We start from the raw sequence: 57,671 nt of genomic DNA, 5'->3' as shown, positions 1-57,671 counted from the left end.
TGAAGGAATACAAAAGCTTTTTTATTGTCAATGCATTGGCTGTAACAAGCACCAAGGAGGTGCTGGATCATATTTCGCAGTTGCCTGAGGTCGATAAAGTCTTGCCGAATGAAACGCGTTATCTGCAAAAGGTGACGGTTGACAAGCAAGCAGAGGGGGCAAATGCCAAAACGGCTGAAACAGCTGAAACAGCGACAGCAGCAACAGCGAAGTCTGCAACGGTAGAGAAAGCTGTAGAACTGGAGAAGGACGATGGCAAAACATCGGCTAAGCCTGGCAATGCAGGTAAGAACGCTGTAGACCCATCTACGGTGGAATGGAACATATCCCATATTAACGCACCACAAGTGTGGGAAAAAGGAATTGACGGAACCGGAATCGTAGTTGCCAATCTGGATACAGGTGTAGATTATACACATCCAGCCCTTCATCGCAAATGGCGGGGTCTGGACGCGGCAGGCAATGTCGTGAATCCCGAGCTGAGCTGGTACGATCCGCATAGTCATGCGACGCTTCCGGTCGATCAGGAAGACGATTCCCATGGTACGCATACGATGGGCACGATGGTCGGCTCCGAGGAGAACGGAACGAACCGAGTGGGCGTTGCTCCTGGTGCGAAGTGGATTGCGGTTCGGATTTTTAATCCGGAAACGACGGATGCGATTATACTGGATGGCGGCCAATGGCTGCTTGCGCCAAAAGATGCTCAAGGGAATCTTCATCCCGAGCTTGCTCCAGACGTAGTGAACAACTCGTGGGGAGGCGGACCGGGTCTTGATGAATGGTTCCGGCCTGTGGTTCAGGCATGGCGGGATGCTCAAATCTTCCCTGAATTCTCCGCAGGTAACACCTCTCTTTCCAATCCGGGCGGACCTGCCTCAGTAGCCAATCCGGCGAACTATCCGGAATCCTTCGCTACTGGAGCCACGGATAGCAATGATAATCTGGCCAGCTTCTCATTGTTAGGACCCTCACCCTATGGTGAAGTGAAGCCCGAAGTTTCCGCGCCGGGTGTTAATATCCGGTCATCTGTTGCTGGTGGCGCCTATAAAGGCGGATATAACGGTACTTCTATGGCGGGACCTCATGTTGCGGGCCTTGCAGCACTGTTGCTGCAAGCGAATCATTCTCTTACCGTAGATCAACTTGAGGAAATTTTGATGAATACGGCTACACCACGAACGGACAGCACATATCCTACTTCACCAAACAATGGCTACGGACATGGTGTCATTAATGCGCTGGATGCGGTCGGTTCGGTTATGCAGGGTCTGGGCTCCGTGTCTGGTAAAGTTGTAACGGGTGGCGACGATCTGGAAGCACCTGTTCTCGAGCATACACCGCCCGCAGCGGCATTCGAGGGTATTGATATACCTCTGACTGCTCATGTAACGGATGATGTCGGCGTGACAGCCGTTGAGGCATTTGCCAAAACAGCAGGTACTTCAAACTATGTATATATTCCGTTAGAACGGACCTCCGGCGACAGCAAAGATGGTACATATCAAGCGTCTATCCCGACTTTTTTGGTGGACAGCGCTGGTCTGGAATACTATATTCGTGTAAATGATTATGGTAATAATGGATTTGAAACTGAAGTATACAAGGTTAAAATCTCCAAAGGCGTAAAACCAGGCTACACACAAGACTTCGAAAAAGACATTGCCGGTATTAATATCGGTGGACAGGGCAGTGTTTGGAAATGGGGAACTCCGACAAGCGGCCCTAAAAACGCACATTCGGGTACAAAGGTCATCGCGACTAATCTCGAAGGCCAATATCAGGCCAACTCCAACAGTTATTTTATGGCCCCTCCGATTGATCTGACCGAGAGCTCAAAAGGGGCACTGGTCAGCTTCAAGCATTGGTACGATCTTGAAAACAATTCTGATTTCGGCAAAGTGTACGTAGCAACCACAAACAATCAGAATGCGTTTGAGCAGGTATTATCGTTTACCGGCACCAGCAACGGCTGGAAAACACAATATCTTGATTTGCGGGCATTCGCGGGTCAAAAGGTATACCTCCTGTTCAACTTTACGAGTGACAATACGGTTGTGAAAGATGGCTGGTATATTGACGATCTGTCGATTCAGGAGCCAGACACCGTTGCACCTGCTGCGCCGAGCAATTTGACTGCTGAAGCAGATACTGTGGGCAACGTTACACTAGCATGGAATGCTTCCTCCGATGAAGATGTGAAGCAGTATAAGGTGTATCGTTCTACCCAATCAGGCAAAAATTATACTTCCATCGGTACAACCTCAGCACTGACACTCACAGATACCATCACGGTCGGTGGAGCAACCTATCATTATGCAGTGGCGGCTGAGGATTATAGTGGCAATGAAGGAATCAAGTCGAATGAGGCTTCTCTGAGAGTAGACGTGCCGGATACGCTGTATAGCGATCATTTTGACGGCAGCTCGGATAATGGCTGGACTCATTCTGGTACTAAGGATGAGTGGGAACGCGGCATTCCCAAGGAAGTAGGACCAGAGAGCGCAGCGTCCAGACCCAATGTGTGGGCAACCGATCTGGATAGCAATTATGAGAACGGAGCTGAATTTTCGCTGGTTTCTCCAAAAATTAATTTGCAGGCTGTACGCAACGCAACACTGACCTTCAATCACTGGTTTGAAATTGAGGCCGGCTATGATTACGGTTATGTGGAAGTGTCTAAAAACAATGGCGACACGTGGAGCGAGCTGGGCAAGTTCTCTCACAACACGAATGGGAAAAAATGGACTCCAGTTTATTACAATCTGGATAGCTACACCGGCAATGAGATCCAAATTCGCTTCCGTTTGAAATCGGATAACAGTGTCAACAAGAACGGCTGGTACATTGACGATTTCCGTGTGCTGGGTATTCCAGCTGCGACAGTGACCAAGGACATCATACCTGAGTCGAATATCAAGCTGGAAAAAGCGGAAGAACAATTCCCGCTGTACAAAATTACAAGCACTGAAAAGAGTGAATTCCAGGAGAAAGTGAAGCCGGCAGAAACAACGGTGGAACGTGGACGTGTCGGTCTCGACAGTCTTCCAGCCAGCGCTACGGTTACGGTATTGGAAACAGGACGTTCGGTGAAAACGGACCCGACCACGGGCAAATACAGCTTCACCCATGTAGCGGGCGACTATACGCTGAAGGCTGAAGCCTATGGTTATGTGTCTCAAACGAAAGCAGTCACGATTGAGAATAACAAAGTTATCAGAGCAAACTTTAGTCTTCAGGCTGTACCTCACGGTACGATTCACGGGGTCATTACTGACAAGCAATCCGGTGAACCGATCCAAAAAGCGAAAGTGTTGGTGCTGGAGGATGCACGTATTGCTCCGGTAGAGACGAATGAGGCTGGAGAATTTACGCTGGACGTGCTGGAAGGAACATACACATTGTCCATTTCAGCTGAGAATTATTATAGCGACAGTGTATCCGTTACTGCTCCTCCGAACGGTAGTGTGGAAGCGAATATCACGTTGAAACCTTTCATCGGGTTCCAAGGAGGCATTGCCTACGATGACGGGACAGGAGAAAATGCTAGAGCCTTTAACGCGGCAGGCAATTCATGGGCAGTCAGAATGACGCCTGAGTCGGAAGTGGCTCAAGTGACAGGAGCATCGCTTTTGTTCTGGAACTCTGCTTTCCCAAATCCGGGAGGAACGGCATTCCAATATTCTGTCTATGACGCCTCCGGTGCGGCAGGAGCACCTGGACGATTGTTGGCTGGTCCATTCGACGGGACTGCCGTTCGGGATGAGACACAATGGACGACGGTGCAGCTCCCAGAGCCGGTGACGGTTCAAGGTGACTTCTACATCGTATATACACAGTCTGCTGTAGGCACACAGTCGCCGGGTCTTGCTACAGATGAAAGCAGTCCCAATGCGCTTCGAAGCTGGCAAGGTGTAAGCGGCGCATGGAGCCAATCACCTGAGGAGGAAGGGAACTACATGATCCGGGCTATCGTCAGATATCCGGTGAATGCTCCAACGATTACGACTCCTACGAAGGCTACCTATACGCAGGAAGAGACGATTACCGTAACAGGAACTTCTCCGGCAGAAGGAGCCGATATTCAGCTTTTTAACGGTAAGGAGCTGGCTGGCACAACGAAGGTGAAGGATCGCCAGTTCAGTTTGTCGGTTGATCTTCAACCAGGTGCTAATCCGCTAAGTGTCCAAGCAGCGGTATACGGCAAAATAACGGATCGTTCCGAACCGGTGGTCGTGACACTTGACCAGACTAAACCGGGTCTGATCCTGACTTCGCCAGATGAAGGAGCCCGTACGAATGCGGGTGTCGTGAGCGTCACCGGTACGGTGTATGACGAATTCCTCACCGATTTGACGATTAACGGCGAGCCAGCTGAATTTGGAAGTGACGGCACCTTTAACAAGCGATTGCTTATCAACGAAGGTGAAAATCAAATTACGGTGACGGCCAAGGATCTTGCCGAAAACGAAACAACCGTTACGCGCTCGGTGTATGTCGATACAGCTCTACCGAAGCTTGAAAACATTAGCCCTGCTGAGGATGTGCGTATTACCCCGGGGCAGCCGGTACGAGTATCCTTTGACAGTGCATCCGGTTTGGAGGCGTCCTTCCATGTGGAGCTGCCTTTCAACCTGTCCACTTTGGGCCGCAACGATATTCCATTAAATGAGACTTCGTCAGGCCACTATGAAGGTACTTATTTTACTTCATCTTCCCTGAACCTGGAAGGCGGAGTCATCGTGATCCGGGTAAGAGATGCAGCGGGAAATGAAGTGGAGACGGAGGCGCCGGGAAGATTGTATGTAACCAATGGTGGAGGACAGAACCCTGATCCGAATCCACCTACATCCAATGAAAAGCCAGTAGCCATTATTCAGGCTAACGAATCAGCTAAGAAGAACAAAAATGTACAATTTAACGCCAAAGCTTCCCGTGATGTAGACGGTGAGATCGTCAGTTACAGCTGGAATTTTGGGGATGGTGATACGGCGGTCGGTTCCAAGGTGAAGCATAAATTCACCACAGCTGGAACGTATACCGTGGAGCTAACGGTGACGGATAATGACGGCGCAAGCGGTAAGACTGTGCATACGATCACGATCCGTTAACACCCAGTAGGAAATGGAATGCTTGTTTTAGAATAACAATGAAGGCCCACAGCAAGCTACGGTTTATAGGCTGCTGTGGGCCATTTTTAAATTGTCGAACTGTTCAAGAAGCGATACAATGAGTAGAACTCTATAAAGTGAATCGTTTCACAATAATATTTTTTAGCAGGAGAGGATCCTATGATTCATTTGCAAAAAGAAAGCGGACGTATCCGTCTTGTACTGGATGCCTATTTTATGGGGGAAGATATCGTTGTACTCATTTCTGGCGGTGATCAGCCCCATTTGGGAACGATTACAGCAGGGGCCAGACTCGAGCCGATTCAAACTGTGCAATTGCAAAATCACAAGGAGTTTTATATTACCGAAGAAATTGCAGTTCGCTTACGAAAAGAGTTTGCGGGCAATTTTGCCATTTGCTGCGGGACACATTTGGACCATGCATCCAAGGACGAAATCCGAGTGCTGACAGATATGGCCATACAACTGGGAAAAGAGCTCATTGGAGAACTCAAGCAAGCACGCTAGTAGCAACCTTTTTAAGTGAACTCTCGAAAGAGCAGATTGCGATAGGGGTATTTACTAAAGGAATACTTAAAAAGCAATGCAAAGCCATCGTCCTCAATTTGTACGGATTTCAGCGCAGAGGATGGAATCAAACTACGGATCATGACATGAACTGCACGCTGGTCTTGTCTGTTGATCGCTTTGGCTAAGGCAGAAGCAAAACATGGATTACGTGCCAATTCGCGATACAGCGGAAAAACGGCTTTTGCGATGGCGCGATGAACTCTCGGCTCAAATGTAAACTGCACAGTCCCCGGTGGAATCGTTGTTCCATTCGTATAATAGAGCATCGGTGGCTGAGCTAAAAAGGAAATAAAGTAGCCGATGCCATTCGTGCCTAAGCCTTGTTTGGCGGCAAATGGAGCTACTGAGCAGAGAAGGGATTTCATCCGATCCAAATTCGCCTGAACGACAGCTCGTGACCATTGAACTGCAAACGCACGGCGAGTTGCTATAGCTTTGTAAAATGGCAGCATGGCAGTGGATATTATCCTAAGTGTGTTTGCATTTAAACGTTTGTGAGGCGAGCGCTTTCTGTGGGATGTTGCACGATATAGCATAGCTCCGACCTCCTTGGCAGGATGCTCTCATGGAGCACAATTGATCTGTAACAGGTAAAATACTGTATGCCCAGTTACCTCAAAAAGTGCTAATATCGCTATGTTTCTTCTTTTTAACGTTCTAATTTAAAAATTCGAAATAAGTACTGTCCTGATTTGTAAGATTGTGGTACCCTAGAACTTATATAATTGCTATTTTTCGTATTGGAGTTGAATTTAACAGATGAGTGATTTGTACAAGGAGCCTCGATCTTCCGATCCTTTTCAGGAGACGAACGATTATAACGCCCCATTTAACCCGCCCCCAGTAGTTCCACCTACCAATAGTAAAGCTGTTGCCTCGATGGTGCTCGGGATTTTATCTGTTGTCATTCCCTATATTGGGTTGATTATCGGAATTGTGGGTATTATTTTGTCCAGTCTTTCCCTGAAGGAAATTAACCGTCATGGCGAGCAAGGCAGAGGTATGGCCATTGCTGGACTGGTATGTAGTATTATCGGTACACTGATTTATACACTGATCATCATTTTTATAGTTATTGTTTTTATTGTAGCGGCCTCCAGTGGCGATCCGGATATTTTTTCAGACATTTAATGAATTGAGAATGCTTGAGTCAGACAAACCATTCACGATTTGACTATTGGATGCTATGATAAAAGGAGTCCAATGAAGGAGAGTGAAGCCGTATGGCACGTACTCAAACACAAAAAGCGCTAAGCAAGGCAAAACGCGCTGGAATCTATTGCGCGGCACAGAGCCGCAAAACAAATGACCATTATGGCGAGATTTCACAGCACATACGAATGAAGCCGACCAAGCAGGAACAATTACAAAAGGTCAAGCACAAGAAGCGAATCGTTCAGAGCGACGCTTCTTTTTTTGTCTTTAGAGAGAACAGCAGTGTCCTTTTCAGCGTGGATTTATAAAGTAGCAGAGAAATGATTGTATACAAGCGAAAAGCGCTTTTCTGTACCGAAAAAGGACTTGATAATAATTATCATTCTTGTTAGAATATCATAAGAAAGAAGGAACCCGGGCATGGGCTCCTTCATTATAAAGCTAGGCTTGAAATCAAAGATTTACTTGGCTTCGAAGGTTTTGCAGTCTGTTTCTTCAGACTTGTGAGTGTCTTCTGGTCTGTTGCTTACGATGTAAATGGAGCTAGCGCTGCATTTATTCTCTTGGGCCCAGTACGTACAAGAGTTGACTTCACACAGAACGTCTTTTGCCATGTTGTGCACCTCCTTATATGGGTGTGATGGGCTGAGCAAATAGTATCACGGTCAGTCAAGGTAGGACTTGTCCAACTGTGTTTACCCTCTTGTTAGGAAGAGGGATTTTGCTATGCCTACCTGTACAATATCAAATGAAATTTAAAATTGCAATGATAGCATCATTTGCAGTTCAAAGCGGACATAAGTGTCCCTTTTAATTAAAAACAAAAGCTGTCCTCCATGCAGAACGAAATGTTTCTCTGCTGGAGAACAGCTTTTTTTGTTTTTCTAACATAGGGACAGCACTAAAAGACTTAGCGCACGTTAGGAATATTTATGATGGGATCAATATCAGCATCATAGTCCACACCTTCGAACTCAAAGCCGAACAGTTGGAAAAATTCGCGACGATATCCTTCAAGATCTGACAATTCGTAGATATTGTTGGTCGTCAGCGCCTCCCATATCTTCTCAACCTCTGCCTGCACGTCTTCGCGCAGTTCCCAATCATCAATGCGAATACGTCCTTCTTCATCTACAGGAGTTTCTGGTGCGTACAGACGCTCAGCAAACAGGCGGTAGCTCTGTTCTACGCACCCTTCATGCAGCCCTTTTTCCTTCATTACCTTATATAAAGCAGAAATATACAGAGGAACGACAGGGATAGCGGAGCTTGATTGGGTAACGAGTCCTTTGGTGACTGCGACGAAGGCGCGTCCGCCTGTAACTTTCAGCTGATCGTTCAGCTGACGTGCTGTCTCCTCCAGATGATCCTTTGCACTTCCGATACTGCCCTCTCTGTAGATGGCTTGTGTAATATCTGAACCGATGTACGAAAAAGAGAAGGTCGTTGCAGTATCGGCGAGCACGCCGCCAGCACGCAAGGCGTCAATCCACAATTTCCAGTCCTCACCGCCCATAACTTCTACAGTTCCTTGTACCTCTTCTTCTGTTGCGGGTTCGAGCGTCACGCTGCTGACTTCCCCGGTGTGGAAGTTAACGGTCTTGTTTGTGTAAGGCTTACCAATAGGTTTAAGCACGGAATTAAACGTTTCGCCTGTGCGGGGATTTGTACGGCGACCTGAAGCGACACTATAAACCACTAGATCGACTTGTCCCAGTTCTTCGCGAATGGCTTCCACCGTTTTGGCTTTGACCTCATCCGAGAAGGCATCTCCTGTCACGCTTAAGGATTTAAGCCCAGCTTCCTGAGCGGCTTTTTCAAATGCAGCAGAATTGTACCAGCCTGCCGATGCTGTGCGTGTAGCCGTAGCATTGCTAGGACGATACACGCCAATTGTATTGGCACGCGCACCGAAGGCGGCAGTAATGCGAGAAGCCAATCCATATCCGGCAGATGCCCCGATTACAAGTACATTACGGGGGCCTTGGATAGCAGGACGGGCCTGTACATAGTCAATTTGCTCCTGAACATGTTGGGCACAGCCCACCGGATGAGCAGTGGTGCAGATAAAGCCACGTGTTCTTGGTTTGATAATCATGTTATTGTAATTCCTCTCTTCTTGTAGCGATCTTCACCCTTACTATTTTAACTTTTAACTATTTTTTTTCAAACGTGGATTTTAGTAAGTATCCTTTTTACCCAAAAGTGAATCTCTGTACAGGGTGGCAAGTGCCTAAGGGTCTGCATATGATGCTGTAACGATAAACATGAGAAGGGAGAGAGCTGCTTGAAGAACAAGAGCCGAAAAACCAACAGAAACAAAAAGCCGCTCTATCGTGTAATTGACCCGGATATGAATGAGTTAAGTATGATACAACGCTCAAAACCACTGCCTGCGGAGAGGGAGACAGAAGCAAGACTTCATCAAGTTGCTTCTCCGCCTCCCCCAACTACAGAGGAGTCGGAGCTAAAGACAGTTGTCGAGCCTGAAGTCGAGGCTCTGCACGAGAAAGAAATTGAGGTTGCAGATGTTGAGGAGACTCCAGCTTTGATGGAAGAACCCCCACTGCCAGAGCTAGAGCCAGAGCCAGAGATAGAGCTAGAGCCGGAACCAGAACCAGAACCTGATCCAATTGATGTGGAAGAAATTTTGAACAATAAGAAGGCTCCGCATGTAAACAATGCTTTCATCTATACAGACGATTTGAGTGATTTCGCTGTGACAGGTGAAAAGATCGCTCCCGCTTCCATAGATTCCAGCAAGCTGAAACAAGAGAGTATCCAAACGGAATTTCTAGCAGATTATGCTGTTCATACAATTAAAATAGCTGACGGTGCTGTGACTGCTTCGAAGATTGCTCCCGACTCCATTACGGTCGAGCATCTGTCAGACGCATCAGTGGCAGGCAGTAAATTGCAGGATCGCTCTATTAGTGGTGAAAAACTTCGTGATGGCAGCATCACTCCAGAAAAGCTGGCGGATAAAATTATCAGCGGCGATCATATTGCCAATGGCTCGATTGAAAGCCGTCATTTCAAGCAATGGATCGTGTCTTCAGATATGCTTCAAGATCAGTCGGTCACCTCCGATAAAATTCGCAGCGGTACGATTCAATCGAACAATTTGGCGAATGAAGCTGTTGATAGCTCCAAGCTGGGCGATCAGTCTGTGACCACCTCCAAATTGCGGGATGGGGCTGTGGATGGAACTAAAATCCAGGCAGGCAGCATTGAGAGCGCGCACCTGACCGAGCATGCCATTCATGCAAGGCATTTGGCCCCCGGTTCGATTAATCGCAAGCAGCTATCCGACGGAATTGTGGGCAGGGAACAATTGGAGGAAGGTGTTGTCAGCGGGCGTCATCTGGAGTCTGAGGCAGTCACCAGTACGCACATTCAGGCAGGAGCGATTGAAAGAAAGCATCTGGGTCCTGGCTCCATCGGGGAAGAGCAGCTTGGAACGGGCCAAGTAACAGCCCGGCATATCGCGGATCGGAGTATTCAATCCAATAAACTGGCAGATCAGTCTGTAGGCTCATTGCAGATTGTTGATCAATCCGTCACTTCATCCAAAATATCGGATCAGAGCATTCTCCCACACAAAATTGCCGATGAGGCAGTACTTACCAGACATATTGCAACAGCAGCCATACAAGGACCTCAGATTTCTCCAGAGGCAGTTTCTTCCGTGCATCTTCAATCCGAAATTATTCGGAAAGATCATATTGCACCAGAGGCGGTTACGGAGCAACATTTGCATTCCGGGGCTGTGACAAGCGAGAAAATAGGGAAGGGTGCAGTTCTGGATTACCATGTGGCGAATCAGGCTATCAAGGAAAATCACATCGCTTCGAGCGCTATTAAGTCTGACAAAATCGCTGACGAGGCGGTTATAGAAACTAAAATTGGCACAGGGGCGGTAACCGGAAATAAAGTTGCGTCTCAAGCCATTACCCACGTACACATTGCAACGGGAGTAATCCGTGAAAACCACCTTGCCGACAACAGTGTGGGCGGAAAGGCGTTACAGGCTCAATCGGTGGATTCAACCCATTTGGCCCAGAGCTCTGTACAGAGCAAGCATCTTGGGGAAGACAGTGTCGGAACCGCGGCGTTGCAAGAACAGTCCGTTACCGCAGACATACTAGGCGAAGGCGCTGTTCATACCGCGCATTTGGCCAGTGGTGCGGTATACTCCCACCATTTACAGGATCATGCCGTTACTTCGTTGAAACTATCGCCGGAAAGTGTGGCTACGGATAAAATTAATGATTTGGCGATTACTGCGCCTAAGCTAGCTGAGGGCAGTGTCACTTCCTCCAAGCTGTCTGCTCGTTCGGTGCAGCCATGGCATATTACGGATAAAGCAGTACTGAGCAACCATCTGGCTGTTGAAGCAGTGGAGGCGAATCATCTCGCGCCGGAATCCGTCACCTCCAACCATTTGCAGTCTGCTTCGGTCCAAACCAAACATCTCGCCCCAGATAGTGTGTCCGGCCATGCACTTCAGTCGGAAAGCGTCACTTCCGAGAAGTTAGCGGCTCGGGCTGTGCAGGCTTCCAACCTGGCGGAAAACTGCGTGGGACCCGGGCATTTGGCTGCACAGGCCGTACAAACCAGACATTTGGCCGCAGGATCAGTAGAGGACACGATATTAGCCCAGAATGCAGTGAAGTCTGAGCATCTTGCAGCAGAATCCATCCAATCCGAGCATTTGCAAAGCGGGATCATTCAGGGAGAGCATATTGCATTGCAGGCTATAGCGACTCAAGCCATACAGGATGAAGCGGTTACCTCTGCCAAACTATCAGAGGAAAGTGTAACCTCTACCAAGTTGTCAGCCCATGCAGTGCAGTCCGGGCATATTATGGATGAAGCTGTACAAAGCAACCATTTGGCCGTGGCGGTTGTGGACTCGACCCATCTGGCATCTGGAGCGGTCACCTCGGTGCACCTACAGGCCTCCTCGGTGCTAACGAGACATTTGGCTCCGGATAGTGTGTCCGGTCGTGCACTTCAAGCGGAAAGTGTAACCTCGGAAAAGCTGGCAGCCCGCTCGGTACAAGGAATGAACCTTGCAGAAGGCAGTATCGGCCCTTCACATCTATCTGTGCAGTCCGTACACACGCGGCATTTGGCAGCTGGAGCGGTACAGGATAGAGTGCTGGCAGAGGGAGCGGTGAAGTCCGTGCACATTGCCCCGGAATCGATCCAACCACACCATCTGCATACTGAAATCATTCAGGGCGAGCATATTGCATCCCAGGCCATATCGACCGATGCTTTACAAGATGAGTCTGTGACATCTGACAAACTGGCAGATGAGGGCGTGACTGCCGCCAAGCTGTCGGCCCACTCCGTACAGTCGTGGCACATTACAGACGAAGCAGTGCAAGGAAATCATTTGGCAGCAGAATCCATCCAGTCGAACCATCTGGCACCGGAAAGTGTCACTTCAGCCCACTTGCAGTCTTCGTCAGTGCTCACGAGCCATCTGGCCCCGGATAGTGTGTCCGGCCGTGCACTACAAGCGGAAAGCGTCACCTCGGAAAAGCTGGCAGCCCACTCGGTGCAAGGAATGAATCTTGCGGAAGACAGCGTCGGCCCGTCACATTTGTCTGCACAGTCGGTACACGCCCGGCATTTGGCAACTGGCGCAGTACAGGATACAACGCTGGCAAAGGGAGCAGTGAAGTCGGTACACATTACCGCGGGGTCAATCCAGCCACATCACCTGCACACAGGAAGCATTCAGGGCGAGCATATCGCATCCCAGGCCATATCGACCGATGCTTTGCAGGATGCGTCTGTTACCTCCGATAAATTGGTGGATGAGGGTGTGACTTCCGCCAAGCTGGCGGTCAACTCGGTACAGCCGTGGCACATTACAGACGAAGCAGTGCAAGGAAATCATTTGGCAGCAGAATCCATCCAGTCAAGCCATCTGGCTTCCGAATCCGTTACCTCTCGCCATTTGCAGGCTTCCTCAGTGCTTACGAGTCATCTGGCGCCAGATAGTGTATCCGGTCGTGCACTACAGGCGGAAAGCGTCACCTCGGAAAAGCTGGCAGCGCGCTCGGTACAAGGGACGAATCTTGCGGAAGGCAGCATCGGACCGTCACATCTGTCTGCACATTCCGTACACAGCCGGCATCTGGTAGCCGGAGCGGTACAGGATAGAGCGTTGGCAGAGGGAGCAGTGAAATCCGTGCATATCGCTCCAGAATCAATCCAATCACACCATTTGCACCCTGGAACCATTCAGGGCGAGCATCTGGTATCTCAGTCGATATCGACTGATGTTTTACAGGATGAGTCTGTGACATCTGATAAATTGGCCGATGAGGGTGTGACTGCCACTAAGTTGTCGGCTCACTCGGTACAGCCGTGGCACATTACAGATGAAGCAGTGCAAGCTAATCATTTGGCAGAAGAGGCCGTTCAATCAAGTCATCTGGCGCCGGAATCTGTCACCTCAGCCCACTTACAGTCTTCGGTGATACTTGCGAGTCATTTGGCGCCGGATAGTGTATCCGGTCTTGCGCTACAAGCGGAAAGCGTCACTTCGGAAAAGCTGGCAGCACGCTCGGTACAAGGGACGAATCTTGCGGAAGACAGCGTCGGTCCTTCGCATTTATCTGCACAGTCGGTACACACTCAGCATTTGGCAGTCGGCGCTGTGCAGGATACAGCGCTAGCTGAGGGGGCAGTGAAGTCAGTACACATTGCCCCGGAATCCATCCAGCCGCATCACCTGCACCCTGGAACTATTCAGAGCGAGCATCTGGCATCCCTGTCGATATCGACCGATGTATTACAGGATGAGTCCGTTACGTCTGATAAATTAGCGAATGAGGGTGTGACTGCTGCCAAACTGTCGGCTCACTCGGTACAACCGTGGCACATTGCGGACGAAGCAGTGCAAGCCAATCATTTGGCAGAAGAGACCATCCAGTCGAGCCATCTGTCACCGGAATCTGTCACTTCAGCCCACTTGCAGTCTTCGGCGGTACTTGCGAGCCATCTGGCCCCGGATAGTGTGTCTAGCCGTGCGTTACAAGCAGAAAGCGTCACCTCGGAAAAGCTGGCGGCACGCTCGGTGCAAGCGACGAATCTCGCGGAAGGAAGCGTCGGCCCTTCACAATTGTCTGAGCATGCCGTACACCCCCGGCATTTGGCACCTGGTGCAGTACAGGACAGAGCGCTGGCAGAAGGGGCAGTGAAATCCGTGCATATCGCACCGGAGTCCGTCCAGTCGCATCATCTGCAAATGGGAACCATTCAGGGTGTGCATATCGCCTCACAAGCAATACCGACCGATGCTTTGCAGAATGAGTCCGTTACGTCCGACAAACTAGCGGATGATGGCGTAACTGCCGCTAAAATATCTCCTCATTCGGTCCAGCCGTGGCACATTACAGACGAAGCGGTGCAAGCCAATCATTTGGCAGAAGAGGCCGTCCAGTCGAGCCACCTGGCTCCTGAATCGGTCACCTCTGATCATTTGCAGGCTTCGGCAGTGATGACTCGGCATATTGCGCCGGGGAGTATATCGGTTCACGCGCTCCAGGCAGGCAGCGTGAACGCTGAGAAGCTTGCACTTCGGGCGGTGCGTGCTTCGAATTTGGCAGAAGCCAGCATAAACTCCGTGCATTTAACGGAGCATGCCGTACACGCTCAGCATTTGGCCGAGGGGGCGATCCAAGGGTCCGCACTGGCAGAAGGCGTGGTGCAGTCCAGGCATATCGCGCTGGATTCAGTCCAGTCGGAGCATCTGCAAGCAGGGGCTATTCAACCACAGCATGTAGGCTGGCAGGCGGTGGTTGAGGATGCTATACAAGAAGGAGCGGTAACATCCAGCAAGCTGGCAGATGGAACGGTACAGTCCCGTCATGTGGCTGAGGAGGCTATTGAGAGCCACCACATTGGAGAGGAAGTTATTGATTCGCATCACCTAAAAGCGGGCTCAGTGACACGGGCTCAGCTGTCCACAGATATTCATCTCTCGGGACTTTTGCCAGAGGAAGGTATCAGTGGCGACAGACTTCAGGCAAACAGTATATCTCGAAACCATCTGCAAGCTCAGGCCGTCGACAGCGAGGTGCTGAGCCCGGGAGCTGTGGGAGCAGAGCATCTGCAGGCCGCTGCGGTACAAAGCCATCATGTGGCAGAGCAGAGCATTGAAGGCCATCATCTGGTGGAAGGCACTGTAGGCTCACGTGAGTTGGAGCTGAACGCAGTGAAGCCGGAGCATTTGAGCATCACTCCGGTTCGTACGTGTGCGAATCAGCCCGCATTGCAGCAGTTCGGCAGAGCGCCGTTTCTTTTGAAAGGCAGTGAAGGAGAGACGGAAGTGACCATTGTATTCGGGGAGCCTTTTCTAAACCCGGACTACACATTAGTAGCGATGACGAACCACCCTCTCTTTCATGCGACGCTGAAATCTCAGACGCCGAATGGAGCAGTGATCGTCGTAACCAAGTGGAACGAAACCGCGCATAACTACGGTATTATTTCCTGGATCGCCATTGGCTAGTGAAGACGGTTATTGTAAAACTCATAGCGTGCAGACTCATGTATTTTCTAAATACAGAGCTGCACGCTTTTTCATATACTTTTCACACATTTGCTCCACAATTATGCCGAATTCTCCTGATAAGCTAAAGATACTTTAAAGGAGAGGTGATTCAATCATGAAAAAATGGACTAAAAATGCAGCAGCCGTATTGACCGTAGTAAGTGTACTGGGAGGAGCAAGCAGCGCATTCGCCGCTACAGCAACAACGACTCCAGCGAGCACTGCACCAGTAACCAAAGCTCCTGCGGTTATGACACCAGCTACCAAAACACCGGCAAAAGCACCTGTGACGAAAACACCTGTGGTAAAAACACCGGTTAAAAAAGCTGTAACAGCTCATAAAACAACAACCAAAGCAAAGAAAGCCCCTGCCAAAAAATCCGTTGCGAAAAAAGCGGCAAGCCACAAAACAAAAGCAGTGAAAGGGCAGCACCGTACAGTTAAACATCATGCCAAAAAACATAATGTTGTTAAACACAAAGCAACAGCTCATAAAACTCGTACACATCATGTCGTAGCTAAAAAAGTGACCCACAAAACTCCAGTTAAAAAAGCAGTCCCAGCAAAAACAGCTCCAAAAGCAGCAGCCAAAGTAGTAACAACCAAGAAATAAGTTTGATGCGTAGTTAGCACTCAGCTCGCCTGGCATATACAGCAGCGATTCATGATAAGAAAGACGGGACCGGGAACGGTATACCCGTCTTTTGTCTATTCTGCTAGGCTTCTGTTAAGCTTAAAGAGAGGATGGAAGCATCCAGAACAACGGCAAGGGGTTAAGGCCATGACAAAAATAGTAGTAGTGGATGACGATGTGTTCATTCTGCAATTAATATCTGAATATTTGAAAAAAGAATCCTACGAGGTGACTTCCTTTTCCAGCGGTAAAACACTGGTAGAGCATATCCGTACGAACCGTCCGGATTGTCTCGTTCTTGATATTATGATGCCTGGCATTGATGGGCTTTCTCTACTGACTCAGCTTCGTGAGTTTACGGAAATGCCGATCATTATGATCTCTGCCCGTGGAGAAGAGAACGACCGTATTCACGGGCTGGAGCTGGGCTGCAGCGATTTTTTGACCAAGCCCTTTAATCCAAGGGAGTTGGTAGGAAGGGTCAAAGCAATGCTGAGACTGAGCAAGGCCGGAATGTCTGCATCGGACGATAGGCAAGCGGCAGAAAACGCAGATCTATGCCATGCGGGCAATCTGTATATTTTTGCTGACTTTCGTAAAGTCACAGTGGACGGACAAGAGCTGAATTTAACCTCACGTGAATTCGATCTGTTGCTGTTTCTTGCGAATCATCTGGAAAGACCTTTTGGCAGGGAACATCTGATTCAGCAGGTGTGGAGCTATGATTTTATAGGTGATGTGAGAGTCGTGGATGATCTGGTCAAACGGATTCGTAAAAAGTTAGCTGAATATCACTCTACGCTCGTCATTAACACCGTATGGGGTTTCGGATATAAAGCAACGGTTCAGGAGTTGTAATCATGCGTACGATGAGAGCTAAAATACTGCTTTCCCTGTCCATCGCCATGCTTATTACCGTCTGTATTACGGTGGTTTTATTCGTTAGGCTTATCGACGACATTCTGGTGAATCAAGTCAAATCCAAACTTCATGAGCAGGCACGCAAAGCCGTCCATATTATGAGCGATGGAGGCTTTGATCGACTGGATAATGCTGAATTTAACTATGTTATCAAGGGCGTGCTTTTATCTACCGATTACTTTATTTTAAGCACGGATAACCACATCATCGACTCAAGCGTCTCTGGAATGGAAGGCAAAAAGATCGAACATTTGCTTTTGATCCGCCAGGGATTTTTTGCATCGGTTCATCCGTCTGCCCAGGATCTGACCGCTACACATGAAGGGGTGGCTGTGCTTCAAGGTAAAAAGGTACTGTTTACGAATGAGGAATTGCCCGGACAACCTTTTCGTATTTTTGTATACTCACCCTTATCTTCTTTGAGAGCCCTGTATGTACCGTTAATGAGAACCACATTACTGTCTATCATCGCGGGTTTTTTAGTGATTCTCGTCATTGGTCTGATGGTGGTCTCACGTCTGGTGCGTCCGCTCAAACGATTGAAGGAGGCGGTTGGCAACTATGAGCCGAATCAGCCGCAGGATAGTGATTTTCCGCAGGCGGATAAAAGTGAGATTGGCGAGCTGATCGGCACCTTTCACTCCATGTCCGCCCGTATTCAGCAGCACCATCACGGTCAAATTGAATTTCTACAAAATGTATCTCACGAGCTAAGGACACCGTTAATGTCGATTCAAGGCTATGTATATGCCATACAGGATCAAGTGGTATCCCAGGACGAGGGACTGAGTATCATCAAAGTGCAGTCCCAGCGGTTAATTGACATGGTGGAAAAGCTGCTGCAGCTATCGAGGCTGGAGGCGCTGAATGAAGAATGGCCTGTCTCTCTGGTTGATCTTAGAAGCATGGCGGAGGATGCTGTTCATCTATTGATGCCGGTGGCTGCTGAACGTTCTATCTCGCTCCGAGTGGAGGGAGAGGGTCTGCATGTGGCCGTTCCGGCCGAGCAATTGTTCCGCATGATATTGAATTTGCTGCAAAATGCAGTTCGGCATACCTCTACGGAGGTTGTCATTCATTTGGAGACAGGGACAACACCGGAGGTTGTATGGGTTATACATGTGGATGATGATGGGGAAGGGCTGACCGAACAAGAGGCAACCGAGGTGTTCGGAAGATTCTATGCGGGCTCGAATGGTGTCACAGGTCTTGGATTGGCTATTTGTCGTCAAATTGCTACCCGGTTGAATGGAGAACTACTCTGCACACGTTCGCCATTGGGTGGAGCACGCTTCAGCTATATCCAGCGCATGTTATAAATGAGTACAAAAATGGTTAAAAATGATCGTTTTTTCGGAGAAACATTTCATTTATCTAACATCGAATGGAAGTTTTTCGGTGATATTTGAGATATAGCTTGACTGGTAGGTACTAAACTGAGTAAAATTAATCGTATATACCTTGACTCATGGACGTCGTTTTTTTAGATAGTGGTCAATAATAGTGATGAATAATAAATGAAAGAGTGATGAGATGAACCGCCTTTTGGAAGTGAAGGACTTAACGATATCTTTCAAGACCCGCCAGGGACTAGTGCAGGCCATTCGTGGCGTAAACTTTCATGTCAATAAAGGAGAGACGCTGGCGATTGTGGGCGAATCCGGCTCAGGTAAAAGCGTAACCTCACAAGCTGTTATGAAGTTGATTCCGACCCCTCCGGGCATTTATCAAAAGGGTCAAATTATGTTTGACGGACAAGAGCTGATTAATAAAACGGAAAAGCAGATGCAAAAAATTCGTGGTAAGGAAATTGGCCTGATTTCTCAGGACCCAATGACTTCGCTTAACCCGACGATGAAAGTGGGCAAGCAGATCACGGAAGTGCTTTTCAAGCATGAAAAAATATCCAAGGATGCTGCTCGCAAGCGGGGTATTGAGTTGCTGAATCTAGTAGGTATTCCACATCCTGAACAGCGTTTTAACCAATATCCGCATGAATTTAGTGGTGGTATGCGTCAACGTGTCGTCATTGCGATGGCATTGGCTGCTAATCCGAAACTTCTGATTGCCGATGAGCCGACGACTGCGTTGGACGTAACGATTCAAGCTCAAATTTTGGAGCTGATGAAGGATCTTCAGAAAAAGATCGATACTTCCATCATCTTTATTACTCATGACCTCGGTGTTGTGGCGAAGATGGCTGATCGCGTTGCTGTTATGTACGCAGGACAAATCGTGGAAACAGGTACGGTTAATGAAATTTTCTACAACCCGAAACATCCATATACATGGGGCCTTCTCGCCTCTATGCCAAGTTTGGACAGCCATGGTCAGAAGCTGGCAGCTATCCCGGGAACACCTCCGGATCTGCTTCACCCACCTGTAGGGGATGCTTTTGCAGCCCGCAGTTCTTATGCTATGAAAATTGACTTTGAGAAAGAGCCTCCACTCTTTCAATTATCCGATACGCACTTTGTGAAATCATGGTTGCTGCATCCAGATGCGCCAGCGGTTGAGCCACCAGATGCGGTAAAGGCTAAGCTTCGCAAGCTGGATAACGCATTTGAAAAGCCGGTTTTGGTAGAACAATACGGTAGTTAATGTGCGCTATAATTTGTAATTAAACAAATGAAAAATAAAAAAAGGGCTGTTCTCTCCGTGTGGAATCATTCTACGGAGGAAACAGCCTTTTTGGTGTAAAATCGCAGGTTGTATGCGTCTGCGGTTATTTGTGTTAACGGGCAGTGTTTACAGCTTACCAGAGCCAGCTTGGGAAGTGACTTCTGCCTTCACACTGGCGGATGGGGAAATTTTATCGTTCAGCGATGGTTTCCAGCCTACAGAGGAGCTAAGACCCGCACTGGAGCCTGCATTAACAGCTTGTCCATTCAGGATTGTGCCCGTATCTGACAGGGCAGTTCCACCAAAGACAGTCACGATTTTAGCTGCAGATAAACCGGCAACGTCAATAACATTGTTTTCGGCGAAGATTTTGGAGGATTTACCTGCGCCCCATATATACAGTGAAGGATATTCGGAGCGTTTTACATCACCTGTATAGTAATTGTTGTACAGATGGACTTGTCCATACCGCACGCGTGGTGTGCGTTGTACCGTGTTTTCATAATAATTGTGATGCAGGGTTACACGTAAAGTCCCTTCATCTGCTGTTTTACTGTCGCTGTTGCCAATAATCGATGATTTATCATGATCGTAAAAATGATTGTAAGAAACCGTAACCAGATCGCCCTGGTTAATCACATCGAGAAGCCCATCATGATGCTGGTATTCTTGACCGTAAAAGGAGCCGTTTTGGCTATCTGGGTGAGATCCATCATTGAAGGTATTGTGGTCTACCCATACATGTGTGGCGCCGTTAATTGTAATGCTGTCATATTCCGAATTCCAATTGCCTGTGCTGCCGTCCGTTGGGTCCCATTGAGGAAAATAATCGTAGGCATCCTGGAACTCAATATTACGGATAATGACATTATCTGTCCCTTTTTTTAGTTGAAGGTTCGCGCCGTTAATGACGGCATTGCTACCCTGACCGACAATCGTTGTATTAGAAGGAATCTCAATGACGACACGACTGGCCTGATTTTTTTGTGAAGCCTCACGTGCCTTTTCCAATGTGCCGGACGGAGCCTTTTTACCCCAAGTGGATGGGTCATAAGCTTTGAGGTAGGCGTCAAAATCATATTTAGAGTCCTTGTAATCGTTCAATCCCAACGGCTTGTTATTGTCATCGACGTTGGCGTTGATCGTGCCTTTGACATAAATGATTTTAGGCGTACTATTGCTGTTTTTGCCCAAAGCATCGACTAATTGCTTGCGATTCGTTACGGTGAAAATATTAGAAGAAGAGGCTGCAGCTCCGCCTGTTGTGCCTGTAGAAAAGGCTGCCCAACCGTTTTTGTTACCAAGCGTTTCTTTACCAATATCGCTGGCTGCATGAGCAGGTGAACCAAGAGGGGACAGGGTAGTGAATAGCAGAGCTGCTGCAATTCCGAGTGAAAATCTCTTTTTCATAAAATACCTCCGTATATTGGATGAATAGAGTAGACAAACGAAGGGAGTCCCGGGTGCTCCTGTGGTTTCTACATTTTCTATCATACTTCGTGTTCCAGTATTTGTTAATATAATAAAAGTTACATACTAAAATTTTTGTCGAATTTTTTATATAATTCAATAGACCCCTACTTTTTCCAATCAAGACGTATATGTAATAATGAAAACGTTAACAATCACACGGAATAGGAAATGTATATATGAATATATGGAATTGTTTTTGTGTTTTTTCTCAAAATGTTAACGATTTCAATCTATACATTCTGGAAGGTCGATTTATAGATTTTTGCAGAATCCTCAGGTAAAATGGCTTGTAATAAAGCTGAGGAGGAATGGGCATCATGGCAGAGCATTTAGCAGATATCTTGAAGTTGTTGAAGCAAAAAGAGTGGGTAGATTTGTCCCACGCTTTTTATCCTGAAATCCCTCATTTTCCAGTATTCGATAATGTTCAGGTGGATACCCTGTTTACCCACGACGATGGCTTTTTTGTAAAACAATACTGCTTTCCAGGTCAGTATGGGACTCACATTGATGCACCCGTTCATTTTGTGAAGGGCAAACGTTACTTGCATGAGCTTTCATTGAAGGAGCTGGTTTTGCCGCTCGTTGTCATTGACCGTTCAGCAGCCGTTGCAGCCAATTCTGACTATGAACTTACGGTTGCGGATATTTTGGACTTTGAGAAAGAGCATGGACGCATTGCTGATCAGTCCTTTGTCGCTTTTCGCAGTGATTGGAGCAAACGTTGGCCTGATTCAGATGCCTTCTCGAACAAGGATGACGCCGGAGATGCACACTGTCCGGGCTGGTCGCTAGAGGCGCTACGCTTTTTGGTAGAAGAACGAAATGTGGCTGCCATTGGACATGAAACGCTAGATACGGATTCTTCTGTAGCTTATCGCAAAGCTGGCAAGCTGGTAGGGGAATATTACATATTGGAGCAGGATCGGTATCAAGTTGAGGTGCTGACAAATTTGGACAAGTTGCCCCCGACGGGCGCGGTCATATATAATATCGTTCCGAGCATTCAAGATTCCCCCGGATTTCCAGTGCGCTCCTTTGCTATTTTGCCTTAATCATACAGTACCCAGTCATTTGAAAACGATTGTATATTCATCTTGAGCTTAAAAGACCGATTCAGATATCGACATCTGAATCGGTCTTTTCTAGCTTATAGGGGGAATGTACAGCCTGAATGACCGTTCAGTCCATCTTTGAATCAACATGATGAAACATCTTAAGTGATAATCGTTACGGTAGGGGCAGAGATGGTGGGCTGAGTTGATATGGTGGAGGTTGTGCCGCTAAAATCAGATATTTCTATGACAGCGGGGACACCTGGTGTAATATCTACAGAGGCAATGACCAGACTTGCCGTGGTCAGGGTGAATAAGGAGCTCTGCTGAATAACTCCATTAATATAATAATTAGCAGAATCAGTAGCCGTTAATGTTGGTAAAGCAACAACGGGAGCGTCGGCGTCATCTACGAAGCTTGCAGCAGGAATAGTTGTTGTTGTTGCTCCGATCATCCCGGCTGTAATTGTTGCAAAAAAACGAGTCACGGCTGGGGTTACAGTCGTGCTTATGGCACCACCAGTTGCTACGGGAGCAGTAGCTACTGCTGTGTACACAGGTTTTATGATGGGCATAGTTTTCATCTCCTTTCTTTACTGGTATGAGCCATTCGGTGGCTCTTAATCAATAAATGATTTCTCAACCTATTCGGAAACGGCATATTAACCTTTCTATTAATAATAGGGTGAATGGAGAAGGCCTATTTTGCTACAAATACAGATGGAAGCGAATACTTGGAATCGGCATCCTACAAATGCCTAAAACCCTAAAGAGGGATATGCATACAATACATAAATAAGCATGTGAGAAGGAGGTGTACACGACTGGTATGAGGAGACGCGATTCATCACTAAGAAGGCAAGGAAAAAGAACCGTACATTGCAAGATCAACAAACGTAAAAAGTGTAAAACAAGTTATTCACTCAAAGGTAGAACAAAAACGGGGTTCCATGCCAAAAAGCATCCAAAGCTAATCATGCAACGGAGATGTAGAAATGCTCCTACCAAGCGGAGGCGGAGAATGGGCAAGACGGGAAAGCCGGGTGTTCCAGGTTCGGCAGGAGCACAGGGTATTCCTGGTTTGACAGGGAAGCAAGGCGAAGCCGGGTTAACAGGGGTACAAGGTATTCCAGGTTTAGCAGGAGCACAAGGCATACCGGGAACTGCGGGAACACCGGGAGTCCAAGGAATACCAGGAATACAGGGTCCAGCAGGAACACGGGGAGCGCCAGGTCCGGCTGGCGTCCAAGGTAGTTCAGGTGCAACAGGTGCACCCGGCCCTACTGGAGCACAGGGCATAGCGGGCCCAACCGGAGCCCAAGGAATAACAGGCCCAACCGGTCCGGCAGCTGACATTTCAAATATTGAAATTATACCCATAGCCGAGCGATATTTTTATTTTGCACCTGCTACAATTGAGTCTTCAATCACGATTATGGCGGATCAATTTTCTGTAGATGGTGTACAGGAGCCCTTTCAGCGGTTTAATGTCGGAAGCAACAGTTATGCCAATCTATACATTAATGGAATGATACAAGAAAGCACATTGTATAGACTGACACCTGAATCGCTGACGATTCGCCTTAACGAAGGGGAGGCAATTTCCTCCGGCACACCTATTATTGTGGAAATTGTTCAATTTAGTGTGCGAGCCAGTGGATGATACTGTTCGCGGTGAGGCAACCCAGAGGCAGATACAGCTGTTTTTGGGGCAACGAGCCTTTGCGTCCGACATGCCAAAGCTGAAGACCGGCCTTGGAGCTTTGGTTATGGATGGCGTGCACGACTTTTTGCAGCGGGGAAATGTGCTCGTCGCTCATATGCCAAGACTGCCTGAGTCTTTTCCCTGCTGGGTGACTGCATGCACCTTAAGCATAATGAGTCCCGCCTGCCCGAGCGCCCGTTTTATTCGATTACATATCTATTTTATATGAATAAAATGTGGCGATACACGTATCATTAATTGTATTTATGATCATTCACTTATAAAAACATGGTATTTAGGTTTAATACAATATATATCAAATGAAAGTATGAAGACAGAATGAGCCTGCATAAAAATATAATTTGCATTTTAGTTAGTTATCACTTACTATAATTTTATGAACAAGAAAACACATATAGACAGCAAAAAGAAAGATATTCTGCAGGCAGCGATGTGCTTATTTGCAACCAAAGGAATTGACGGGATTTCAGTCAAAGAAATTGGAGAGGCTGCCGGTGTGACGGATGCCGCGATTTATAAGCATTTTAAGAGTAAAGATGCGATGGCCTTGGAAGTATTTGGGCAGTATTGCAATAGCTACACCACCTTAATTGACTTCTATCGCAAGCAGAGTGGGAACTTCGTTAGTCGTTTCCATCAACTGGTGGATGAAGTGCTGAATATGCATGATGAGGACCAGTATGGTTTGCTTCTACTATCACAGCATCATGAGCTGTATGTTGAAGCAAGCCAGAGCCAGAATGTGCGTCAGCCGCTGGAGGCGTTGACTGAATTCATCGAACAGGGGATTCAACAAGGTGAACTGCCGAAGCAGGATGCTAAGCTATCCGGTGTGCTCATCATTGGAGCTATTACACGCTTGTCCGTATCCAGCCTGGAAGGTGAACTTCCACAGCAGTTGGTTCCATTTGCAACAGAGGTCAAACAACGTTTAACAGCTTTATTAAGTAAAGGTCAGTAGTGACCTTTTCTTTTTAAATATAAAGTTAGTGTTTTCTAACTAAAATCATAATGTGAAGATAGGAAGTGGCTTATATGTCTAAAAAAATATTGGTGATTCAAGGGAATCCAGTCGCTGGCAGTTATGGAGAAGCGTTGGCTCAATCCTATGTAAAAGGAGCGAAGGCTGCAGGAGCAGAGGTTCGTTTGTTGCAGTTATCCGCGTTGGATTTTAACCCAAATCTATTAGGTGGATATCGTAATAAATTGCCGCTGGAACCTGATTTGATCCAAGCACAGGAGTCGATTAAATGGGCAGAACATCTTGTTTTTGTCTTTCCAATCTGGTGGGGCAGCTTGCCTGCATTAATGAAAGGCTTCATTGACCGTACCATTATGCCGGGGTTTGCGTTTAAGTATCAAAAAGGAAAATCCTTGCCTGACAAGCTTCTAAAAGGAAGAACAGCTCGCCTCATTACAACGATGGACGGTCCGCACTGGTACTACCGATTTTTCCAGGGACAGCCTGGGCATCGGATGATGAAGGATTCCACGCTGCATCTATGTGGTGTCAAACCAGTGCGTTCTACGACCATTGATCTTATGAATAAGTTATCGGATCAGCAGCGCAACGATTGGCTGAGCAAGGTGGAGCAGCTAGGTCGAAGCATGAGCTAGGTGTTCCCCTGACCCAAACCCATTGGCCTACAGGTAAACCATAGCGGTATCTGAGCATAATCGACCTGCGAGAAGGAAAAAGACCGCAATGGGAGCAACTAGCTCGCATTGCGGTGTTCGGAATAGCTTATGTTTGCAATCAACGTTAAATAAATATCGATGCAACGATTAAAATAAATCCGATCGCTAGACCGGCAGGGCCCCAATAATGCATAGGGATAAAAAACAGACTGTGCTGGGTTCCCATTCGATAGCGTTGTCCCGTTTCCATATCAACTAGCACTTTGTCCGAGTCGGAGTTGAGTGCTTTCCCCAAATACCAGATAATAACTCCCGACACAATGAACACAAAAGCCATTGGCAGCCGGGAATCTATGGAGTCAAGCCCTAGAGCGGATACTAAACTACCGACAATAACAAATAAAATCCCTGGAATAATAATATTTAAAATACCAAAACCCTTCCAAATAATCACATGAATACTTCCTTTCTAAATTAAAATCCAACATATGTATTTATCGGTTGAAAGAGAGATTTAGTTTACAAAATGACCCATTCAATGGGGAATTTACAATGTGTAAAACTGGAAGAACAAAAAAAGCCGTTTCTCCACATCTTCATAGCCCAGCATAATCTGGCCTGAAGGAGGAAAATCGGCTTTTTTAATTAAGTGAAGTTGAAGGCCTGTGCCTATTCGGCTGCGGCTTCCGCTTGCTGGGCTACGGAAACAACAGGCTTCATAATTCGACCCAGCATATCTTGCTTCGGACGATTCCAGGTAGTCCAGTCATCCAGCAGCAGACCGCCTGTGTCGCCGCTATTCGGATTCAGGGACCAGTACGTAAAGTACAGGTTGTTGGCACCAATATAGTCTACGAGTGCATTTTGCCATTTCCCCTCAGGAGTAGACAAATCAACATTACGACCGCCGAATTCACCGACCAGTACCGGAGCTATGTTTTGCTTGCTGATGTAGCCCCAGGTTTGATCCCAGATCGCAGGCAGGTTGGACGGGAAGGCCGGGTCGTTGAACCATGGCTGCGAAGACACACCGGGGCCGTAATCGTGTGGAGAATATACGACACGGTTCGGTACGTCCAGAACGACAGGATAGTTGGCTACACCTGTCAGGTTGCCACCCCACCAGTATTGGCTATTGTTGCCTTGTACATTGTGGTCTACACCTTCTACGAGAATCAGCCAATTCGGATTCACGGACAGAATCGCATTCCCTGCACGTTGTGCCGCCAGACGCCAGTCTGTGGAGGCATTGCCTGTACCCCAGCTTGCTTGACCGTGTGGCTCGTTGTGCAAATCCGCACCAATGACGGTGGGGTTGTTTTTATAACGGTCAGCCAACATTTTCCAGTCACTAATCCAGCGAGACTCAGGGTACTGGGATGTGTACCACAGCTCGGATTGCCCACCTGAGCCTGGACGGTGACGGTCAAGGATAATCTGAATACCGCGTTGTCCAGCTTTTTCGATCAGCTTGTCCATAATTTGAATCGGGTTTAATCCGACCAGATCAGGGTTTTTGTGATAATCAATACTGTCTGGACGGGAACTGGAATCGAACAACTGATTGCTGTAAGGCAGACGAATCAGATTGTAGCCTTCTTTCTTCACCTGATCCAGCATGTCGTCCATTGAGCGGCTCCACAGTCCATGCAAGGTGTAATTAGGAGTTTCCAGACCGAACCAGTTCAGGCCGTTAAATGCCGCTTCTTTCCCAGATTCGTCTACAATCTTGTTTCCTTGGGTGTGATAATATCCTTTCACACTGGCTGCATCTGCAGAAGCGGGTGTATAGCCATACAGTGTGAAGCCCATTACGAGGGAGGCAATGACGAAAAATGTTTTTCTTAATCCTTTTTTCTTCATAATTCTGCTTCCTCCTTTATTTAAAAGAATTTGTAACCGATTACATTTTCATTTTATGTTCAAATCTTCCATCAAACAAGTTCATAAAATTCGTATATTTCTAAGATTTCGTTCGAAATCAATAGATTTATAACAACGGATTATCAAGCTAAGTAGGAAAGTTCCTCTTGTAAAAGATTCGTGAAGGAGTTTCCACCCCGTATTTTTGGCCGCGCTTGTATATGAGGTAGAGGCACGCTCTAACTCTTCATTTATTATATTTTCCTGCTGTAAAAGAAGGTATATAATAAAGTGAAATTCACTTTACATACAGGTTGCAGAATATATATATTTGAAAATTAACATGCCTGACATGCAGAAAAAGAAAGGAGGGTAATTATGGTAACAACGATGAAGGAAGTGGCAGAACGTGCCGGGGTGTCGAAGAGTACAGTTTCGCAGTTTCTGCAAAAGAGATACAACTATATGAGTGAAAACACCAAGAAGAAGATCGAGCAAGCGATTGAGGATCTCAGTTATATACCCAATGAGGTGGCACGTAGTCTCAAGCAGAAGAAGACCTTCATTGTGGGGGTTATTTCTTCAACCATTTTATCGAGATTTACAACAGAAGTCGTGCGTGCCATTGAAGATGAATGCCAACTGGAAAATGTCCAGGTCATTGTCTGCAATACCGATGATGATTCGCTAAAAGAGAAAAAGTATGTCCAGTCGATGATTGCTCGGCAAGTGGATGGACTTATCATTTTCCCGACGGAAGAGAACAAGAAATTATATGTTTCCCTTGTCAAAAATGGCTATCCCTTCGTGTTTGTGGACCGCAAAATCGATGAACTCAGCGTAGATACGGTGCTACTGAATAATGAAAAGGCCAGCGAGCTTGCGGTTGAAGCACTCATTGAGCATGGTCATAACAACATTGGGATTATCACGTTCCCCTTAGGCAAAAAAGCGATCACCACACGAAGTGAGCGACTGTCAGGTTACCGAAATACGCTGGGTAAACATGACATACCCGTGAATGAAAACTATATCAAAAGCGGCAGGTTGGATGAAATGCCTAATCTGATTGGACAACTATTCCACATGGAGAACCCGCCCACCGCAATCATTGCTACGAATGACATGATTTTGGAGCAGGTGCTGATCTTTGCCAAAAATAATCATCTGACCATACCTAATGACTTTTCCTTGATTGGCATAGATGATGTATCCTTTGCGTCTTTTTATAATCCGCCGATCACAACCGTTTCCCAGCCGAGTTTTGAAATGGGGAAAAGGAGTGCCAGGCTACTGCTGGAGAAAATTGATCAAAAAGAACAGGATCATGAGGAGCTGTCAGAAATCATCCGTATGAATCCGGTCATCAACCACAGAGAATCGGTCCTAAAGCTGAACTGAATGTTTGAATAAGTCCTTTTCTTTTTTTTGAAAACGTTTTTATGAATTCTATTGTAAAAAGAAAATAAAGAGCTATAATGATCTTATGATTCGAGTCATGAATACCCTTTCATTTATGGTTGTCCTGAATTTAGTGATGATGGTGATTGAAGAGAGGGGAGGAATGGAGCTTAAGCGAATAATGTATGGAGTAATTTGTGATTTAATTCACAAAAAATGATTCTGCTTCTTTTTACATTCCCGGAAGGGAAATTTTTTTCGAGTATTACTAAATCGATTTAGTAAGAATGGAAAATAATAAAAGAAAGTCGGAGATCACTATGGAAATGTTTATGAGCATTATCAGGGAGCCATCCATCATTATCGCGATTGTGACATTACTCGGCCTTATATTCCAGAGGAAGAAAGTATCAGAAATCATTACGGGAACTACCCTTTCTTTCATGGGCTTCACCATGATCAAGGTCGGCGGCGGCATTTTAGGAGGCGTTCTCACTAACTTCAGCCAAATTTTTTCTTATGCGTTCAACCTTAAAGGTGTCGTACCCAGCAATGAAGCCATTATGGCACTGACCATTGATCAGATCGGGGCGGATGCTGCGCTCATTCTGCTCTTTTCCATGATCCTTAACATCGTGCTTGCACGTCTGACCAAGTTCAAGTACATTTATTTGTCTCTTCACTTGATTTTGTTTATGAGCTTTGCCGCTACAGCCGTTATGAAAGGTCTAGGTCTCAGTTCGCTGACTACGATCATCGTCGGTTCATTGGTCATTGGGAGCTATATGGCGGTGTTTCCTTACCTACTCCGGAATGCTAGCAAAAACATTATTAAATCGGATGATTATACGATTGCTCATGCTTCCATGACCTCTTACATTCTGGGCACCTATTTAGGGAAAGTGTTCGGCAACCGTGAAAATGACACCGAAAATGTAAAAATTAATGACCGCATCAGTTTTTTGCGCGACCCCAATGTTGCAACGACCTTGACGATGCTTGTGCTTTTGCTGGTATCCGGACTGGTTGCTGGTTCTGATTATGTCAGCAAATTATCGGATGGCAAAGAATATATCGTCTTTATCCTCGAACAGTCAGCTATTTTTGCTGCCGGCTTGTATATCGCAAAAGCAGGTGTTAAGCTGTTCACAACTGAAATTGTACCCGCTTTCAAAGGATTCTCCCAAGTGTTCGCACCTGGAGCAATCCCTGGTGTGGATGTTCTGGTACTGTTCGATAAATCACCCAATTCCGCGTTGGTAGGCTTCTTGGTCAGCTTCTTCACAGGCGTTGCCTGCGTCTTTCTTTTCCCGTTTGTCGGATTGCCTGTCATTGTGCCAGGGATCATGGCCTGCTTCCTCGCTGGTGGTGCAGCCGCGATATTCGGCAATTCCAGCGGTGGTTTTAGAGGAGCTGTTATTTCCAGTTGTCTTAATGGATTCTTGCTCTGTCTGCTACCAGCTCTCACTTTGCCGCTCTTTTCTTTTTTGGGTGCCGAAGGGGTGACGTTCGCCGATCCCGACTTTACCACCCTTTCTGGAGTACTTTGGCTTATTTTCCGCTGGTTTTAAACTAAATCGATTTATGAATTTTTCAAAAAATAACTTATCTAAATCATTTGTGCTTAAAAAGAGGAGGAATGATCCATGTTTTTTAACGACCAAGATATTCAAATTGATATCGTTGACAGTAATACCACCCGGAAAGTGCTAGCCCACAGCGACCAGCTTATGTATGTCAAAGTGATGTTTGCTAAAGCACAAATAGGGGAAATCCTGTTGCATAAGCATGTCCATGAACAAGTCACCTATGTAGTGAAGGGAAGTTTTAAGTTCATGATTGATGATGGCGAAACCAAGGAAGTGCAGACCGTCAAAGAAGGAGACAGCATCCATTTTCCATCCGATACTCTTCATGGCTGTATCCCACTGGAGGATGGCGGAATTCTGCTAGATGCATTTACACCAGCACGTGCAGATTTCCTGTAACGTCCGATCATTTCATTTTTATCTTTTTTTAGAAGAAGACCGGCAAGTATGTTATATTTAACAAACGGCAATCGTGATGAACAGTAATATAGTGATTTTTAGAAAAGGATGAGACAATTTTGGAAAACAACGAAACTCAGCAGGAATTTGCAGAAGTATATGAGCAGCTTAAAGTAGCTGCAAACCGAACCTCCGATTGGAAAACACGCCTAGCTGCGGTAAATGATCTGGGTGCATGGAAGAACCAGCAGACAATTGACTTGCTGACACATCGTTTAAATCATGATACGGTATATGCCGTTCAGGAAGCAGCTTACCGCAGACTTCAGGAATGGGGCGAGAATGTACAGCCGCCTGTGCGCAAAGAGGGTGAGCTTGTTAAGGGTCTGACGAAGATACTGGTGCGGATTAAAAAAAGCCTGCCAGCCGACCATACCTATAACGATTTTCGCGAGAAGCTGCACAAGATGAGAGTCGATATTTATGACATCTATGAAGGCGACAAGGGCGCTGAATTTGACCAGTGGCTGGAGCAAAAATGGGCTTCATTATCCACAAGGTAATTTCTGAACCCTGTAATTGTATGTATTTTAAGGATGGTTGCAGGTGATACAGACAGAGCCTTAACAAGGATAAGGGATTATCTTTGTTAAGGTTTTTTTATATATACTTCGGCAATAGGGTACGATGGGATCGGATTATTTTAGTGTGTACATGGGAGGGACTAACATGAGCAAGGCGAAGCTGTGTTTTATCGGGGCTGGCTTTCACGCTTCAACGAATATATATCCTGCTGTTATTGGGGCAGGTGCTGAAATTCAGGCGATTGCGACTAGAGATTTAAGCAGATCGAAGACAGCACTTCAGCGGTTTGGAAGTAGTGGCACACCTTATGACAATTACAAGGCTATGCTGGAGCAGGAAGACTGTGATGGAGTTGTCGTGATAGCACAAGCGGCAGATCATCCTTCGCTCGTACTAGACTGCATTAAGGCTGGAAAACATGTCTTTGTAGACAAGCCACTGGGTTGGAATGCCGAGGAAGCGGCCCAAATTGCAGATGCGGCAGAAGCAGCAGGCGTTGTGCTGATGGTTGGTTTCATGAAGCGCTACGCACCTGTATACATAAAGTTAAAAGAATGGATTGAGGGTGGCTCGCTTGGAGCCGCACGCTCATTTCAGGCAAAATTTCTCGTGGACAGTACCCAGTTTTGTAAAACTGGCGAAGACTTCATGAAGCTGGCGGCGGTTCATATGATCGACCTGGTACGTTATTTGTTCGGGGAAGTGGTACAGGTTACCGGATTTGCGAACGATAACGGTGAGTGTATTTCCCATACGATTGCCTTGAAATTTGAAAATGGTGTAGTGGGCAGCCTATACTTCGCAGGTATGACAGCATGGACACGCGAGAGTGAAGGGATTACGGTAACCTTTGACCACGGTTTTGCGAACGCGGATGAGGTGAATACACTGATCATTCACAAGTCGGAGAGTCATACAGAGCTTCCTTGGAAATCCCTTGCGGAAAATGATACGGTTCTGACACCATCAGCTTCCGCGATGTCGGGCGGATACCGTGATTTGTACTTGCGCGGTTTTGTCGGTGAAATTGCTCATTTCATGAACTGCTGCCAAGAAGGACGGACGCCTGATTCAAGTGGACGAGACAACGTGAAAACGATGGAGCTGTGCGACCGCATTTTGGCTGCCCTCCAATAGGATACCTATTTTATATCCAAGCTTCGGAGCCTGGACGGTACCTTAGTTTGGGTGATTTTAAAGAAGCTTCGGTTTAACTGGTCAGTAGATGGCTCCTGCATGTGTCGGGAGTCATTTTTTTTAATAAGTATCGTTATTACGTGTTATTGTCGAACATAATGATTCCAGAGATTGCTGTCCATTTTGATATAATCTCTGCTGAAAATATGCCAACAAAGGAGAATGATGCGCTAGAATAGAAAATAGAAAGCGTTCTCATTATCTACTTTTCTGCGATGGCTCAGGGGGAGATGGCATATGCGTTTAAGGTACCAACCATTAAACACATTACGTAATCAGATTTTTATCGGATTTATACTGGTGATGCTTATTATGATGAGTGTAGCGGGGGCGTTCATTTATCTCAATGTGTCTCACCTGTTAAAAGACAGTGCCGAGCGACATATTGGTCAAACTGCGGTACAAGCAAGCGGTAGGCTGGATGCATTAATCGGCCAGATGGACAGTTTGACGGAGCAGGTCGCTAATCACCCGTCTGTTCAGCATATTTTGCTGGAGGAGCGCAACGGGGGCAAGGTGAATTTTGGACAGCGTCAATCCCTACTGCAAGTGATGCATAGCTATCAGGCATATATGCCGAGTGTCGGCTCACTGGAACTGTATACTGCTGAAGGGAAGATGTTGTTTCCGATTAGAGAGGGCAGTCTGGAGGAACGTATCGGACAGGCAGACATCCGGGAAGCGAATCAGATGAAAGGAAGACTGGTCTGGATCGGCATTGATCCCGAGGACCCCAGGTCACTGCTAGCAATTCGGCAGGTCAGCTTGGTGGATCGCTGGTTCTCACGCGGAGGGTACCTCATTACCCGTATGGAGCGAAGTTATTTTGGACTGAATGGTGCGTCAGCAGTCAATGAAGAAGCGGATGAAACCATGCTGCTTGTAGATCGTCAAGGCCAGCTGCTGTCGGGTGAACCAATGAACCAGACGGATTTGTCAGGTGTACTGCACAGCAAGACACAGACGGTTCATATTGGGGAGCGGGAATATGTGAAGGCTGTTCAGCAGTCGGAGCGGACGGGCTGGTCGCTGCTGATCCTGATTCCGGTTAGCGTCGTCACAGACGGAATTACGGTTTTACGGACTACGCTTATCATTTCCGCGTCTCTTGGTGCCGTGCTATTCCTATTTATGTCCTTTATGTTGTCTACGTTGATTACAAGACCGATAGGTCACTTGATTCAGGCGATGCGTCGTTCACGGGAAGGGGCGTTGGCTCTGAATCCAGAACCGGCAGCAGCGGTCGAGCTGCGAGAATTGAACGCAGAGTACAATACGATGATTGTCGATATCAATGAATTGATCCATGTCATTTACGAGAAGGAGGTTTTACAAAGCCAGACCGAGCTTAAAGCTCTGCAGGCACAGATCAATCCGCATTTTCTTTTTAATACGCTGGATGCTTTCAACTGGTCGCTACAGGAGAAGGGAGAGGAGGAGCTTGCCGGGCTGATGGTGTCCATGTCGCGGCTGTTTCGTTATGTTATTGAACCGGCTCACCATGACTCTTGGGTGACCCTCGGGGAAGAAATGGCGCAAATCCGTCGTTATCTGGAACTGATGGAGATGCGTCTGGGGGAACGTCTGAGCTGGCAAATTCATATGCCTTCAGAGGCAGCCAGAATTCCGCTTCCTAAACTGCTGATCCAGCCTATTCTAGAGAATGCTATTTTGCATGGTGTGGAAAATCGCATCGGCAACGGCCGTGTTGAAATCAGTGTCACTCCTTCGACCAGACCGGGGTGGACCAGGATCGCGGTCATAGATAACGGACCTGGAATGACAATGGAAGAACTTGCAGCTGTGCGTACAGCGTTGATGGGGGGAGCAGCCTGCGAGAGCAAGGGAACCGGTATGGGACTGGTTAATGTGCAGCGCAGGCTCGCTCTCTATTATGACAGCGCATCTTATCCAACGGACGGTGTGCTGATACATAGTGCTGAGCAGGAAGGAACGGTGGTCGCTTTTGAAATTCCTGATGAATATGGAGGGCGGTAGGAATGAGTGTTTCATCCAAAACCATTGTCATTGTAGACGATGAACAGCGAACACGTCAGGGGATACACCAGACACTGGAGCAATGGGCAGCCGGGAAATACCGGATTGTGACATTCGGTAATGGTTTGGAAGCACTAAATATACTGCGTGCAGAGACGGTTCATCTGTTGATTACGGATGTCCGGTTGCCGGAATTCAGTGGGCTGGATTTAATCCGCTCTCTGGAACGGGATTCACGACGACCAGCGACCATTGTCATCTCAGGCTATGCGGAGTTTGATTATGTCCAGCAGGCTCTTCGTCTGGGAGCCGTCAATTATTTGCTCAAACCGATTGATAAACAAGAGCTGCTGAATGCGGTCAATGAAGCGCTTCGGCTGGAAGAGGAGCGGCAGCGATACGAGAAGCTGGACAAGCTGGCTGACCCTGTTCTCCTAGAGCTTGATCTCCAGGCGGCTACCCTTAGTGATCCGGTACGACGTGCCTTCACCTTTATGGCGGAGCATCTTCACGAATCCATTACGATGGCGCAGACTGCCGCGCATTCACACCTGAATGCGAGCTATTTTAGTGTTTTATTCAAGGAGCAAAGTGGTTTGTCCTTCAGCGAATATCTGCATCGGCTGCGGATGCAACGGGCCAAGGAGCTACTGCTGCATACCCAATTGACGATTGCCCAAATCGGCGAACGATCAGGCTACCGAACAGATAAATATTTTATTAAAGTATTCAAAGCGACCGAGGGGATAAGTCCCAGCCGCTACAGGCAGCAGATGCGTACAGGGCCGGAGAATATCGACTGACAGTAGGCAGATCAAACCCAATAAAAGTGGAATTATACCCAATGAGCGTACCCTGTTGAAAGCAGGAATAGAATGCTAAACTTACAAATGATAACGGTTACAAAAAAATATAAATACAACAAACGGAGGTCTAACGATGTCCAACGAGTATGGTTTACGTAAGCGCTCACATCAAAAATGGTTTGCTGGGTTGACCCTGCTGCTGTCATTCATGCTGGTGTTATCCGGTTGCGGTGTTGGTAAAGATGGTCAAGGCGGTTCCAGTGGAGACGGGGGAAAGGTTACACTCAAAATGATGCACCTGTGGCCCGAGGGAAGTTCGGCACAGCAGAGCAAGCTAGTGACTCAGATTATAGATCAATACCAAAAGGATCATCCGAATGTCGTCATTCAGCAGGAAGTGCTGGAAAATGAACAATATAAAAACAAACTCAAAGTGCTGTCAGCTTCCAATGAATTGCCGGATATCGGCATCACCTGGGCAGCAGGCTTTATGGAGCCTTACGTTAAAGGTGGATTATTTACGCCGATGGATGACCTGCTGCAAGGTTCCAAGCTGAAGGACAAATTCGTACCGGGAACGACCGAAGCTTATGCGCTGAATGGCAAAACGTATGCGCTTCCGATTGAATTAAATATTACACCCATTTATTACAACAAAGCCATATTCCAAAAATACAATTTGAAGGTACCTGCGACATTTGACGAATTTAAGCAGGTTGTGAAAACACTTACGGATCATGGAGTAGCACCGATTGCATTGGGCAATAAAGACCGCTGGACCGGCTCGCTCTGGTATATGTATTTGGCGGACCGTATAGCAGGTAACGAAACGCTGAAAAAAGCGATTGACGGCTCAGGATCGTTCGATGACCCTGGTTTAATTCAGGCGGCCTCCGAAGTTCAGACGCTTGTGGATATGAATGCCTTTAACAAAGGATTTAACGGCTTGTCCAATGATGAGGGAAAATCCGAATTTATGAACAACAAAGCGGCTATGTATTTAATGGCTACTTGGGAATTGCCGAATTTTACGACCAATCCCGCAATCCCGCAAGCATTTAAAGATCAAATTGGCTTCTTTAAATTTCCGATGGTTGCAGGCGGTAAGGGCAACGAGAACAGTTGGGTAGGAGGTCCGGGAGTAGGTTTGTTTGTTTCTGAGAATTCCAAGGTGAAAGAAGAGGCCAAAGCGTTCGTTGAATACTTTGTAGTCAAATGGGGAGAACAATCGGTCACACAGGCGGGCGTTATTCCGGCGACGAAAGTGGACACCTCCAAAGAAAAATTGCCCAAGCTGTATGTCGATTTGCTGAACGGACTGAATCAAGCCAGCAGTATTACGTTGTTCGCCGATGTACAGATGAAGCCGAATGCAGCACAGGTACATTTGAATATGATTCAGGCGTTGTTTGGTAAAGCGGTGACACCGCAACAATTTGCCGACCAGCATAAGGCTGCCATCGAGAAAGGAAATTGAAATTGACCACCTAAGGAGGTCCAACCGTGGAAAAGGTCATGTCCAATAAGCTTGTCATTGCTCTCTATGTATTGCCTTCTCTACTGCTGTTATTCGCCGTGATCTATGTGCCCATCGTACTGACCGGCTATTACGGCCTGAATCAGTGGAATGGAATCGGCTCTATGACTTTTGTGGGGCTGGACAATTATCAACATTTGCTCACAGACAGTGCATTCTGGCAAAGTGCCTGGCATTCGCTGCTGCTGGCCTTGTTTTCAGGCATCAGTCTGATCGGTTATCTGGTCATTGCGATGATTTTGTCAGGAAAAATCAAGGGAGCGAATCTGCTGCGGAAAATTTATCTGATTCCCATGCTGTTGTCATCTGTAGCGATCGCACAGCTGTGGCTCAAAATGTATCATCCAACGAACGGAGTGTTCAATTCCATACTGGCTTCAGTCGGAGTCCACAATCCGCCTGAATGGTTAGCTAATCCGTCCTTGGTGCTGTTTGCTTTGTTCATCCCGATTATTTGGCAATATGCAGGCTTTTATATCCTGATCTATTATGCCGGGCTGAAAAACATTCCCGAAACGCTAATGGAGGCTGCCCGGATCGACGGGGCCAGTGCCTGGCAGATTGCGACTCGTATCAAATTGCCCCTGCTGCGCGAGGTGATTAACGTTACGATTATATTGTCCATTGTCGGCTCGCTCAAATATTTTGATCTCATCTACGTCATGACGGATGGTGGACCGAATGGAGCCAGTGAAGTGATGGCCTCTTACATGTACCACCAGGCATTCCGCAGCTTTGATTTTGGATACGGCAGTGCTACAGCCTTCGCCTTGCTGCTCATCTGTCTGATCGCTACGTGGCTGATCCGCAAGGTTACGGCTACTAGTGACACCATCCAGTATTCATAATACGGTCATGCAAATAGATGAGGGTAACAAAGGACAGGAAGAGGGAGGAACGGATATGAAAACCCAGGCAGCCGCCAACTATCCGCTTGGAGTCGCTACCCGCGGCAAAATGTTAACTCGGGTCGGTTATGCCGCTTTGTATATCATTTTAATCATCTTGGCGGTGACGCAGCTTTTACCGCTGGTGTGGCTGATGCTGTTCTCACTTAAAAATAATCAGGAAGTGTTTAACCTTCCGCCGTTTGCACTCCCGTCCCAGCCACATTGGGAGAACTATATGAATGTGTGGACCAGCGGCAATATCGGGAGGTATTTCTTCAATAGTGTGTGGATTACGGTCATATCTGTGGCAGTGACTGTGCTGCTAGCCAGCTTTGTAACGTTTGCCATTACGCGTATGCGGTGGAAAGGAAGTCAGCTGGTTCTCGGGCTCTTTATGGTCGGACTGATGATTCCAGTCCATTCCACCTTGATTCCGTTGTTCAGTATGTTTCTCAAACTGCATTTAACAGACACTTCACTCTCTATCATCCTGTCGTATGTTGCTTTTAATCTGCCGACAACGATGATGATCTTGCTGGGATTCTATTACGCCCTGCCCCGTGAAGTGGAAGAAGCGGCTGTTATGGACGGTTGCTCCGTCAACCGAATGTTCTTCCGGATTGTGCTGCCCATGACCACCCCCGTCATGGCAACGACGTCTATTATTAACATGATCTATAACTGGAATGAGTTTATTTTCGTGAATACGTTTATTAGTTCGGACGAAAACAAAACACTGACCGTCGGCGTTCAAAACTTTATTGGACAATATACGACCGACTGGGGAGCTATCGGAGCAACGCTGATGATCAGCATTTTGCCCATTTTGCTCGTGTTCCTCATCATGAGTGACCGGATTGTGGAAGGGATCGCAGCCGGGTCGGTTAAGGGGTAAAACAAATTCCCCAGGCTAGAATAGCACCCACTAGTGTAGACATTGGATCAAACCTCTTGGTTTGTCCGATGAATGCTAGGGGGTGCATTTTTTGTGCGGGTCTGGGTTGAGTTGAAGGAATATATAAATGAAGTATAAACTCCATAAATTTAAGCTTTTTCAGAAATTAAATGGAAAGCAAACGAACGTGTTGATATTTATTTACGGACCAATTGTGTGAATGGATCAGAGGTTATGATGTGGTTGGTAACCCTGATAGGGAGGAAGGGCAAGTTGTGTTATTCATATAGGAATTGGGATTCATTTTGCTAATTGACTGCTTATTTTTGGCATGAAAAAAGCACATTCCTACTCGTGTCTCAAGTTGGACTGTGCCTTTAAAGGGCTATCATGTTTGTGTTAAGATGTTGGTTTGCAAATCTGTTAATATTATAAATTAAATTTGTCCGAAGTTATTAGCAAGCTATTGACATGGCTTATTTGAATCTTTCCAAAGCATGATATGGATTCGAAATATTTTCACCAACTTCATCAATTGTTTCTATAATTTCGTTTAATATTAATTCGTCTATATCCTTATCTTGATTTATTGAATCTTTAATTTTTTGAAAGCAATTTTTCAGTCCGAGGTTTACAACAATTGAAAGAATGATATCTACATCATCATAAGAATCGGTATTCCATAACCTATAAAGAACCATATCTATACTATTTCTTACTTCACTTTCCAATAACTCGTAGGTCATAACTTGTCTATCTGTTAATTGGCTAAGAATTAATAAAAAATCCTTTTTCTCAATTTTACCAGTATTAAATTCATTCAATACGTTTTGAAACATCAATGCTAATGTTTCTGTTGGTAATACATCGGGTAATTTCTCAATTTCTTTAAGATTCATTTTTTTATTTCCCCTCTATTGGAATGTGAACTTCATTTAAGGATTGATTTTTAGTCCATGTTCCATCGGTTTTTAATTGTTTATTACCTATTTTTATTTGTGCAGTCCAACGTGTTCCTGATACTGACCCAGAGTACTTACTTGCAGCTATAGGATCTGGCGAATGCCATCGAATAATTGCCTTCTGTCCATCAGCCAGTAAAAATTCGTACTTTGCTCCATCTTTAATTGTACTTGTTGGAAAAAATGTGTTTGACGTATCTGGGGGGATCATAGATTCTAAATTGGATAAGCTAATTTCCCCATTTTTCAATAGATCTTGTGCTCCTTGTCTGGCCTGGTCTCTTGTTAAAGACTCTATAGAGGAATTTACAGGTCTAGTATTCTTCGATTTAACAATTTCTTTTTCCTTTTTTAAATATTCTTTTATATTTGAGGATTTTCTTGTATTTGTACTCTTGGCTACATTATATATGACCTTCTTTTGAATTTGATTATTTTTTTCTCTAGCTGCCTTGGAGGCAGTCTCCCGTAATGTTTTCCTTGCCTGTTGATCCTGTTGTTTATATTGGTTTTTCGTTGTTAACCTTTCATTTGGCTGTGGCTTGTAGCCTTTGGTTTCAAGAGTTTGGTTAATTTTTTGGGAAGCTACGTTTTCTGTAGCTTCTATTTGTTGTCTCGCTAATAATTCCTGGACTCTTACTTTTGCACTTACTCCAGAAGAAATATTAAAGAACCCTTTCCCTCTACCCAGTTTTGAGAGTATCCCCTTCAATTCTTTAGTATTGTCCATACCCCCTCGACCACCAACCATAAGAGGGTTTTCTATGGAAATAGCATAGAACATCCACTTTTTTTCTTCTTCGGTTATACCTTGCTTCCTAGTTTGCATGAAGAAATCATCATCTTCGGGATAATTATGTTTCCATTCACTATAGTATTGGACATCGGGTTTACCGTCACGAGTACGTACAACACCATCTTCTCCTCGATAACTCCCCGGTTTAAGTTTGGGCCTACGGTCTTCGGTATATATGTTCCTTCGATAATCCTGCCAGATCTTTTTGTAGTCTTCTTCTGTAAGCTCTGGTGGCGCAGCTTCTTTTTTCGCTTTAAGGGCTTTAGCTCTAGCTTCTTTTTCTGCTTTAAGAGCAGCTTCAGCCCTAGCTTTTTCTTGTTCTTTATATTCCCTCAGCATTCTATCTTTAACACTTTTAGGTACCTGTTGATAGGCATGAACCATGGTTTTCGATGTTGTCAGCAAGTTTTGGATCAGCTCTAATCGGCTGCCGGAATGTACTATTTGACGTGCGCTTGTATACACTTTCCCCAGAATCCATTTGCTATAGTAGGCATGTCTCGCTTGCTCATGTTCATACTGAGTAATTAACCCTTGTAATGCTAGACCAGCCAAGTGTTTCAACGGATGAATGCCGTTCCCCTTACTGCCTCCAACGGTAGGGGTTCCTTTGCTCCGAACAGGGATCGCTGCGGTTGCTTTCAGAATCACACCTCCTGCAGGTCCACTTAGCGCTCCTGCAACAACGCCAGCCACTTTTCCCATCACTGGAATAGAGCCTAATAGCTTGGACACCGTACCCATCAATGCATTCGCCTGTTTAAGTTCTGCTGGACTTGTGACTTTTGCTTTAGGGGTAGAGGCTTGGCTGCTAGATGAATCCTTAGCTGCTGACTGGGCTGCTTCATAGGCTTTGATGCTCATGAGTGGCGGCTCAGGCACAGGAGGGAGGTCGGCCACGAAAACAGGAGCTTTCACCGTACCTTCCTGATATATCACCGGAGCCTTGGTATCCGTCTCACCATCCAGTACCATGCTACTGGCTCCGCCTTTTAAATACAGTGCCATTCCAGCTTCAAGTGAAAGCTCCTTCCCAGCATCGAGCTTCACATGACCACCCTGAATCTGCACATTTCCCGGACTGTCAATGGTAATTCCGCTACCTTCATGCAGTGTAATGGAAAATTCACCGGAGGTGGATAGGGTCAGCTCCTGCTCAGACATTTCGACGCCGCTACCTTGCACATGTTGCCATACCTTCACATTTGGCTGTCCATTCGCGTGGCGTTGTTGTCGGAGCGAATCCGTGACATAGGCATCCTGTTCGCGGTGGGTAGGCAAATACAGTTCCACCTGTTCCCCGCTCTCAGGCATATCGTACCAGCCACTGTGTTCTTCCGCGACATAACGGGTGGCTACGGGAAACCAGCAGGCTTTGGCAGGATCTTGCTTCGGGTCAGTGTCCAGTTGAAGCTGTACAAAATCCTTCTGTACCTTGAGCACCGTTCCTGTCAGCGAAATCCCGGTGGCCGGGTCGTTTTCATACCGGGCATACCGGATATCCTGTTCGGCTTGAAGATCATAACGGGTACGCAGTAAGCCATCCGTTAGTGTGGTCACGGCTCGAACCACGACCAGTTCTTTGCCTTGTCCAATGGGTAATGTGATAAGGTCGCCCAGCGCATAGTATTGCAGACTTTCAATCATATAGGTGACATACGAGCCAGCACGTTCTCCCGGCTTTTCCGCATCCAGCTCATGGAGCGTTTTACGTACTCGATAAAATACATCCCGCTCTACCTTATGCTGCTTGCCTTCTGGCATGCCGAAGAAAACCTTGGGCGAAGCTGCGGTTATCTCTGGCACAAGTACGGAGCCAAAGCGAGAAGCGAGACGTTTTAAAAACGCCCAATCGGTCTCCTCATATTGTAAAACAAACGTCTCCAGTTTGGCATGGTCGCTTACCGTATCAATGGCATCTCCGTACTGATATTTTCGAACCAGCGCAGTGACTAGATCATCATAGGTGCGGTGAATATCTTGATAAGAGCGTCTTTTACGCTTAATATCCATCTGGTACGAATGGGAAGCGGCCTCTAGTTCAAACGTATACACGCCTCGCACACAATGTACGGATATACGTGTAACAATCCCATGGTACAATCTTCTCAGCGATTGTACCTGATCATTCAACTGACGAATCACAATAGGCTCTTGCTCCATATTTTGATCAATACAAGCTGCTCCCTGTTCCTCGGAGAGCAACCCACTGATATGTAAATAGGCATGATCGTTAATGGTACGTGTTATTTGAAGCTGATTGATGTGTAGTGGCTGAAAGGGACCATAAAAGCGTAGGCTTTCATATCCGATCCCATCTGATAATACGCTCAAGTGAGTTCATGACTCCTTTCTAGATGCGATGGGTATTTCCAAGTAAAGCACATCAACTTAAATCACCTTGATTATCGAGCAGCAGATGAGTACAACTGTGAGTCAAGATAGATATGTAATGTATTACGGTGGTCGTTTGGATTAAGAAAAGAGAGGTGATATTTAATAAACAACCCAGCATATGTATTTATCGGTTAAAAGAGAGAATTAGTTTACAGAATGACCCATTCATTATGGTATTTACTATGTGTAAATCTGGAATTGGAAGATATGAGAGGGACGTATAAAATGGAAAAAAGCATATAATAGGTGGTAAGAAGAGTACAAAGAGTTATTTATAAAGATTGAGTTTTAATGAGAGAGGAGGGTTCATGTTATGCCAAAAAACGATAATATGCTGGCCATTCTATGGATGCTGAATTCGGGTGTGAAAATGACTGCAAAACAAATATCCGAAAAGTTAGAAATAAATATAAGGACAGTTTATCGGTATATTGATGCTTTATGCGCCAGTGGAGTGCCTATAATATCCGACACGGGCCATAATGGCGGGTATAGCTTGCTGAATAATTTTATTAGAGCACCTTTACTATTTGATATGGAGGAGAAAAAGGCACTCCTTCATGCTGCTGTTTTTGCAAAAGAAGCTGGATACCCTTTGAGTGAGGCATTAAGCAGTGCGACGTCAAAATTGAAAATGTATTCGAATCAAGAGCAGGAAAGTATACTTAGCCGTCATTTAGCCGGATTTGAAGTGATAAATCGCATGGGAGAACCTTCTCTTCAGCCGATATTGGCAGAATTGGAGCAGGCTGTAGCCAACGAATTCTCTGTAGAAATGGATTATCGCACAAGCCATGAAGAACAACCCAAGAATAGGGTGATAGACCCCTATGGAATGGTTTACTGGAACAGTAAATGGTATACTGTTGCTTTTTGTCACCTACGGAATGAGATCCGTAGCTTTCGGGCAGATCGGATTCTACAAATCAAGCGTACTCCAATCCTATTTAAGCGTCCTGAGGCTTTTTCGGCTCGTGAATTTTTTATGCAAAATCTGTTGCCTGATTTAGTAGGCAAGGACGGTTTAATTTCTTTAATGATCGAAGGCAGGTCGGAGGCATTGGATGACTTATGTCTGCATTGGTTTTTGGGGCATCATCTGAAAGAGCGCACATCCAATCAAGCCATCTTTTTGCTTGAGGAAAAATCACTTCATACATATGTCCCTTATTTGCTCCTAACCTACGGGAAATCTATTCAAGTCATCGAACCACAGAGTTTGAAGAAAAAGCTTGTCGCTGTTGCGTCGGAGTTAATGGAATATTATCAGCGCTAAAAGCTTCACTGACAGCAGATGTCAGTGAAGCTTTTTTATAATGAGGATAATCACGGATTACCGAGGGTTGGTATCACTTGATAAATTATAAAATAAGGAGAACCTGTGAATGAATAGTACGGTATATCTGTATGTATTTGACACTATGGCAGACTGGGAGATTGGTTACTTAACTGCCGAACTGAACTCGGGGAGATATTATAAAAAGGGGCTGTCCCCATCCAAAATTGTTACCGTGGGACTGGAAAAGACTCCTGTAACTACCATGGGCGGATTGACAATACTGCCTGACATCAATCTGGATGAGTGCAGTATTGAAAGCACAGATGCATTGATTTTACCCGGTGGAAATACATGGACAGAAACCATTCATCAACCGATTTTAAAAATCGCTGAGAGGTGCTTAGAGGAAGGGATATGGGTTGCTGCGATTTGTGGTGCTACCATGGGACTTGCCCAGGCAGGATTACTGAATTCACGTTGGCATACAAGCAATGATCTGGAATACCTCAAAATGATCTGTCCCACCTACACGGGCGAAAAGTATTACAAAATGGAGTCTGCTGTAACCGATGGAAAACTAATCACTGCATCTGGAACAGCTCCTTTGGAATTTTCCGTACACGTCTTGAAAGCTCTGGGTGTGTTTTCTTCTAAGACATTAGAAGCCTGGTATAGTCTAAATAAGACTCGTGCATCCAAATATTACTATGAGTTGATGAATTCAATCCAATAAAGGAATAAGCATAAAACTGAACTGTTACGATCATTTAAAGGAGGAGTCAAAATGACTGAAAGCAGAGAATATATGGGAGTGTCAGGTAAATATACAAAGAAGGGGATGCCCAACGGCTTTACATCTATTACCCCTTTTATTACAGTGAAGAATCCTTCTGAAGCAATAGAGTTTTATAAAAGTGTTTTCAATGCAAGGGTTAAGGATATTACTGAATTTCCTGATGAGAATGGCAATAAAATAATCGTTCATGCGGAATTAGATTTTGGAAATGGTTTTTTGCAGCTGGGAGCAGCGAATCCGGCATATCAATTGGTCTTGCCTCCAGATGGAGACCATGCGTGTTATTCTTTCGGAATTTACGTAATGAATGTGGATCAGGTCATTGAAAATGCGGTAGAAAGAGGAGCAAAAGTAAGGGAACCCGTTACAAACTTTGTATCAGGTGATCGATTCGGAAGTATACTGGACCCTTGTGGAGTAAGATGGTCTATTATGACCAGGATCGAGGATTTGTCAGAAGAAGAAAGCAGTCGTAGGGTTGCTGAATGGGCCAAAAGCTTGAGTGGAGAATAAATGCAATCACATTTTTGGTGAAATTATTAAAAGTGTCTATCTGCTGAAATGATGTTAAGGAAAGATTGAAGATAGAATGCATTGGTAATTTGTTCTTCAATGAGGTTCTAGTTGATAATGACTCTATTGCACAAATTTGTATAGGGATACCGTATCTTTGGTGGGCGGTTCCCTTTATAATTATTTTCAAAAAAATGGTTATATGTGGATATTTGTATGATTACTAGCTTCTAAAAGAAAAGTGATTCCCGTGGGGAACTGTGACGGCTTATGTGAACTTCAGTCTAAGCGTGTCCATTAAGGAGCAAAGTATGAAAATAATTTTATTAATAGTAGCTATAATTTTAATATTTGTTCTCATATGTATCCTGTTTTTGCTCATTGCGAAGCGCCAAAATAATAAGAAAACAGAAATGGATGTTCTGAACTTTTTAAAGGAAAATCCGAGTAAAGCATCTTTGTATATGGTCAGAAATGGTATGGAGAAAATCAGCTATAACTCAGAAGTTAAAATGCCGCTTGCCAGCACGGTCAAAGTGATCATTGCTATCGAATTTGCTCGCCAAGTTGTGGCGAAAATATTAGACGAGCAGGAACTTGTTCCTTTAGAGGAATTAAATAAATTTTATATCCCTGGTTCCGATGGTAACGCTCATCATAACTGGATTCAATCCATTCGCACAAACCATAAAGAGGTTCAAGGAAAAATTACGTTATTGGATATTACTCACGGTATGTTAGCATATAGTTCCAATGCCAATACAGAATTTCTGATGGCGAAAATGGGTTTGGATAAGATAAATGAGAATATTATCAAACTCTCACTTTCTTCCCATGATAAAATCTTTCCTTTTTCATCTGCGGGATTCATGTCTCCTTATACCCAAGAGACCGAAAACATAGGCTTTAAAGAGTCGATACAAAAGATAAGTGAGATGAGCTACGAGGAATATATGAAAAAATCTATTGAAATTCATCAGATTTTAAATCGTGATCAGGGGATAGAATGTATTCAGAAATGGAACACCAGGCAGAATTATGTACGAAAGCTTCAAGTGCTGGAATCGCGCAAGCTTCCTCGTTCAACGACTAAAGAATATGCTTACCTCATGAAGCTCATACACAAGGAGGAGTTGGTTCCTTCTACTATAAATCCATATTTAAAAATGCTAATTCAGCGACAAGTAGATAACTCCAAGTTAATAGAGTTTGGAAACAAAGGTGGATCTACCATTTCTGTTCTAACAGAGGCTTTATATTGTACGGATCGGGAAGGAAATGACATTCAACTAGCCATGTTTATTCAAGATGATTCTGGGGTGGATCATATTTGGCTCAAGCAGAAGCTGGATTTGTTTTTTTACAAATTATTAACGGATACTGCATTTCAAGAAGAGGTAAGAAGCAAATTATCATATGATAAGGGAAGAAATTGAATGTTTTTTTATTTTGTAAAAATTCTGCTGATTCCGCTTATACTTTACTGTATCATGGCTTACTTTCCATTTAAAAACCGTATTTCGTGTCTCTTTATGGTTTATTAGCGATATATCAAGTATTTATTTGTATTTTATCTAGTATTTCATACATTATATCCACTCCTTTAGAACGACGGTTTGAGAATTTGTGTATCAGGTATTTTAAATTGTGAGACAAATTCATTTAAACATTCAAAAATTATTCTCCTTATTAAAAAGATGTTGCTGTATAAAAATAATACTGGTGACCCTTAAAGATGTGTTAGGAGCCACCAGTAAAAATTCGATACTCACTTTTATTTTGATTAAGAATTATTGTCCAATTTGTTCTAAGATTTGTGTGTAAGCATTCCTATAATGATCGGGGTTAGGATCTTCTCCTATTATCTTGGGTACGTCAAAGTCAGACAGCAGGAAATGGTGTTTGGGTTGAACTTCATGTCTTGCTAAGCAACTCTTGCAACAGGACAAGGGACAGCCGTCAATTGCAATGATGTCACGTCCCGATTTTGCTGTTCTGACAAGCGGTTTGACATCACCACCAACACCAGCAATACAGGACATTTCAGCAACTTTTTCTCGATCCATTTGTATAGCGATCATGTTAGCGGTTTGTGCTGCGGAGGAACATCCAGAACATGAATAGACAAGAGGTAAATCAGTTCTTTTCATCTTTGTACACTCCCTTGTTTTTTCTTTGTGATCCATCACGGTATATTTGGTTTTAGATGAAATAAAATTTAAATTATTTATATTTTAACTTAAATTTACAGTCTAAACCGTGATCGTGATCACGACATTATTTTGAAAAATCTATTATAGGGCTAACTGTGTATATACAATTCAGCGAGATCCCCATTTTCAACTTATTTTATAAATCTGGATCATCATTCTTAATCACCATTAAAATTTCTTGCAATAGAAAATAGGCGCTTGTTAAGTTGTTTTATGTCTAGTTTGTTGCAGTGAACGACTGCTTTTAAAATGTAAACCTAAAAAATCTTAGGATAATGCGTTCAATAGGCTAGAGAATATTTGTGGAGTGTATGACGGGAAGGATCGAGCGAATCTCGTATTTTTCTCCTTCCATATAGATGATTGCTTATCCTGACTTAGCTAATATCCTGTGAGTCTTTCCATTCGGATTAACGTAATTATTCTAGCCTCCTGGAAATTTCCCCAGTTTTTCTTGAAAATTTCTGGCATTTATTTAATAATATCAGGATGATACACAATGAAGAGTGAGACATCATATTTTTGGACTGTCATCTCATGAGCAGTGTCATAATCCATCCCTTTTTTCATTATTGTTGATTCGGAAAATCACACAACCATTTTTGTACCAAGGTCTAATGTTGTGTATGTTGGTATATAATCATCCAGTTTTTGTACATTTTTAACATACCTCATTTTTCATAAATTTTGATTCTAATATTCTAAAAATGGAGAAAACAAAATGGAACCAGTCCTAAAGCATAATTGGGATTTAGCTGAAACGGAAGCGATAAAATTACAACAGGAGTTATCTAAAAAAGTTACAAAAGAGGATGAATTGCCTGAAATTCATTACGTGGCTGGGGTAGACGTGGCATATAGTGAACAAAGTGATTTATTAGTTGCGGCAATCGTTATTTTAGAGGCAAACTCTTTAAATATAGTGGAATCAGTAGTAGTTGAAGATTCTGTGCAATTCCCTTATATCTCCGGATTGTTTTCATTCAGGGAGCTACCATCTATAGTTAAAGCATTTAAACAAATAAAGACCTTTCCTCAGCTTGTAGTTTGCGATGGTCAAGGAATTGCTCATCCTAGACGATTTGGATTAGCCAGTCACTTAGGAGTAATCTTTGATATTCCTACAATTGGCTGTGGCAAAACGAAGTTATTGGGGGATTTCCAAGAACCATCTCAAGAAAGAGGTGCATGTTCATTATTAGTGGATCGTGAGGAAATCATCGGAAGTGTATTAAGAACCCAAGAAAACATTAAACCTCTTTTTGTTTCGGTAGGTCATCGTATTTCATTAGAAACAGCCTGCAATTGGATTCTAAAGCTCTCTCCACGTTATCGCTTACCAGAAACAACTCGACAAGCTGACCAACTGGTGAAAAAAGTTTTATCAAAGATATATTAATAGCCTAATTAGCTTTATCTTGATGGGCTGAACGCCCATCAAGATAAAGCTAATTTTGTACATAGTGATCAACTGATATAGCAACCGAAATTCGGAGAAGATAAATACTTTTAAGAATTATTCTAGTCTCTTCCTAATTTACTATTCAGCTTTCTTTCGGTTAATAAATAATTAAAAATCTCACTTGTTTCTTGTAACTTGCTAGACTTAATCAAATTGTGTTTATCGTCCCATTCCTGATAACTTAACTCCACCCCCAACTCATGTTCGCTTACCGATTTAAGTTGTCCATTCTCATACCATTGAGTTCTTTTTCCTTTCGTCTGACCATAATGCATAATCTCTTCAGATTTTCTCTCCCCGGTATTATAAAACTCTCGAAGTAATCCATGTTTAAAACCATCTTTATAAAAACTAAAATATCTTAATTGACCGTTATTGTATAATTCATAGGTTAATCCTGTAAAAGGGGTTCCACCCTCGTCTTCAGGGTTGTCCAAAATTTCATCACTAGTAGAAGAAAACCACAAGTCTTCAAAATCTACCCCATTTTTTTTGACATAATCCAAAGTATATAATTCATCTTTATTTTCCATGATTATGTTTCAAAACCTCCGGTATAAAATTCGTTCCCTGTGTTATATATTCGCAATGAGGGCAACGTGGCATAGGGGTCCCTATAGGCATTTTTTTATTTATTTTTCTGGCAGAAATAACAAAGAGCATAAAATCAGATAATTTGGCATCTGGCCTTTTCAATAGAGCTCTGTTCAAGGCTTTTACTTCTGCATGAGATCCTGCTCCAGCCGTCTTTATATATTCTTCCTTTATCTTTGCAGGCATATTAGTAATTCTTTCGTTAATTATTTTATGCTGTTTCGCAGGTAGATCTCCTTTAGGGTTATTAATATCAAAATAGTACTGCCCTGTTTTCTTATCTAATACCCCTGCTAAGGCTGGGCCTAATTCACTTTTACTTAATCCTGTATTCTTTACCCTGTCTAGTTCCTCGTGCACTGCTCCCCTCAAATTAATTCGTTGATGAAGTTCAGTAGAACTCAGTTTACCATATTTAGCTCTTAGTTCCTCTAAACGGCTTTGTTTAGGCACTCCCCCACTTTTGGGTGGTTCAATAGGTTTTGAAGAAGCAGGCTTTACGATTCCTGGTTCTTCAACAATAGATACTGGAGCTTTAATTGATTTAGAAGGTATCTTTATATTCCTGCCAAATTTAGCACCGTATAAACTTCCAACCATTTGAAATTCAGAGAATACGCTACTTACAATAATCGCATTTGCCTGCCATTTTGGTATTTCTTCACCTGTCCAATAGTTTTTTCCTTCTTTAGCTGCTTTAATTTGTTCTACGAAAATATCCACATTTTCTGGTTCGTGATGTAATTTGATTTCTCCATTTTTGATAGCTTCATTATAGGCAAGAGAAGCTTGTGCAGCTTTCTGATCGGTAACTCCATTTTTACTGAGGACCCACATAGTACCCATAAATTTTTTATCATACTCATCAAAATTATAGGATACTTTGGCTTTTTCAGCTGCCATGTAGCTGTCATAATTGGCTCTCCAGCGTTGTCTCAGATCTCCAGGTACCTGTTGATACGCATGAACCATGGCATTAGACTCTTTTAGCAGGTTCTGAATCAGCTCTAGTGGGCCACCAGAATGCGCTATATGACGCGCACTCGTAAACACTTTCCCTAAAATCCACTTGCTATAGTAGGCTTGTCTCGCTTGGTCGTGTTCATACTGGTTAATCAATCCTTGGAGTGCTAGACCAGCCAAGTGTTTCAACGGATGAATACCGTTCCCCTTACCGCCTCCAATCGTAGGAGTTCCTTTGCTACGAACGGGGATCATTGCGGTTGCTTTCAGAATGACACCCGCCGCAGGCCCACCTAAAGCTCCCGCAACAACGCCAGCCACTTTGCCCATCACTGGAATGGAGCCTAATAGCTTGGACACCGTACCCAACAAAGAGTTCGCTTGTTGAAGTGCAGCCGGACTTGTTACTTTGGCTGTAGGAGTGCTGCTTGGTGATGTCTCAGCTGCTGATGGAGCTTGCGCCGCCTCGTATGCTTTGATGCTCATCAATGGTGGCTCAGGCACAGGAGGGAGGTCGGCTACGAAAACAGGTGCCTTCACCGTTCCTTCCTGATAAATCACTGGAGCTTTGGTATCCGTCTCACCATCCAGTACCATGCTGCTGGCTCCACCTTTTAAATACAGTGCCATTCCAGCTTCTAGCGAAAGTTCCTGCCCAGCATTGAGTTTCACGTGACCACCCTGAATCTGCACATTCCCCGGACTGTCGATCGTAATGCCGCTACCTTCATGTAGTGTAATGGAAAATTCACCGGAGGTGGATAGGGTCAGCTCCTGCTCAGACATTTCTACGCCACTACCTTGCACATGTCGCCATACCTTCACATTCGGCTGTCCATTCGCGTGGCGTTGTTGTTGAAGCGAATCCGTGACATAGGCATCCTGTTCGCGGTGGGTAGGCAGATACAATTCCACCTGTTCCCCGATTTCAGGCATATCGTACCAGCCACTATGTTCCTCGGCGATATAACGGGTGGACACCGGAAACCAGCACGCTTTAGCAGGATCTTGCTTCGGGTCGATGTCCAGTTGCAGCTGTACAAAATCCTGCTGTACCTTCAGCACCGTTCCTGTCAGCGAAATCCCGGTGGCCTGATCGTTTTCATACCGGGCATAGCGGATATCTTGTTCGGCTTGAAGATCGTAACGGGTACGCAGTAAGCCATCTGCTAAGGTTGTCACGGCTCGAACCACGACCAGCTCTTTGCCTTGTCCAATAGGTAACGTGATGAGGTCGCCTAGTGCATAAAATTGCAGGCTTTCGATCATATAGGTGACATATGAGCCAGCACGTTCGCCTGGCTTTTTCCCATCCAACTCATGAAACGTTTTTCGTACTCGATAAAATACATCTCGCTCCACCTTATGCTGCTTGCCTTCTGGCATCCCGAAGAAAACCTTAGGTGAGCCTGCGGTTACCTCTGGCACGAGTACGGAACCAAAGCGAGAAGCGAGACGTTTTAAAAACGCCCAATCGGTCTCATCATATTGTAAAACAAATGTCTCTAGTTTGGCATAGTTGCTTACTGTATCAATGGCATCTCCATATTGATATTTTCGAACCAGTGCAGTGACCAGATCATCATAGGTGCGGTGAATATCTTGGTAGGAGCGTCTTTTACGTTTGATATCCATCTGGTGCGAATGGGAAGCGGCCTCCAGTTCAAATGTATACACGCCTCGCACACAGTGTACGGACATACGTGTAACAATTCCATGGAACAGCCTTCTCAGCGATTGTCCCTGATCATTCAACTGACGAATCACAATCGGCTCTTGCTCCATATTTTGATCAATACAAGCCGCTCCCTGTTCTTCGGAGAGCATCCCACTGATATATAAATAGGCATGATCGTTAATGGTACGTGTTATTTGAAGCTGATTGATGTGTAGTGGCTGAAAGGGACCATAAAAGCGTAGGCTTTCATATCCGATCCCATCTGATAATACGCTCAAGTGAGTTCATAACTCCTTTCTAGATGCGATGGGTATTTCCAAGTAAAGCACGCAATCTTAAATTCGCTTCTGATTATAGAAGCCGCAGATAGGTACAAATTTAAGTCAAGATAGATATGTATTACAAGGTTCGTATAAAGGTACGAGAGGTGATATTTAATAAACAACCCAGCATATGTATTTATCGGTTAAAAGAGAGATTTAGTTTACAGAATGACCCATTCGTTGGGAGATTTACTATGTGTATTTTTGGAAGCAGTTGATACGGGAGGGAAGTGTAACATGAGTTAATATGGAAATATAGTGATACGCCACATGGTTTGCCATTATGATGCATTTTCGTGTTGGCAAATCAGTTACCTAAAACCAAAATGGTAGCCTGTCCAAACGATCTAAATTTAAAAATAATGGAGTGATAGAATGATAAGGGGACTTGTGCTTTTAAATAGGGGAATATTGAAGATTACTTACCAGACTTATATGATTGGAGTCTTACTGAAAGCAAAAAAGAGCAACATACTTGCCGACCCATAATCGAACTTCCTCCATATAACAATTATAAAGAGAATGTACTGAAAAGGCTTGCAAATGGGCAATTAATATATATCTTGGTTGATAAAAGTAACAGTAATAAGCGGATAGGAAAGATACAGCTTTTTGACTATAATTCTCGAAATAAAAGTGCCGAGATCGGATACCATTTTTGAACGTAAGGATTTGGAGTTGAACAAAATTTATGCAACGGTTGCAGCATGTAATCAAGCTTCTATAAAATGATTAGAAAAATTCCATTTTAAGCTGGAGGGAACTTATCGAGAGCATTATTGGTTTAGTGATGGTTCGATATGCGATCAATATCATTATTCTTTGCTAAAAAGAGAGCATGCTAGCTTAGCTGAAAAAGAAATAGAAGGAAATTGAACTATTATTTTTAAAATGGAACGAGTTAATTTCAAGTAAATCCGTTCCATCCTCTCGACACACGTTGAGGCCGTAGTAAAGCTATGTCGAGTCGATATATAGAGGTGCTTAATTGTAGCTTCCTATGTCCTTTACGAGCTGGGGAAAAGTTTATAGAAATAAGGTATGGCACAACAAAATAAATGTTTCGATTTTTTTGGATTTAAAGGGGTTGGACACATCCGATGTATTTAACTGAAAATGTGAGTATTCAAGAGAGTGTCCTTAGTTTGGCGTTCTTTTCTTTGTACGCTACCTGTAAGAATTCCTTAAGCAATAAGGTTATTCCCTTCTGTGACGTGCAATCAACTTGCTGTGTTTAAATAAATACGGATGCAGGGAAGGTGAACCCCTTGGATAAATTTAAAGATCTGGAGAAATTGATTAACAGGAGATCGCGCCAAGTTGGAAGCGAAAGCGAACGATACCTATATTGTATATAAAACGCCGGATGGCCAAATTGTAAAAGAATACAACAATGGAGACATTGTTCCTGTTGCGGATACGGATGTTCTCATGCATAAACATATACCAATGATGTATGTATTTGCAGGGAATAATGGAAGCGGTAAAAGTACGATTCAGAACCTGGTTGTTGACCGACTGGGAATTAGCGTAAATATTGATCCTGATGCCTTGCCCAGAGGAATCGAAGAGACTTTCTGAGATGGATATTGTGAACAGACCTGAATTCTCGGAATGGGAGGATAAGCATCATTACAAGCAAGCATTGGAGAATGAAGCTTTGTACTGGCAGGGCATGAAGGACGGAGCACAGTTTGTATATGTTGTATTAGAGATGATGTTCATGATGAAAAAGAGAAAGAAGAATAGCCAATGGAGATTAGATGATTATAGAGAATATTAAAAAAGATGCTGGGCACCTACCAATCTGGTCATACCCCTGTCAAGTAGACAGGGTATGACCAGGTTGGTAGGTGTTTTAATTTGTCTTACGTTATGAGACACAGGCTCAGGCTTTTCAGTTCAATTCGTCTTGATTGACTATGCTTGCAACTTACCCGCACGAATATCATCTGTCATGCCCGCGTAAGGGCCTGGGCAATCAACTTCTCGTTGTTCACACCTGCATTTTCAATGAAAGTAATATATGCGAATTCAGGAACTACATGCTTCGGATAAGTCTCATACTTTTCACGCGATTCTTCCATCAGAGGGATGAAATCATTTTGATAGCGTACTTTAATCTCTGGATGCTCATCCACCCATTTCGGAAAGTAAATAATACCATGCATGGTCAATGAAATGGCTGGATGGGTTCAGTATCGGAGAAGCTTCGCCGAAAGAATCATAAACTTTAAGTCGGTATAAGTCGATTAAATAATTAAGGGCTTATATATACACAAATTTCTATATTAGAACATACCTAGCAGTGAAATTAAGCCCAGGCGTAGAAGCCGTATCTAAAAATATAATTCATTCCAGGAGGTAAGCTATGAATAAGAGAACAGGCTTTAGATTTTTAGTTGTAATTATGATGATTTATGTATTTACTTTTAATCTGGGTGTGGAAACTGTAAAGGCAAATTCCGTATATTATGTTTCTACAACGGGGAATGACATCACTGGAACCGGTACACTATCAAATCCATGGAAAACCATACAAAAGGCAGCAGATACCATGACAGCCGGAGATACCTGCATCATACGAGGTGGTACATACCGGGAAACAGTAACACTTCATACTTCCGGAACTTCTGCAAAACCCATAAACTTTGAGGCTTATACAGGAGAGAACGTAACGGTATCCGGTGCCGATCCGGTTACTGGCTGGAAAAATTACTCCGGAGCCATCTATTATGCGGAAATGAGGGGTTCCCTTGGAACAAAAAATCAGATATTTGTTAATAAGCAAATGCAATTTGAAGCTAGATGGCCCAATTCATCAACACTTGATCCCTTAAATTCAACATATGCAACAGTTGATTCCGGTTCCACTACAACCATCAAGGATGGAAACTTAACTCAGGCACCTGGATACTGGGTTGGCAAAACGGTTTGGAGTGTTCCGGGAACAGGCTACAAATCTTATAAAAGTACCATTACCAGCTCAAGTGACGGCTCCATTACCTTTGATCAAATAGATACTGCAGCGACAGGCGGTAACAGCTATTATATTACTGGTAATCTTGAAGATCTTGACAGTGCGGGAGAATGGTATTATGACAGCATTACTGGCAGACTTTATTTATGGGCACCTGGTGGAGTTGATCCGAATACTTTGACAGTAGAAGCAAAGAAGCGGACTTATGCATTTGATTTAAGTTCCCACTCTTACATAAATATTACCGGAATTAATATCTTTGCCTCTAGCATTAAAATGTCTAATTCTAATTACTGTAAAGTTTCTAATATGATTGCGGAATATGTCAGTCATGATTCGGATGTTACCAGACAATACAGTACAGGGATATTTATGTCCGGTACCAATAATGAGCTTAGAGACAGTACTTTGACCTACAGTTCCGGTAATCTGGTGAGTATAGAGGGAACAGGAAATAAGGTAATTAATAATCTTATTCATGAAGCAAATTATTCGGCAGCGGATATTCCGGCAATCTATCTATTGGGGGCAAACCATCTAATCAGTCATAATACGGTATATAACGCTGGGCGTCATCTGATATTTATGCCTACCCAAAACAGCCAGATACAATATAATAATCTGTACAATGCAGGAAAGCTGACAAAAGACTGCGGAATACTCTATGAATTTGCCTGGGATGGGCAAGGGACGGTAATTCATCATAATTACATCCATGATAATCTGGCAAAGAATTATTCCGGCACTGGTATCTATCTGGATAACGGTAGCAAGGGCTATATTGTGCATCATAATGTTGTATGGGGAAACTATACAGGGATAAGATTGAATACACCCAGTAATTTTAACCTGATTTATAACAATACCACCTACAGTAACGGAAATGTAGGATATTGGGGAAGTAATTTTCAGTCAGATATGTACGGCGACAGAATTTTCAACAATATCTTTACTACAGCCTTTACACTGCCTGGTACTCATATAGAGGGAAATAATATTACCTCAGAAACCAATCCGTTATTTGTGAATCCCACAGCATATGATTTCAGGTTGCAGTCTACTTCTCCAGCTATTAATGCAGGGGTTGTAATATCTGGAATCACGAATGATTATGTTGGTGCGGCACCGGATATTGGAGCATATGAGTTCGGTGGAACTGACTGGACTGCCGGGCATGATTTTTCTTCATCTCCGGACCCGGTTTTTGAGAGTGTCAGCTTACTTTATGATAATAACGTAAGGCAATCTGATTTCGAGAAAGGGATAATCTCACCATGGGCAGCAACATATTCAGATACTGCTGCAAGTGTATCGGTACCAAGAAGCGGCTCTAAGAGTGTTAGATTGGGACCCGGAGAAGATGGTATCGAGCAGGTACTTACGGGGCTAAGTCCTAATACCAGCTATATGTGTACCGCCTGGGTTAAGGCAGACATAGGAGAGCGGATTCAGATTGGCGTTAATGGCTTTGAAGGAACGGATGCATCCGCAACATCTGACAGTACATCCTGGACAATGGTAAACATTCCTTTTACAACCGGAGCAGGCGCTACCAGGGCAACAGTGTATGCTTACAAGAATCCTGGTACAGGATATGTTTATGTGGATGATTTTGGGGTAGTTGAGCAATAAATTATTTTACTGGTTTTATGTTTGACAGGATTGTCAGAAAGTCAGAAAAACCAAGACTGCCTTGGGGCAGATGGATCAGGAGGGACACTTTCAGTAGAAAATAAAAAAAGAAAGACATAAGACTCTGATCTAAAAACGATAGATTTTCCGCCAAGGGGCGACCAGGCTTTAGGGTCATCATTTTTGTACACTCAAGGCACGTGGAGTGCGTGGTAGTAATATATCGAGATGAGAAGCATTGATGTACGAGGATTAAGAGCAACTTTAATATGTTCCTGCATTCAAAAAAGTCTTTAGGGTTGAGTGCGGGAACATATTTTATTTGCATACATATGGCATGTGGAGTGCGTAATATTGATGGTCAGGAGAGAATAATATTAAGGATGCAACGGTATTAGAGCTAATCCTTTTTAATATAT

At 44.7% G+C, this 57,671-nt stretch carries 44 protein-coding genes and 1 pseudogene (1 of these 45 only partly in view); 31 read left to right on the top strand and 14 right to left on the bottom strand.

All coding sequences use genetic code 11. From position 1 onward, the window contains the following. Together MKY16_RS17865 and lpdD are read left to right on the top strand one after the other, a co-directional pair. A protein-coding gene (locus MKY16_RS17865) for a S8 family serine peptidase (protein ID WP_340956467.1) crosses the window boundary here: on the top strand, positions 1–5,111 show its 3' portion. It extends 403 nt beyond the left edge of the window; the window shows 5,111 of its 5,514 coding nt (coding positions 404–5,514); its start codon lies off the left edge, out of view; the stop codon is at positions 5,109–5,111. 180 nt (positions 5,112–5,291) lie between these two features. Further along, entirely contained in the window at positions 5,292–5,639 is a 348-nt protein-coding gene (gene lpdD, locus MKY16_RS17860; protein ID WP_029515644.1) for a prenylated flavin chaperone LpdD, read from the top strand. 11 nt (positions 5,640–5,650) lie between these two features. Here the strand turns inward: lpdD and MKY16_RS17855 are convergent, their stop codons facing one another. Beyond that, complete coding sequence (locus MKY16_RS17855; RefSeq protein ID WP_029515643.1) at positions 5,651–6,238, bottom strand: hypothetical protein; 588 nt, start codon at positions 6,236–6,238, stop codon at positions 5,651–5,653. Positions 6,239–6,461: 223 nt separating this feature from the next. On the opposite strand from MKY16_RS17855, the gene MKY16_RS17850 reads away from it, so the two are divergent. Together MKY16_RS17850 and MKY16_RS17845 are read left to right on the top strand one after the other, a co-directional pair. Next, the gene (locus MKY16_RS17850) at positions 6,462–6,833 is read left to right on the top strand and encodes a DUF4190 domain-containing protein (protein ID WP_025720792.1); all 372 of its coding nucleotides are present in this window, start codon (positions 6,462–6,464) and stop codon (positions 6,831–6,833) included. Positions 6,834–6,925: 92 nt separating this feature from the next. Beyond that, complete coding sequence (locus MKY16_RS17845; protein WP_340886161.1) at positions 6,926–7,165, top strand: hypothetical protein; 240 nt, start codon at positions 6,926–6,928, stop codon at positions 7,163–7,165. A 153-nt stretch (positions 7,166–7,318) separates the two neighbouring features. Here the strand turns inward: MKY16_RS17845 and MKY16_RS17840 are convergent, their stop codons facing one another. Beyond that, positions 7,319–7,471, bottom strand: coding sequence for a DUF1540 domain-containing protein (locus tag MKY16_RS17840; protein WP_013311427.1), 153 nt, complete (start codon positions 7,469–7,471; stop codon positions 7,319–7,321). A 296-nt stretch (positions 7,472–7,767) separates the two neighbouring features. Beyond that, positions 7,768–8,955 (bottom strand): enoyl-ACP reductase FabV, encoded by a 1,188-nt coding sequence (gene fabV / locus MKY16_RS17835; protein ID WP_029515641.1) that lies wholly within the window; start codon positions 8,953–8,955, stop codon positions 7,768–7,770. Positions 8,956–9,144: 189 nt separating this feature from the next. On the opposite strand from fabV, the gene MKY16_RS17830 reads away from it, so the two are divergent. The 5 genes from MKY16_RS17830 to MKY16_RS17810 all read left to right on the top strand — a co-directional run bounded on the left by MKY16_RS17830 (position 9,145) and on the right by MKY16_RS17810 (position 19,591). After that, on the top strand, positions 9,145–15,393 hold the full coding sequence (locus tag MKY16_RS17830) for a WIAG-tail domain (RefSeq protein ID WP_340956465.1): 6,249 nt from the start codon (positions 9,145–9,147) through the stop codon (positions 15,391–15,393). Between the two features lie 157 nt (positions 15,394–15,550). Beyond that, on the top strand, positions 15,551–16,048 hold the full coding sequence (locus MKY16_RS17825; protein ID WP_340956463.1) for a hypothetical protein: 498 nt from the start codon (positions 15,551–15,553) through the stop codon (positions 16,046–16,048). Positions 16,049–16,216: 168 nt separating this feature from the next. Further along, positions 16,217–16,927 (top strand): response regulator transcription factor, encoded by a 711-nt coding sequence (locus MKY16_RS17820; protein WP_029515637.1) that lies wholly within the window; start codon positions 16,217–16,219, stop codon positions 16,925–16,927. Positions 16,928–16,929: 2 nt separating this feature from the next. Then, positions 16,930–18,309, top strand: coding sequence for a HAMP domain-containing sensor histidine kinase (locus tag MKY16_RS17815; RefSeq protein WP_340956461.1), 1,380 nt, complete (start codon positions 16,930–16,932; stop codon positions 18,307–18,309). A 214-nt stretch (positions 18,310–18,523) separates the two neighbouring features. Next, on the top strand, positions 18,524–19,591 hold the full coding sequence (locus tag MKY16_RS17810) for an ABC transporter ATP-binding protein (protein ID WP_029515635.1): 1,068 nt from the start codon (positions 18,524–18,526) through the stop codon (positions 19,589–19,591). 147 nt (positions 19,592–19,738) lie between these two features. Here MKY16_RS17810 and MKY16_RS17805 read toward each other — a convergent pair whose 3' ends face one another. Next, on the bottom strand, positions 19,739–21,022 hold the full coding sequence (locus MKY16_RS17805; RefSeq protein WP_029515634.1) for a pectate lyase family protein: 1,284 nt from the start codon (positions 21,020–21,022) through the stop codon (positions 19,739–19,741). A gap of 380 nt (positions 21,023–21,402) precedes the next feature. On the opposite strand from MKY16_RS17805, the gene MKY16_RS17800 reads away from it, so the two are divergent. Further along, complete coding sequence (locus MKY16_RS17800) at positions 21,403–22,140, top strand: cyclase family protein (protein WP_023989797.1); 738 nt, start codon at positions 21,403–21,405, stop codon at positions 22,138–22,140. Positions 22,141–22,301: 161 nt separating this feature from the next. Here the strand turns inward: MKY16_RS17800 and MKY16_RS17795 are convergent, their stop codons facing one another. Beyond that, entirely contained in the window at positions 22,302–22,715 is a 414-nt protein-coding gene (locus MKY16_RS17795; protein ID WP_013311418.1) for a DUF4183 domain-containing protein, read from the bottom strand. Positions 22,716–23,161: 446 nt separating this feature from the next. Between MKY16_RS17795 and MKY16_RS17790 the strand changes: the two genes are divergently transcribed. Next, positions 23,162–23,803, top strand: a complete 642-nt coding sequence (locus MKY16_RS17790; protein WP_080658569.1) for a DUF4183 domain-containing protein — start codon at positions 23,162–23,164, stop codon at positions 23,801–23,803. Here the strand turns inward: MKY16_RS17790 and MKY16_RS17785 are convergent. Further along, entirely contained in the window at positions 23,781–23,960 is a 180-nt protein-coding gene (locus MKY16_RS17785) for an oxidoreductase (RefSeq protein WP_238437886.1), read from the bottom strand. The two genes, MKY16_RS17790 and MKY16_RS17785, sit on opposite strands and share 23 nt — an antisense overlap. A gap of 282 nt (positions 23,961–24,242) precedes the next feature. Here MKY16_RS17785 and MKY16_RS17780 point away from each other — a divergent pair, with 282 nt between their 5' ends. Then, on the top strand, positions 24,243–24,827 hold the full coding sequence (locus MKY16_RS17780; RefSeq protein WP_209949784.1) for a TetR/AcrR family transcriptional regulator: 585 nt from the start codon (positions 24,243–24,245) through the stop codon (positions 24,825–24,827). Between the two features lie 74 nt (positions 24,828–24,901). Then, positions 24,902–25,483 carry an NAD(P)H-dependent oxidoreductase gene (locus MKY16_RS17775; RefSeq protein WP_029515630.1) on the top strand — a complete coding sequence of 194 codons (582 nt, stop codon included), beginning with the start codon at positions 24,902–24,904 and terminating at the stop codon, positions 25,481–25,483. 145 nt (positions 25,484–25,628) lie between these two features. Here MKY16_RS17775 and MKY16_RS17770 read toward each other — a convergent pair whose 3' ends face one another. Together MKY16_RS17770 and MKY16_RS17765 are read right to left on the bottom strand one after the other, a co-directional pair. Beyond that, positions 25,629–25,958, bottom strand: a complete 330-nt coding sequence (locus MKY16_RS17770; protein ID WP_029515629.1) for a hypothetical protein — start codon at positions 25,956–25,958, stop codon at positions 25,629–25,631. A gap of 215 nt (positions 25,959–26,173) precedes the next feature. Then, complete coding sequence (locus MKY16_RS17765; RefSeq protein WP_340956459.1) at positions 26,174–27,367, bottom strand: glycoside hydrolase family 5 protein; 1,194 nt, start codon at positions 27,365–27,367, stop codon at positions 26,174–26,176. Between the two features lie 378 nt (positions 27,368–27,745). Between MKY16_RS17765 and MKY16_RS17760 the strand changes: the two genes are divergently transcribed. The 10 genes from MKY16_RS17760 to MKY16_RS17715 all read left to right on the top strand — a co-directional run bounded on the left by MKY16_RS17760 (position 27,746) and on the right by MKY16_RS17715 (position 38,664). Beyond that, entirely contained in the window at positions 27,746–28,768 is a 1,023-nt protein-coding gene (locus tag MKY16_RS17760; RefSeq protein ID WP_029515627.1) for a substrate-binding domain-containing protein, read from the top strand. Between the two features lie 320 nt (positions 28,769–29,088). Then, positions 29,089–30,339, top strand: a complete 1,251-nt coding sequence (locus MKY16_RS17755) for a PTS ascorbate transporter subunit IIC (protein ID WP_029515625.1) — start codon at positions 29,089–29,091, stop codon at positions 30,337–30,339. 75 nt (positions 30,340–30,414) lie between these two features. Further along, complete coding sequence (locus tag MKY16_RS17750) at positions 30,415–30,756, top strand: cupin domain-containing protein (RefSeq protein WP_165149587.1); 342 nt, start codon at positions 30,415–30,417, stop codon at positions 30,754–30,756. 119 nt (positions 30,757–30,875) lie between these two features. Beyond that, the gene (locus tag MKY16_RS17745) at positions 30,876–31,319 is read left to right on the top strand and encodes a HEAT repeat domain-containing protein (protein ID WP_029515623.1); all 444 of its coding nucleotides are present in this window, start codon (positions 30,876–30,878) and stop codon (positions 31,317–31,319) included. A 166-nt stretch (positions 31,320–31,485) separates the two neighbouring features. After that, positions 31,486–32,478: a Gfo/Idh/MocA family protein gene (locus tag MKY16_RS17740; protein ID WP_340956457.1), complete on the top strand. Its 993-nt coding sequence runs from the start codon at positions 31,486–31,488 to the stop codon at positions 32,476–32,478. A gap of 297 nt (positions 32,479–32,775) precedes the next feature. Then, the gene (locus MKY16_RS17735) at positions 32,776–34,536 is read left to right on the top strand and encodes a cache domain-containing sensor histidine kinase (RefSeq protein WP_029515621.1); all 1,761 of its coding nucleotides are present in this window, start codon (positions 32,776–32,778) and stop codon (positions 34,534–34,536) included. A 2-nt stretch (positions 34,537–34,538) separates the two neighbouring features. Beyond that, positions 34,539–35,339 (top strand): response regulator transcription factor, encoded by an 801-nt coding sequence (locus MKY16_RS17730; protein ID WP_165149581.1) that lies wholly within the window; start codon positions 34,539–34,541, stop codon positions 35,337–35,339. A 136-nt stretch (positions 35,340–35,475) separates the two neighbouring features. Then, positions 35,476–36,819 (top strand): extracellular solute-binding protein, encoded by a 1,344-nt coding sequence (locus MKY16_RS17725; protein ID WP_165149579.1) that lies wholly within the window; start codon positions 35,476–35,478, stop codon positions 36,817–36,819. A gap of 26 nt (positions 36,820–36,845) precedes the next feature. Next, positions 36,846–37,727, top strand: a complete 882-nt coding sequence (locus tag MKY16_RS17720) for a carbohydrate ABC transporter permease (RefSeq protein WP_039273005.1) — start codon at positions 36,846–36,848, stop codon at positions 37,725–37,727. Positions 37,728–37,782: 55 nt separating this feature from the next. After that, complete coding sequence (locus MKY16_RS17715; protein WP_039273008.1) at positions 37,783–38,664, top strand: carbohydrate ABC transporter permease; 882 nt, start codon at positions 37,783–37,785, stop codon at positions 38,662–38,664. Between the two features lie 476 nt (positions 38,665–39,140). On the opposite strand, the gene MKY16_RS17710 is transcribed toward MKY16_RS17715, so the two are convergent. Both MKY16_RS17710 and MKY16_RS17705 read right to left on the bottom strand, forming a co-directional pair. Continuing rightward, positions 39,141–39,563 carry a hypothetical protein gene (locus tag MKY16_RS17710; RefSeq protein ID WP_340932874.1) on the bottom strand — a complete coding sequence of 141 codons (423 nt, stop codon included), beginning with the start codon at positions 39,561–39,563 and terminating at the stop codon, positions 39,141–39,143. Between the two features lie 4 nt (positions 39,564–39,567). After that, entirely contained in the window at positions 39,568–42,756 is a 3,189-nt protein-coding gene (locus tag MKY16_RS17705) for a contractile injection system protein, VgrG/Pvc8 family (RefSeq protein ID WP_340956456.1), read from the bottom strand. 376 nt (positions 42,757–43,132) lie between these two features. On the opposite strand from MKY16_RS17705, the gene MKY16_RS17700 reads away from it, so the two are divergent. The 4 genes from MKY16_RS17700 to MKY16_RS17685 all read left to right on the top strand — a co-directional run bounded on the left by MKY16_RS17700 (position 43,133) and on the right by MKY16_RS17685 (position 46,843). Continuing rightward, positions 43,133–44,095 (top strand): helix-turn-helix transcriptional regulator, encoded by a 963-nt coding sequence (locus MKY16_RS17700; RefSeq protein ID WP_340956454.1) that lies wholly within the window; start codon positions 43,133–43,135, stop codon positions 44,093–44,095. A 109-nt stretch (positions 44,096–44,204) separates the two neighbouring features. Then, on the top strand, positions 44,205–44,831 hold the full coding sequence (locus tag MKY16_RS17695) for a type 1 glutamine amidotransferase family protein (RefSeq protein WP_318627503.1): 627 nt from the start codon (positions 44,205–44,207) through the stop codon (positions 44,829–44,831). 51 nt (positions 44,832–44,882) lie between these two features. Further along, positions 44,883–45,407 carry a VOC family protein gene (locus MKY16_RS17690; protein ID WP_340956451.1) on the top strand — a complete coding sequence of 175 codons (525 nt, stop codon included), beginning with the start codon at positions 44,883–44,885 and terminating at the stop codon, positions 45,405–45,407. 311 nt (positions 45,408–45,718) lie between these two features. Beyond that, a complete protein-coding gene (locus tag MKY16_RS17685) occupies positions 45,719–46,843 on the top strand; it encodes a serine hydrolase (RefSeq protein ID WP_340956448.1) in 1,125 nt (374 codons plus the stop codon). 354 nt (positions 46,844–47,197) lie between these two features. Here MKY16_RS17685 and MKY16_RS17680 read toward each other — a convergent pair whose 3' ends face one another. Beyond that, the gene (locus MKY16_RS17680) at positions 47,198–47,557 is read right to left on the bottom strand and encodes a putative zinc-binding protein (RefSeq protein WP_013311396.1); all 360 of its coding nucleotides are present in this window, start codon (positions 47,555–47,557) and stop codon (positions 47,198–47,200) included. 784 nt (positions 47,558–48,341) lie between these two features. Between MKY16_RS17680 and nfi the strand changes: the two genes are divergently transcribed. Further along, on the top strand, positions 48,342–49,019 hold the full coding sequence (gene nfi, locus MKY16_RS17675; RefSeq protein ID WP_340956445.1) for a deoxyribonuclease V: 678 nt from the start codon (positions 48,342–48,344) through the stop codon (positions 49,017–49,019). A 122-nt stretch (positions 49,020–49,141) separates the two neighbouring features. On the opposite strand, the gene MKY16_RS17670 is transcribed toward nfi, so the two are convergent. Next, positions 49,142–49,615, bottom strand: coding sequence for a toxin-antitoxin system YwqK family antitoxin (locus MKY16_RS17670; RefSeq protein ID WP_340956443.1), 474 nt, complete (start codon positions 49,613–49,615; stop codon positions 49,142–49,144). Continuing rightward, positions 49,605–52,595 (bottom strand): YwqJ-related putative deaminase, encoded by a 2,991-nt coding sequence (locus tag MKY16_RS17665; protein WP_340956440.1) that lies wholly within the window; start codon positions 52,593–52,595, stop codon positions 49,605–49,607. Before MKY16_RS17665 ends, MKY16_RS17670 begins: the two co-directional genes overlap by 11 nt. Positions 52,596–53,960: 1,365 nt before the next feature. Between MKY16_RS17665 and MKY16_RS17660 the strand changes: the two genes are divergently transcribed. Next, positions 53,961–54,221, top strand: coding sequence for a hypothetical protein (locus MKY16_RS17660; RefSeq protein ID WP_340957638.1), 261 nt, complete (start codon positions 53,961–53,963; stop codon positions 54,219–54,221). Position 54,222: 1 nt separating this feature from the next. Beyond that, positions 54,223–54,423, top strand: a complete 201-nt coding sequence (locus tag MKY16_RS17655) for a hypothetical protein (RefSeq protein WP_340956438.1) — start codon at positions 54,223–54,225, stop codon at positions 54,421–54,423. Between the two features lie 137 nt (positions 54,424–54,560). On the opposite strand, the pseudogene MKY16_RS17650 reads toward MKY16_RS17655, so the two are convergent. Next, a pseudogene (locus MKY16_RS17650) lies at positions 54,561–54,811 on the bottom strand (phenolic acid decarboxylase); the annotation flags it as partial. Between the two features lie 200 nt (positions 54,812–55,011). Between MKY16_RS17650 and MKY16_RS17645 the strand changes: the two are divergent. Next, entirely contained in the window at positions 55,012–57,252 is a 2,241-nt protein-coding gene (locus MKY16_RS17645; protein ID WP_340956436.1) for a right-handed parallel beta-helix repeat-containing protein, read from the top strand. Positions 57,253–57,671: the final 419 nt, after the last annotated feature.

The sequence above is a fragment of the Paenibacillus sp. FSL L8-0641 genome (genome assembly GCF_038006265.1).
Classification (GTDB): domain Bacteria; phylum Bacillota; class Bacilli; order Paenibacillales; family Paenibacillaceae; genus Paenibacillus; species Paenibacillus polymyxa_D.
The sequence above is the reverse complement of the archived record's forward strand: the minus strand, read 5'-3'. Positions and strand labels throughout refer to the sequence as shown.

Coding starts and splice junctions, on each gene's coding strand:
- MKY16_RS17805 (WP_029515634.1), bottom strand. CDS start 21,022: ATGAAAAAGAGATTTTCACTCGGAATTGCAGCAGCTCTGCTATTCACT.
- MKY16_RS17750 (WP_165149587.1), top strand. CDS start 30,415: ATGTTTTTTAACGACCAAGATATTCAAATTGATATCGTTGACAGTAAT.
- MKY16_RS17740 (WP_340956457.1), top strand. CDS start 31,486: ATGAGCAAGGCGAAGCTGTGTTTTATCGGGGCTGGCTTTCACGCTTCA.
- MKY16_RS17755 (WP_029515625.1), top strand. CDS start 29,089: ATGGAAATGTTTATGAGCATTATCAGGGAGCCATCCATCATTATCGCG.
- MKY16_RS17725 (WP_165149579.1), top strand. CDS start 35,476: ATGTCCAACGAGTATGGTTTACGTAAGCGCTCACATCAAAAATGGTTT.
- MKY16_RS17785 (WP_238437886.1), bottom strand. CDS start 23,960: ATGAGCGACGAGCACATTTCCCCGCTGCAAAAAGTCGTGCACGCCATC.
- MKY16_RS17735 (WP_029515621.1), top strand. CDS start 32,776: ATGCGTTTAAGGTACCAACCATTAAACACATTACGTAATCAGATTTTT.
- MKY16_RS17710 (WP_340932874.1), bottom strand. CDS start 39,563: ATGAATCTTAAAGAAATTGAGAAATTACCCGATGTATTACCAACAGAA.
- MKY16_RS17695 (WP_318627503.1), top strand. CDS start 44,205: ATGAATAGTACGGTATATCTGTATGTATTTGACACTATGGCAGACTGG.
- MKY16_RS17855 (WP_029515643.1), bottom strand. CDS start 6,238: ATGCTATATCGTGCAACATCCCACAGAAAGCGCTCGCCTCACAAACGT.
- fabV (WP_029515641.1), bottom strand. CDS start 8,955: ATGATTATCAAACCAAGAACACGTGGCTTTATCTGCACCACTGCTCAT.
- MKY16_RS17715 (WP_039273008.1), top strand. CDS start 37,783: ATGAAAACCCAGGCAGCCGCCAACTATCCGCTTGGAGTCGCTACCCGC.
- MKY16_RS17655 (WP_340956438.1), top strand. CDS start 54,223: ATGGATATTGTGAACAGACCTGAATTCTCGGAATGGGAGGATAAGCAT.
- MKY16_RS17670 (WP_340956443.1), bottom strand. CDS start 49,615: ATGGAAAATAAAGATGAATTATATACTTTGGATTATGTCAAAAAAAAT.
- MKY16_RS17680 (WP_013311396.1), bottom strand. CDS start 47,557: ATGAAAAGAACTGATTTACCTCTTGTCTATTCATGTTCTGGATGTTCC.
- MKY16_RS17840 (WP_013311427.1), bottom strand. CDS start 7,471: ATGGCAAAAGACGTTCTGTGTGAAGTCAACTCTTGTACGTACTGGGCC.
- MKY16_RS17700 (WP_340956454.1), top strand. CDS start 43,133: ATGCCAAAAAACGATAATATGCTGGCCATTCTATGGATGCTGAATTCG.
- MKY16_RS17850 (WP_025720792.1), top strand. CDS start 6,462: ATGAGTGATTTGTACAAGGAGCCTCGATCTTCCGATCCTTTTCAGGAG.
- MKY16_RS17815 (WP_340956461.1), top strand. CDS start 16,930: ATGCGTACGATGAGAGCTAAAATACTGCTTTCCCTGTCCATCGCCATG.
- MKY16_RS17825 (WP_340956463.1), top strand. CDS start 15,551: ATGAAAAAATGGACTAAAAATGCAGCAGCCGTATTGACCGTAGTAAGT.
- MKY16_RS17690 (WP_340956451.1), top strand. CDS start 44,883: ATGACTGAAAGCAGAGAATATATGGGAGTGTCAGGTAAATATACAAAG.
- MKY16_RS17780 (WP_209949784.1), top strand. CDS start 24,243: ATGAACAAGAAAACACATATAGACAGCAAAAAGAAAGATATTCTGCAG.
- MKY16_RS17760 (WP_029515627.1), top strand. CDS start 27,746: ATGGTAACAACGATGAAGGAAGTGGCAGAACGTGCCGGGGTGTCGAAG.
- MKY16_RS17685 (WP_340956448.1), top strand. CDS start 45,719: ATGAAAATAATTTTATTAATAGTAGCTATAATTTTAATATTTGTTCTC.
- MKY16_RS17645 (WP_340956436.1), top strand. CDS start 55,012: ATGAATAAGAGAACAGGCTTTAGATTTTTAGTTGTAATTATGATGATT.
- MKY16_RS17820 (WP_029515637.1), top strand. CDS start 16,217: ATGACAAAAATAGTAGTAGTGGATGACGATGTGTTCATTCTGCAATTA.
- MKY16_RS17775 (WP_029515630.1), top strand. CDS start 24,902: ATGTCTAAAAAAATATTGGTGATTCAAGGGAATCCAGTCGCTGGCAGT.
- MKY16_RS17730 (WP_165149581.1), top strand. CDS start 34,539: ATGAGTGTTTCATCCAAAACCATTGTCATTGTAGACGATGAACAGCGA.
- MKY16_RS17795 (WP_013311418.1), bottom strand. CDS start 22,715: ATGCCCATCATAAAACCTGTGTACACAGCAGTAGCTACTGCTCCCGTA.
- MKY16_RS17765 (WP_340956459.1), bottom strand. CDS start 27,367: ATGAAGAAAAAAGGATTAAGAAAAACATTTTTCGTCATTGCCTCCCTC.
- MKY16_RS17810 (WP_029515635.1), top strand. CDS start 18,524: ATGAACCGCCTTTTGGAAGTGAAGGACTTAACGATATCTTTCAAGACC.
- lpdD (WP_029515644.1), top strand. CDS start 5,292: ATGATTCATTTGCAAAAAGAAAGCGGACGTATCCGTCTTGTACTGGAT.
- MKY16_RS17800 (WP_023989797.1), top strand. CDS start 21,403: ATGGCAGAGCATTTAGCAGATATCTTGAAGTTGTTGAAGCAAAAAGAG.
- MKY16_RS17845 (WP_340886161.1), top strand. CDS start 6,926: ATGGCACGTACTCAAACACAAAAAGCGCTAAGCAAGGCAAAACGCGCT.
- nfi (WP_340956445.1), top strand. CDS start 48,342: ATGGAACCAGTCCTAAAGCATAATTGGGATTTAGCTGAAACGGAAGCG.
- MKY16_RS17790 (WP_080658569.1), top strand. CDS start 23,162: ATGGGCAAGACGGGAAAGCCGGGTGTTCCAGGTTCGGCAGGAGCACAG.